This is a genomic window from Kitasatospora sp. NPDC094028 (assembly GCF_049543595.1).
GTDB lineage: Bacteria > Actinomycetota > Actinomycetes > Streptomycetales > Streptomycetaceae > Kitasatospora.
In genome coordinates, this window is record NZ_JBMVFA010000005.1 from 222,188 (window position 1) to 276,873 (window position 54,686).

At 73.1% G+C, this 54,686-nt stretch carries 58 protein-coding genes, 1 tRNA gene and 1 pseudogene (2 of these 60 running past the window's edge); 31 read left to right on the forward strand and 29 right to left on the reverse strand.

Translation table 11 applies throughout. The features are described 5' to 3' along the window. Positions 1–13 carry the 5' end (the start) of a hypothetical protein gene (locus tag ACPC54_RS11085; RefSeq protein ID WP_498963589.1) on the reverse strand. The gene continues 140 nt to the left of window position 1, outside the view, so only the first 13 of its 153 coding nucleotides appear in the window; the start codon lies at positions 11–13; its stop codon lies beyond the left edge, outside the window. A 94-nt stretch (positions 14–107) separates the two neighbouring features. Between ACPC54_RS11085 and ACPC54_RS11090 the strand changes: the two genes are divergently transcribed. Next, positions 108–749 (forward strand): TetR/AcrR family transcriptional regulator, encoded by a 642-nt coding sequence (locus ACPC54_RS11090; protein ID WP_498963591.1) that lies wholly within the window; start codon positions 108–110, stop codon positions 747–749. A 122-nt stretch (positions 750–871) separates the two neighbouring features. On the opposite strand, the gene ACPC54_RS11095 is transcribed toward ACPC54_RS11090, so the two are convergent. After that, entirely contained in the window at positions 872–1,585 is a 714-nt protein-coding gene (locus tag ACPC54_RS11095; protein WP_498963593.1) for a hypothetical protein, read from the reverse strand. Positions 1,586–1,774: 189 nt separating this feature from the next. On the opposite strand from ACPC54_RS11095, the gene ACPC54_RS11100 reads away from it, so the two are divergent. The 3 genes from ACPC54_RS11100 to ACPC54_RS11110 all read left to right on the forward strand — a co-directional run bounded on the left by ACPC54_RS11100 (position 1,775) and on the right by ACPC54_RS11110 (position 5,368). Continuing rightward, positions 1,775–1,936, forward strand: coding sequence for a hypothetical protein (locus ACPC54_RS11100; protein WP_498963595.1), 162 nt, complete (start codon positions 1,775–1,777; stop codon positions 1,934–1,936). 274 nt (positions 1,937–2,210) lie between these two features. Continuing rightward, on the forward strand, positions 2,211–2,933 hold the full coding sequence (locus tag ACPC54_RS11105; protein ID WP_498963597.1) for an ABC transporter ATP-binding protein: 723 nt from the start codon (positions 2,211–2,213) through the stop codon (positions 2,931–2,933). Further along, on the forward strand, positions 2,927–5,368 hold the full coding sequence (locus ACPC54_RS11110) for an ABC transporter permease (RefSeq protein ID WP_498963599.1): 2,442 nt from the start codon (positions 2,927–2,929) through the stop codon (positions 5,366–5,368). Before ACPC54_RS11105 ends, ACPC54_RS11110 begins: the two co-directional genes overlap by 7 nt. Positions 5,369–5,559: 191 nt before the next feature. Here the strand turns inward: ACPC54_RS11110 and ACPC54_RS11115 are convergent, their stop codons facing one another. After that, positions 5,560–7,905, reverse strand: a complete 2,346-nt coding sequence (locus ACPC54_RS11115) for an ABC transporter permease (protein ID WP_498963601.1) — start codon at positions 7,903–7,905, stop codon at positions 5,560–5,562. 59 nt (positions 7,906–7,964) lie between these two features. Next, complete coding sequence (locus tag ACPC54_RS11120; RefSeq protein ID WP_498963603.1) at positions 7,965–8,693, reverse strand: ABC transporter ATP-binding protein; 729 nt, start codon at positions 8,691–8,693, stop codon at positions 7,965–7,967. A 143-nt stretch (positions 8,694–8,836) separates the two neighbouring features. On the opposite strand from ACPC54_RS11120, the gene ACPC54_RS11125 reads away from it, so the two are divergent. Further along, positions 8,837–10,051, forward strand: a complete 1,215-nt coding sequence (locus ACPC54_RS11125; protein ID WP_498963605.1) for a sensor histidine kinase — start codon at positions 8,837–8,839, stop codon at positions 10,049–10,051. Next, on the forward strand, positions 10,048–10,731 hold the full coding sequence (locus ACPC54_RS11130; RefSeq protein ID WP_498963607.1) for a response regulator: 684 nt from the start codon (positions 10,048–10,050) through the stop codon (positions 10,729–10,731). Before ACPC54_RS11125 ends, ACPC54_RS11130 begins: the two co-directional genes overlap by 4 nt. 82 nt (positions 10,732–10,813) lie before the next feature. Here the strand turns inward: ACPC54_RS11130 and ACPC54_RS11135 are convergent, their stop codons facing one another. After that, positions 10,814–11,110: a DUF397 domain-containing protein gene (locus tag ACPC54_RS11135; RefSeq protein ID WP_498963609.1), complete on the reverse strand. Its 297-nt coding sequence runs from the start codon at positions 11,108–11,110 to the stop codon at positions 10,814–10,816. Then, positions 11,028–11,903 (reverse strand): helix-turn-helix domain-containing protein, encoded by an 876-nt coding sequence (locus ACPC54_RS11140; protein WP_498963611.1) that lies wholly within the window; start codon positions 11,901–11,903, stop codon positions 11,028–11,030. The genes ACPC54_RS11135 and ACPC54_RS11140 overlap by 83 nt, the downstream gene beginning before the upstream one ends. A gap of 161 nt (positions 11,904–12,064) precedes the next feature. Between ACPC54_RS11140 and ACPC54_RS11145 the strand changes: the two genes are divergently transcribed. The 7 genes from ACPC54_RS11145 to ACPC54_RS11175 all read left to right on the forward strand — a co-directional run bounded on the left by ACPC54_RS11145 (position 12,065) and on the right by ACPC54_RS11175 (position 14,884). Further along, entirely contained in the window at positions 12,065–12,439 is a 375-nt protein-coding gene (locus tag ACPC54_RS11145) for an ATP-binding protein (protein ID WP_498963613.1), read from the forward strand. Continuing rightward, positions 12,436–12,684, forward strand: a complete 249-nt coding sequence (locus tag ACPC54_RS11150; protein WP_498963615.1) for a hypothetical protein — start codon at positions 12,436–12,438, stop codon at positions 12,682–12,684. The genes ACPC54_RS11145 and ACPC54_RS11150 overlap by 4 nt, the downstream gene beginning before the upstream one ends. Then, positions 12,672–12,794: a hypothetical protein gene (locus ACPC54_RS11155; RefSeq protein WP_498963617.1), complete on the forward strand. Its 123-nt coding sequence runs from the start codon at positions 12,672–12,674 to the stop codon at positions 12,792–12,794. The genes ACPC54_RS11150 and ACPC54_RS11155 overlap by 13 nt, the downstream gene beginning before the upstream one ends. Further along, on the forward strand, positions 12,791–13,102 hold the full coding sequence (locus tag ACPC54_RS11160; protein ID WP_498963619.1) for a hypothetical protein: 312 nt from the start codon (positions 12,791–12,793) through the stop codon (positions 13,100–13,102). The genes ACPC54_RS11155 and ACPC54_RS11160 overlap by 4 nt, the downstream gene beginning before the upstream one ends. A gap of 157 nt (positions 13,103–13,259) precedes the next feature. Further along, positions 13,260–13,409, forward strand: coding sequence for a hypothetical protein (locus ACPC54_RS11165; RefSeq protein WP_498963621.1), 150 nt, complete (start codon positions 13,260–13,262; stop codon positions 13,407–13,409). Positions 13,410–13,502: 93 nt separating this feature from the next. Beyond that, complete coding sequence (locus tag ACPC54_RS11170; RefSeq protein ID WP_498963623.1) at positions 13,503–13,985, forward strand: hypothetical protein; 483 nt, start codon at positions 13,503–13,505, stop codon at positions 13,983–13,985. 14 nt (positions 13,986–13,999) lie between these two features. Next, positions 14,000–14,884: a JmjC domain-containing protein gene (locus ACPC54_RS11175; RefSeq protein ID WP_498963625.1), complete on the forward strand. Its 885-nt coding sequence runs from the start codon at positions 14,000–14,002 to the stop codon at positions 14,882–14,884. Between the two features lie 56 nt (positions 14,885–14,940). Here the strand turns inward: ACPC54_RS11175 and ACPC54_RS11180 are convergent, their stop codons facing one another. Next, positions 14,941–15,594 carry a hypothetical protein gene (locus ACPC54_RS11180; protein WP_498963627.1) on the reverse strand — a complete coding sequence of 218 codons (654 nt, stop codon included), beginning with the start codon at positions 15,592–15,594 and terminating at the stop codon, positions 14,941–14,943. Between the two features lie 189 nt (positions 15,595–15,783). On the opposite strand from ACPC54_RS11180, the gene ACPC54_RS11185 reads away from it, so the two are divergent. Next, positions 15,784–16,422 (forward strand): ATP-dependent Clp protease proteolytic subunit, encoded by a 639-nt coding sequence (locus tag ACPC54_RS11185; RefSeq protein WP_498963629.1) that lies wholly within the window; start codon positions 15,784–15,786, stop codon positions 16,420–16,422. Between the two features lie 2 nt (positions 16,423–16,424). Next, the gene (locus ACPC54_RS11190; RefSeq protein WP_498963631.1) at positions 16,425–17,027 is read left to right on the forward strand and encodes a ClpP family protease; all 603 of its coding nucleotides are present in this window, start codon (positions 16,425–16,427) and stop codon (positions 17,025–17,027) included. A gap of 12 nt (positions 17,028–17,039) precedes the next feature. Here ACPC54_RS11190 and ACPC54_RS11195 read toward each other — a convergent pair whose 3' ends face one another. Further along, positions 17,040–17,477 carry a helix-turn-helix domain-containing protein gene (locus tag ACPC54_RS11195; RefSeq protein WP_498963633.1) on the reverse strand — a complete coding sequence of 146 codons (438 nt, stop codon included), beginning with the start codon at positions 17,475–17,477 and terminating at the stop codon, positions 17,040–17,042. Between the two features lie 144 nt (positions 17,478–17,621). Here ACPC54_RS11195 and ACPC54_RS11200 point away from each other — a divergent pair, with 144 nt between their 5' ends. Next, positions 17,622–18,740 (forward strand): alpha/beta hydrolase, encoded by a 1,119-nt coding sequence (locus tag ACPC54_RS11200; RefSeq protein ID WP_498963635.1) that lies wholly within the window; start codon positions 17,622–17,624, stop codon positions 18,738–18,740. A gap of 76 nt (positions 18,741–18,816) precedes the next feature. On the opposite strand, the gene ACPC54_RS11205 is transcribed toward ACPC54_RS11200, so the two are convergent. Next, entirely contained in the window at positions 18,817–19,314 is a 498-nt protein-coding gene (locus ACPC54_RS11205) for a tautomerase family protein (protein WP_498963637.1), read from the reverse strand. 110 nt (positions 19,315–19,424) lie between these two features. Between ACPC54_RS11205 and ACPC54_RS11210 the strand changes: the two genes are divergently transcribed. Further along, complete coding sequence (locus ACPC54_RS11210) at positions 19,425–19,928, forward strand: winged helix-turn-helix transcriptional regulator (RefSeq protein ID WP_498963639.1); 504 nt, start codon at positions 19,425–19,427, stop codon at positions 19,926–19,928. A gap of 15 nt (positions 19,929–19,943) precedes the next feature. Here ACPC54_RS11210 and ACPC54_RS11215 read toward each other — a convergent pair whose 3' ends face one another. From ACPC54_RS11215 to ACPC54_RS11235, 5 genes and pseudogenes are all read right to left on the reverse strand, one after another. After that, on the reverse strand, positions 19,944–20,468 hold the full coding sequence (locus ACPC54_RS11215) for a GNAT family N-acetyltransferase (RefSeq protein ID WP_498963641.1): 525 nt from the start codon (positions 20,466–20,468) through the stop codon (positions 19,944–19,946). Between the two features lie 16 nt (positions 20,469–20,484). Further along, positions 20,485–23,163 (reverse strand): MXAN_6230/SCO0854 family RING domain-containing protein, encoded by a 2,679-nt coding sequence (locus tag ACPC54_RS11220; RefSeq protein ID WP_498963643.1) that lies wholly within the window; start codon positions 23,161–23,163, stop codon positions 20,485–20,487. A gap of 235 nt (positions 23,164–23,398) precedes the next feature. After that, a complete protein-coding gene (locus ACPC54_RS11225; RefSeq protein ID WP_498963646.1) occupies positions 23,399–23,920 on the reverse strand; it encodes a P-loop nucleotide/nucleoside kinase family protein in 522 nt (173 codons plus the stop codon). A gap of 55 nt (positions 23,921–23,975) precedes the next feature. Next, complete coding sequence (locus tag ACPC54_RS11230; RefSeq protein ID WP_498963648.1) at positions 23,976–24,452, reverse strand: hypothetical protein; 477 nt, start codon at positions 24,450–24,452, stop codon at positions 23,976–23,978. Between the two features lie 71 nt (positions 24,453–24,523). Beyond that, a pseudogene (locus tag ACPC54_RS11235) lies at positions 24,524–25,239 on the reverse strand (chitinase). A gap of 236 nt (positions 25,240–25,475) precedes the next feature. On the opposite strand from ACPC54_RS11235, the gene ACPC54_RS11240 reads away from it, so the two are divergent. Next, a complete protein-coding gene (locus ACPC54_RS11240; protein ID WP_498963650.1) occupies positions 25,476–27,476 on the forward strand; it encodes a hypothetical protein in 2,001 nt (666 codons plus the stop codon). Between the two features lie 31 nt (positions 27,477–27,507). Here the strand turns inward: ACPC54_RS11240 and ACPC54_RS11245 are convergent, their stop codons facing one another. Together ACPC54_RS11245 and ACPC54_RS11250 are read right to left on the reverse strand one after the other, a co-directional pair. Continuing rightward, entirely contained in the window at positions 27,508–27,714 is a 207-nt protein-coding gene (locus ACPC54_RS11245) for a DUF6011 domain-containing protein (RefSeq protein WP_498963652.1), read from the reverse strand. An 11-nt stretch (positions 27,715–27,725) separates the two neighbouring features. Then, positions 27,726–28,061 (reverse strand): winged helix-turn-helix transcriptional regulator, encoded by a 336-nt coding sequence (locus ACPC54_RS11250; protein WP_498963844.1) that lies wholly within the window; start codon positions 28,059–28,061, stop codon positions 27,726–27,728. A gap of 182 nt (positions 28,062–28,243) precedes the next feature. Here ACPC54_RS11250 and ACPC54_RS11255 point away from each other — a divergent pair, with 182 nt between their 5' ends. Next, entirely contained in the window at positions 28,244–29,092 is an 849-nt protein-coding gene (locus ACPC54_RS11255; protein WP_498963654.1) for an SDR family oxidoreductase, read from the forward strand. A gap of 170 nt (positions 29,093–29,262) precedes the next feature. Continuing rightward, the gene (rarD, locus tag ACPC54_RS11260) at positions 29,263–30,252 is read left to right on the forward strand and encodes an EamA family transporter RarD (RefSeq protein WP_498963656.1); all 990 of its coding nucleotides are present in this window, start codon (positions 29,263–29,265) and stop codon (positions 30,250–30,252) included. On the opposite strand, the gene ACPC54_RS11265 is transcribed toward rarD, so the two are convergent. From ACPC54_RS11265 to ACPC54_RS11275, 3 genes are read right to left on the reverse strand one after another with little or no spacing between them, the layout of a single operon-like run. Continuing rightward, entirely contained in the window at positions 30,242–31,222 is a 981-nt protein-coding gene (locus ACPC54_RS11265; protein WP_498963658.1) for an ABC transporter permease, read from the reverse strand. The genes rarD and ACPC54_RS11265 overlap by 11 nt on opposite strands. After that, positions 31,209–32,270, reverse strand: coding sequence for an ABC transporter ATP-binding protein (locus tag ACPC54_RS11270; RefSeq protein WP_498963660.1), 1,062 nt, complete (start codon positions 32,268–32,270; stop codon positions 31,209–31,211). The genes ACPC54_RS11265 and ACPC54_RS11270 overlap by 14 nt, the downstream gene beginning before the upstream one ends. Positions 32,271–32,273: 3 nt before the next feature. Continuing rightward, entirely contained in the window at positions 32,274–33,545 is a 1,272-nt protein-coding gene (locus tag ACPC54_RS11275; RefSeq protein WP_498963662.1) for a LolA family protein, read from the reverse strand. Between the two features lie 182 nt (positions 33,546–33,727). On the opposite strand from ACPC54_RS11275, the gene ACPC54_RS11280 reads away from it, so the two are divergent. Then, positions 33,728–36,316, forward strand: coding sequence for a bifunctional FO biosynthesis protein CofGH (locus ACPC54_RS11280; RefSeq protein WP_498963664.1), 2,589 nt, complete (start codon positions 33,728–33,730; stop codon positions 36,314–36,316). A gap of 184 nt (positions 36,317–36,500) precedes the next feature. After that, positions 36,501–37,616, forward strand: a complete 1,116-nt coding sequence (locus ACPC54_RS11285; protein ID WP_498963666.1) for an ADP-ribosylglycohydrolase family protein — start codon at positions 36,501–36,503, stop codon at positions 37,614–37,616. Positions 37,617–37,763: 147 nt separating this feature from the next. Here the strand turns inward: ACPC54_RS11285 and ACPC54_RS11290 are convergent, their stop codons facing one another. The 3 genes from ACPC54_RS11290 to ACPC54_RS11300 form a co-directional block, all read right to left on the reverse strand. Next, positions 37,764–37,973 (reverse strand): DUF397 domain-containing protein, encoded by a 210-nt coding sequence (locus ACPC54_RS11290; protein ID WP_498963668.1) that lies wholly within the window; start codon positions 37,971–37,973, stop codon positions 37,764–37,766. After that, positions 37,970–38,833 (reverse strand): helix-turn-helix domain-containing protein, encoded by an 864-nt coding sequence (locus ACPC54_RS11295; RefSeq protein WP_498963670.1) that lies wholly within the window; start codon positions 38,831–38,833, stop codon positions 37,970–37,972. Before ACPC54_RS11295 ends, ACPC54_RS11290 begins: the two co-directional genes overlap by 4 nt. A gap of 512 nt (positions 38,834–39,345) precedes the next feature. After that, a complete protein-coding gene (locus ACPC54_RS11300) occupies positions 39,346–40,086 on the reverse strand; it encodes a GOLPH3/VPS74 family protein (protein ID WP_498963672.1) in 741 nt (246 codons plus the stop codon). 298 nt (positions 40,087–40,384) lie between these two features. Here ACPC54_RS11300 and ACPC54_RS11305 point away from each other — a divergent pair, with 298 nt between their 5' ends. Next, complete coding sequence (locus ACPC54_RS11305; protein ID WP_498963674.1) at positions 40,385–42,673, forward strand: D-alanyl-D-alanine carboxypeptidase; 2,289 nt, start codon at positions 40,385–40,387, stop codon at positions 42,671–42,673. Between the two features lie 81 nt (positions 42,674–42,754). Here ACPC54_RS11305 and ACPC54_RS11310 read toward each other — a convergent pair whose 3' ends face one another. Next, entirely contained in the window at positions 42,755–43,687 is a 933-nt protein-coding gene (locus tag ACPC54_RS11310; RefSeq protein ID WP_498963676.1) for a hypothetical protein, read from the reverse strand. Between the two features lie 67 nt (positions 43,688–43,754). Continuing rightward, positions 43,755–44,462, reverse strand: coding sequence for a TetR/AcrR family transcriptional regulator (locus tag ACPC54_RS11315; protein WP_498963678.1), 708 nt, complete (start codon positions 44,460–44,462; stop codon positions 43,755–43,757). Positions 44,463–44,580: 118 nt separating this feature from the next. Between ACPC54_RS11315 and ACPC54_RS11320 the strand changes: the two genes are divergently transcribed. From ACPC54_RS11320 to ACPC54_RS11345, 6 genes are all read left to right on the forward strand, one after another. Then, positions 44,581–44,919 (forward strand): darcynin family protein, encoded by a 339-nt coding sequence (locus ACPC54_RS11320; protein WP_498963680.1) that lies wholly within the window; start codon positions 44,581–44,583, stop codon positions 44,917–44,919. A gap of 139 nt (positions 44,920–45,058) precedes the next feature. Further along, a complete protein-coding gene (locus ACPC54_RS11325; RefSeq protein WP_498963682.1) occupies positions 45,059–45,421 on the forward strand; it encodes a BlaI/MecI/CopY family transcriptional regulator in 363 nt (120 codons plus the stop codon). Between the two features lie 23 nt (positions 45,422–45,444). After that, positions 45,445–46,347, forward strand: coding sequence for a M48 family metalloprotease (locus ACPC54_RS11330; RefSeq protein WP_498963684.1), 903 nt, complete (start codon positions 45,445–45,447; stop codon positions 46,345–46,347). Between the two features lie 421 nt (positions 46,348–46,768). Beyond that, on the forward strand, positions 46,769–49,477 hold the full coding sequence (locus tag ACPC54_RS11335; RefSeq protein ID WP_498963686.1) for a ligand-binding sensor domain-containing protein: 2,709 nt from the start codon (positions 46,769–46,771) through the stop codon (positions 49,475–49,477). Positions 49,478–49,611: 134 nt separating this feature from the next. Next, entirely contained in the window at positions 49,612–50,001 is a 390-nt protein-coding gene (locus tag ACPC54_RS11340) for a hypothetical protein (protein ID WP_498963688.1), read from the forward strand. Between the two features lie 108 nt (positions 50,002–50,109). Then, positions 50,110–50,182, forward strand: a tRNA-Arg gene (locus tag ACPC54_RS11345). Positions 50,183–50,347: 165 nt separating this feature from the next. On the opposite strand, the gene ACPC54_RS11350 is transcribed toward ACPC54_RS11345, so the two are convergent. Continuing rightward, a complete protein-coding gene (locus ACPC54_RS11350) occupies positions 50,348–51,190 on the reverse strand; it encodes a phosphatase PAP2 family protein (RefSeq protein WP_498963690.1) in 843 nt (280 codons plus the stop codon). Positions 51,191–51,628: 438 nt separating this feature from the next. Between ACPC54_RS11350 and ACPC54_RS11355 the strand changes: the two genes are divergently transcribed. After that, positions 51,629–52,600, forward strand: a complete 972-nt coding sequence (locus ACPC54_RS11355; protein ID WP_498963692.1) for a sigma-70 family RNA polymerase sigma factor — start codon at positions 51,629–51,631, stop codon at positions 52,598–52,600. A gap of 164 nt (positions 52,601–52,764) precedes the next feature. After that, entirely contained in the window at positions 52,765–53,022 is a 258-nt protein-coding gene (locus ACPC54_RS11360; RefSeq protein ID WP_498963694.1) for a hypothetical protein, read from the forward strand. 33 nt (positions 53,023–53,055) lie between these two features. On the opposite strand, the gene mscL is transcribed toward ACPC54_RS11360, so the two are convergent. The 4 genes from mscL to ACPC54_RS11380 form a co-directional block, all read right to left on the reverse strand. Then, positions 53,056–53,472, reverse strand: a complete 417-nt coding sequence (gene mscL / locus ACPC54_RS11365; protein WP_498963696.1) for a large conductance mechanosensitive channel protein MscL — start codon at positions 53,470–53,472, stop codon at positions 53,056–53,058. Positions 53,473–53,502: 30 nt separating this feature from the next. Further along, complete coding sequence (locus ACPC54_RS11370; RefSeq protein ID WP_498963698.1) at positions 53,503–53,790, reverse strand: hypothetical protein; 288 nt, start codon at positions 53,788–53,790, stop codon at positions 53,503–53,505. Between the two features lie 332 nt (positions 53,791–54,122). Beyond that, positions 54,123–54,437, reverse strand: a complete 315-nt coding sequence (locus ACPC54_RS11375; RefSeq protein WP_498963699.1) for an FmdB family zinc ribbon protein — start codon at positions 54,435–54,437, stop codon at positions 54,123–54,125. A 125-nt stretch (positions 54,438–54,562) separates the two neighbouring features. Continuing rightward, positions 54,563–54,686, reverse strand: partial view of an MFS transporter gene (locus ACPC54_RS11380; RefSeq protein ID WP_498963701.1) — the final stretch only. 1,229 nt of this gene lie beyond the right edge of the window; the window shows 124 of its 1,353 coding nt (coding positions 1,230–1,353); the start codon falls outside the window, past its right edge — the gene reads right to left on this strand; it ends in the stop codon at positions 54,563–54,565.

The following is a 54,686-nucleotide window of genomic DNA, read 5'->3' on the forward strand; positions in this document are numbered from 1 at the left end:
CAGCATAGAGCACGCCTGTTCGGTGGCAAGCCCGGTCTGAAAGGGTCATGGCCTGCCATAACGGGCGATTTCGAACGGTCGGCGAGCGGGCCGACGAAGGAGGGGCAGTGACGGGGACGGGCGGAGCAGGGCGGCCGGAGAAGCGCCGGGTGATCACGCGGGCCGCGACGGCGGTGTTCGGGCGCGAAGGGTACCTGCGGGCCAGCATGGACGCGATCGCCGCGGAGGCCGGGGTGTCCAAGCGCACGGTCTACAACCACTTCGCCGACAAGGAGACCCTCTTCCTGACGGTCGCCCTGCGCAGCTCGGCCGGGCTGGCCGAGCAGGTCCGGCGGCTGATGGCCGAGCACCTGGAGGGGGCCGAGGACCCGCGCCGGGCCCTCGTCGGCTTCGCCGTCGCCCGCGCGCACGTCGTCCTCGCCGCGGGCGAGCACGGCGCGGTCGGCCGGGCGATCCGCGCCGAGGTGGCGAACATCCCGGCGGACGTGCTGGAGGCCTGGCTGGAGGCCGGCCCCGTCGCCACCGGGCGCGACCTCGCGGACCGGCTCGCGGCGCTCGCCGGGCGCGGGCTGCTCGCGGTGGACGACCCGGAGCGGGCCGCCGAGCGGTTCACCCTGCTGACGCTGCACGGCGTGGCCGAGCGCTCGTTCTGGGGCGCGCTGCCGGTGGCCGAGGAGGAGCTCGGGCGGGCGGCGGCGGACGGCGTGGACGCCTTCCTGCGCATCCACGGGGTCCCGGCCGCCGCCTGAGCGGCGGCCCGGCGGCGGGACACCGAAGGGCGGGGCGCCCGGCGCGGTGCCGGGCCCCCGCCCTTCGACGGTGGTGCGGTGGTGCCGGTCGCGGCGGCCGGTGACGGCCGGCCGTGGCGCGACTACTTCCAGTTCAGGCCCTTGCCCAGGGTGTACGGGTCGCCCCAGTACTCGGCGCCCGCGACCTTGGAGGCCTCCGGCGACATGGCCACCACGCAGGAGGTGACCGACTGGCCGTTGGTGAAGCCGCTCGGGAAGGAGTTGCTCGGGCACTTGTCGAACTTGCCGATGATCGACAGCTCCTGCGCCTCGGAACCGTCCGCGAGCAGGCCCTTCATCTGGGTCAGGCTGGCGAAGGACATGTCGGTGGTGCCGACGTTGGTGACCTTGTAGCTGATGTAGTAGGGCACCAGGCCCTTCGCCCGGTCGCCCAGGTTGAACTTGGTCAGGTCGGCCGGGTCGCCCTTGACGATGCCGGTCACCGCGACCGAGACCTTGCCCTCGGTGTGGCCGTACTTGTACGGGAACTGGATCGGCTCGCCGATCTTGGCCGTGGTGCCGGCCGCCGGGGCCGCGCCGCCCGCGCCGCCGCCCGCGGGCGCCGGGGCGGTCGCCCCGCCGATGCCGCCCGGCGCGGGGGCCGAGCTGGCCGGGGCGGCCGGGGTGCTGGCCGCCGCCGAGGTCGGGGCGCCGGCCGGGGTGGTGGCCGCCGGCGGCTGGGTGGCGACGGTGTCGCCGTTGGCCGCGTCGTCGTTGCACGCGGTCAGGGAGAGCGCGCTGACGGCGGCCAGGGCGGCCACGGCCAGGGTGCGGCGGTTACTGCTGATGGGCTTCAAGGTGACGTCCCCCGTTCACGGGGCCGCATGATCGCGGCCCTTCCGAGGGAACTTCATAGCGCAAACGGAACGTTGTGCGCCACGAGGGCGTGTCGGATCGACGTTGTCGTGACGAGTCTCTCGTCGCCCTGTCGCCACTCCGTGACAAGGGATGCCGAGTCGTGATCTGCGCGGTCACGGGGGAGCGCGATGAGGCACGTGGTCGGGTGGGTGGTGTTCGCGACGGGCTGGATCGGCCTCGGCGTCGCCACGAAGTGTGTGCGCGGCTGGGAGAACTGGAGCCGGCGGCAGCGGATCGCCGCCGCCGTCTTCGCCGCGCTCATCCTGGCGGGCCTGATCGTCAAGGAGTAGCCCGGACTTCCGCCGAACGGACGCGCGCCGTCCGGGTGTCGGGCCCGCTCGGGCGGGACGCCGGGCCCGCCGTCCCAGGTGAACGGCTGTCAGGGATTCCTCGGGGGCGGGATCAGGGACTGTCCGGAGGTGCGGGCGCCGCGTGCGGCCCTAGCATCGGCGCGACAGATGATCATGACCTCGGGGGGAAGGCGAGCACGTGTTCCGGAACAAGGCTCTACCGGCGCGGACATCGGGATCGGGAGGCGGCGGGGACGTCGTCCGCCTCGACGGCGTGCGCAAGACGTACCGGCGCGGCGCCCAGGTGGTGCCGGCGCTCGACGGGGTCGACGTCGGGTTCGCGGCGGGCACCTTCACCGCGATCATGGGCCCGTCCGGATCCGGCAAGTCGACGCTGCTGCAGTGCGCGGCGGGCCTCGACCGGGTCGACGCGGGCCGGGTGCTGCTCGACGGCGCGCCGCTGCACGAGCTCTCCGAGCGCCGCCTCACCGAACTGCGGCGCGAGCAGATGGGGTTCGTCTTCCAGTCCTTCAACCTCATACCGGCGCTGACCGCGCGGCAGAACATCGAGCTGCCGCTGCGGCTGGCGGACACGCCCGTCGACCCGGCGGCGATCGACCGGGGCCTGGCCGAGGTCGGGCTGGCCGAGCGCGGCGACCACCGGCCGGCGGAGCTGTCGGGCGGTCAGCAGCAGCGCGTCGCCATCGCGCGGGCGCTGGTGACCAGGCCCAAGGTGGTCTTCGCGGACGAGCCGACCGGCGCGCTCGACTCGGGGACGGCGCGCGAGGTGCTGGCGCTGCTGCGCGGCGTCGTCGAGCAGCACGGGCAGACGGTGGTCATGGTCACCCACGACCCGGTCGCCGCCTCGTACGCGCAGCGCGTCGTCTTCCTCGCGGACGGCCGGGTGACCGGTGAGCTGTCCGATCCGACCGCCGAGGGCGTGGCCCTGCGGATGGCCGCGCTGGAGCCCGGCCGGGGTGGGGCGACGCCGTGCTGAGACTGGCCTTCGCCACGCTGCGTCACCGCCTGATGGGCTTCGTGGGCGCGTTCCTCGCCCTCGCGCTCGGCACGACGATGATCGGCATGATGACGCTGACCCTGGCGGCCACCTTCGGGACGCCGCACCCGGGGCCGCAGCGGTTCAAGGCGGTCTCCTCGGTGGCGGTCGTCGCCCCGCAGGGGTTCGAGGGGAGCCCGATGAAGGCCCCGGCGGTGCTGCCGCCCGAGGTGGTCGGGAAGGTGACGGCGGCGGGGAAGGCCGTGGCCGACCGCAGCTTCCCGGTGAACACCGGCCCGGGTTCCGGTACCGGCGCGGCGACGGGGCACCCGTGGGCCTCGGCGGGGTTCGCGGGCTACCGCCTGGTCGACGGGCGGGCGCCGCAGGCCGCCGACGAGATCGTGGTCGGCGGCGGCCCGGCGGACTCGGTCGGGCGGCAGGTCTCGGTCGGTGCGGATCACTACCGGGTGGTGGGGGTGACGGACGGGCGCTGGTTCGAGAACGCCGTCTTCTTCAGCGACGCGGAGGCGCAGCGGCTGTCGCCGGGCGTCAACGCACTGGTCAGCGACCTGTCGGCCGGGCAGTTGTCGGCGCTCGTGGGGGATCGGGCCGTGGTGCTGCAGGGTGACCGCCTGACCCGGATCGACCCGGACGACACCGGCGGCGCCCAGGCGTTGGCCAACGCCCAGGCGATGGCGGGCAGTACGACCGGGCTCGCGGTGTGCGTCGCGGTGTTCGTCGTCGTCGCGACCTTCGCCTTCGCCACCGAGCAGCGCCGCCGCGAACTGGCACTGCTGCGGCTGGTGGGCGCGGCGCCCCGGCAGGTACGGCGGATGGTGCTCGGCGAGGCACTGATCGTCGGGGTCGCGGCGGCGGTCGTGGGCTGCGCGCTGGCGCCGCTGTGCGTCCTGCCGCTGCGGTCGTGGATGCTCGGCCACGACGTGGCGCCGTCGTGGTTCACGATCTCCTTCAACCCGCTGCCGCTGCTGGTCACCTTCGTGATCGGGGTCACGGCGGCGCTGGCCGGCTCGGCCGCGACGCTGGTCCGGGTCTCGCTGATCCGGCCGATCGAGGTGCTGCGGGAGGGCGTGGTCGAGCGGCGCGGCATGACGCCGGTGCGCTGGCTGCTCGGGATCGGGATGCTGGTGGGCGCGGTGGTGGCGGGGATCGTCATCGCCCGCACCGAGCCGTACCTGGCGGCGAGCGCGCGCAAGTACCAGGCGGTACCGGCGCTGTACGTGGGGGCGGTCGCACTGTTGTCGCCGCTGCTGCTGCGGCCGGTGACCCGGCTGCTGACCTGGCCGCTGCGGCGCTCGCGCAAGGCGGGGCCGCTGCTGGTGCGGGAGAACATCCTGACGTCGCGGCGGCGTACGGCGGCGACGGTGGCGCCGATCGTGGTGGCGGTCGGGCTGGTCGGGACGCTGCTGACCATGCAGAAGTCGGGGGACGCGGCGGTGATGGCGCGGCAGCAGCAGGAGATCCACGCGGCGGCCGTGGTCGTGCCCGGCGGGGGCGGGACGGGGATCGACGCGCGGACGGTCGAACGGCTGGCGGCGGTGCCGGGCGTGCGGGTCACGCCGGTGGCGTCGATGAACATCCGGATCGGGACGGAGCAGGGCGAGCAGATCGATTCGCTGAGCACGTACGCCGTACCGGCGGGGTCGCTCGGCTCGACCGTCACGCCGCCCGTGGTCTCGGGCTCGCTGGCGTCGCTCCCGGAGAACTACCTGGTGATCGACGAGCACGCGGCCGCGTCGGACGGCTTGGCGGTGGGGGACAAGGTGGTCACCCTGCTGCCGACCGGCGAGCGGGTGCAGACGGTGATCGCGGCGGTCGTCGCGCGCGGGCTGCACGGCGACGACACCTACGTGTCGTCGGCGCTGACGGGCGGGGTCGCGCCGAGCCTGGTCTACCTGGATGCGCAGGCCGGTCTGCCGACCGAGGCGGTGAACCGGGCCCTGGAGGGTTCCGGCGCACACCTCGTGACGTACGACGCGTACCTGGACGCCCAACGCGCCCACGCCGCACGGCAGACGGACAACGCGGCCGTGATCATCCTCGGCATCGCCCTGGCCTACGCGCTGATCGCGGTCGCCAACACCCTGATCATGGCGATGGCAGGGAGGAAGCGGGAGTTCGCCCTGCTCGGCCTGGCGGGCGCGGTCCGCAGCCAGATCGTGAAGGTCGCGGCGGCGGAGTCGGCCGTGGCCGTGGTGGTCGGCACGGTGCTCGCGGCCGTGGCGACCGTACTCGCCGCGGCCACCCAGCGCGCTTCCCTGGGCGAACTCGTCCCCAGCGCACAGACGGTCGTCCCGTGGACCCCGGTCCTGGCGACGGTCGCGCTGTGCGCCCTGGTCACCGTGGTCACGGCCTCGGGAGCGACCGGCCGGGCGACCCGGCACCGGGCGGTCGAAGCCGCGGGCATCCGCGAGTAGGCGAGGCCCAGCCGCTCCCGAACAGCACCAGCCTCGAAGGCCGGCCCACCACACACCCCCGGCACCGGCAACCGGAGCTGACCGTACGGCAGCAGACACGCGGGGCCGCCACACCGGCGGCCCCGCGGGCTGAGGCGATGTTCGAGCGAACTCGCGCTGGCGGGCGGGCGGTTGTTCCGCGGGCCCCGGTTCTACTCGGTCCGCAGCGCGGTGGCGGTCCGGGACCGTGCCGCCCAGCCGGCCGGCAGCAGTGCCCCGAGCAGGGCGATCGCGACTCCGGCGGCCAGCAGCGGGAGGAGCAGCCCGGCGGTGTAGATGTGGGTCACGCTCGGTGGCAGGTGCCGGCCGATCGCGTTGCTCATCGGGGTCAGTGTCGCCTTCTCCAGTGCGACCCCGAGCGGTACCCCGATGAGTCCGGCGATCAGGCCGGTGAGTGTCACCGAGGTCAGGACCATCGCGACGGTCTGTTTGGGTGTCATCCCGAGGGCCTTGAAGATCCCCATGTCGTGGACCCGCTCCCGGGTGTCCTGCGCCACCATGCTGAGCACCCCGAGCGCGGCGACCGCGGTCAACATCAGCGTGAACGTCGCGACCAGGGCGTCCATGATGATCACCACGAGGTTCTTGTCGGACGAGTGCGGCTGGACCGAGGCGTTCAGCGGGGTCAGCGCGGCGGCGGCTGCGGTGGACCAGTCCGCTTCGTTGACGTTCGAGGCCAGCTCGACGTTGAACTGGTCGATGTGCGGGGCCAGTCCTGCGGCGGTGAAGCCGGCCGCATCCGTCATGGCCGAGTAGTCGGTCCCATGGATGTCGAAGTTGATGCCGACGACCTTCAGCGACAGTTGCTTGTTCTGCTGCACCACGGTGATGTCGTCACCGACGTGGATCCCCACCGCCGAGGCCAGCTTGTCGCCGACCACGGCCTCGCCGGGCGCCGAGTACCAGCGGCCGGACACCAGCTCCATGTTCGTCCAGGAGAAGTCGCCGCTGACCGCGTACACGACCGGCGGTTCGCCGCCGATCGGCGCGCCGACCATGGTCGCGCCGCTGTCGCCCCAGCCGAACGCGGCCTTCGTGCCCGGGACCTCGGCGAGCGCGTCGGCCACCTTTGCGGCATCCAGGTACGCGTGGCGCGGGTCGTTGGGGCCGTAGAGACCCCACGGCGCGCCCACGTCGGCGGTGGGTATCACGAGCTTCGACGCGACGTTGAAGCCCGAACTCATCATCGTGTCCTGGTACTTGCTGAACGCGGTTCCCAACCCCGCCGCGAAGGTGACGGTGACCGTGCCGAGCAGCACCGCCGCACCGACCAGTACGGCCCGGGCCGGCTTGGCGAACGGCTGGGCCAGACCCAGCGACATGGCCCGGGGCAGTGGCAGCCGCGAGGCCAGACGCTGCGCCGCCTGACCGCGCCCGGCCTTCGGGGCGCGGCCGACCACCAGGGCCTGCACCGCCGGCATCCGGCCGGCCCGCAGTGCCGGGATCGAAGCCGTGACGGCGACGACCAGCAGGGTGCCCAGCGGCACCACGGCGCTGACCCACAACGGAATCGTGGCATGGGCCGCGCCGAGCTGCTCGGAGGCCCCGTTCAGGATCGGCCCGGCCAGGAGATCGCCGAATACCGTGCCGAGCAACACGCCGAGTGTCGCCGGGATCACGGCCTGCGCGGTGTAGGCGCGGGCCACCTGCGAAGGGGTGAAGCCCAACGACTTCAGGATCCCGATGCGCCGGATTCCCGAGGCCACCGCACCGCTGACCACGATCGCGATGATCAGCACCGACAGGACCAGCCCGAGGATCCCGAAGGCGACCAGGAACGGCACGAAGGCCTTGGCGTTGCCGGTCGCCTGCTGTTCCGCGGTCAGGTACGACTGTCCGTCCTCGACCGCGCCGGCCGGCACGGCGGCGGCCACCGCCTGCTTGTCGGCGGCGATGTCGGTGTCGGTCCCGGCCTCGGCGAACCGGTAGAGCATCTGCTCGTCGGCTGTGGCCCCGGCAGCGGTCAGCCGCGCGAAACCGTCGGCGGTGGCGAAGCCGGTCGCGCTGTTGGTCACCGAGGCGGCGAAGCCGACGACCTTGAACGACGGCTTGCCCGGCAGGGAGGAGAACACCACCGAGGAGCCGAAGCAGGCGTTGGCATAGTTGTTCTGGGGGAGGGCGATCTCGCCCGGGCCGGTCGGCCAGCGCCCCCGGGTCAGCACCAGCTGGTCCAGCCCGGAGGTGCTGCCCAGGTCGGGCCGGGTGGTGACGGTGATCGGATGGTTGTCGTGACCGGCCCGATCGGTCTCGGGGCAGTCGGTGCCGATGGTCGTGTCCAACGCGGCGGCGATCGGGTACGGCCCGGCCGCCTCGGTGACACCGGCGGCGTGCGCGGTGGCGGCGGTCTGCGCGGCCGTGACCTTCGAAGCGTCGAACTGGACCGCCAGGTGCGCCCCGTTCCGGGTGTGGAAAGCGTGCTCGAACGGGTCCTGCACGGCGGTCAGCAGGCCGAGGGAGAGGACTGATGACAGCACCGCGGTGAACGTCGTCAACGCCATGACGACGGACTGGACCCGACGCCGGCCCACGCCGGAGCGTACGACCTTTCCGAGCGCGCTCACCGGCTCGCTCCCGCCGAGCTGTCGGAGGTGGCGCCGCTGACCGTGTTGACGACGTCCCGCGCGATCGCACCGTCCACCAACTCGATGGTGCGTCGCGCGGTGGTGGTGGCCAGTTGGATGTCGTGGGTCACCAGCACGATGGTCTGGCCCTCGGCGTTCAGGTCCAGCAGCAGCTGGCGCACGTCCTCGACCGAGCTCGAGTCCAGCGCGCCGGTGGGCTCGTCGGCCAGCAGCAGCGCCGGCTTGTTCATCAGGGCCCTGGCCACCGCCACCCGCTGCCGCTGACCACCGGACAGCCGCTGCGGATAGGCCTTGACATGCCGCTCGATACCCAGCGAGCTGAGCAGCGAGACGGCCCGGCGCTTCGCCTCACCCTTGCCCATCCCGGCCAGCTGCGCCGGAACCATGACGTTGTCCAATACGGTCAGATCGTCGAGCAGATTGAAGAACTGGAAGATCATGCCGATCGAGGCCCGGCGGTACTTCGCCGATCCGGCCTCACCGAGCTGATCGACGCGCGTGCCGTCGACGGTGACACTGCCGCTGGAGGGCTTGTCCAGACCGGCGATCAGGTTCAGCAGCGTGGACTTCCCACTGCCGGAGTGGCCGAGGATCGCCACACAGTCACCGGACGCCACGGACAGGTTCACACCGGCCAGTGCGGGCGGGCCGTCATCGTATTTCCTCGTCGCCTCGCGGACGTCGATCATCGGTGCGTTCGTCATGTCCCCGAACCTACGAACAGAGCGTGATCCGTCGCGTCGGCCGGTGGATGTCACCGTTTCCCCAGGCAGTCGGCCCGGGGGTGCACCCCGCGTACATCCCCGGGGCGACGCGCGGAGCCGAAGCCGCTGAATACGATCACCGTATGGAAGAGCTCCTCCAGCGTCTCCCGACATCGAAGCGCGTGACCTGGCTGAGGTCACAGGCCGTGGTGTTGGCCACCACCTGCTTCTACGCGCTGATGCTCGGCTTCACGATGCCGGTCCCTGAGGCCAGGCACTTCGACGGCCTGTTCTGGTTTCCCGGCCTCGGGCCCTTCCAGACGATGGGTCTGTGCGTCGTGCTCGCCCTTCCGGTTCTGCTGGTGCACCGTCTGCCGGCGGCAGTCTTCGCGGCGATCCTGGGCGAAGCGGCCCTCAGCGACATCTTCGGCGCGCGGCCCTTGACCGTGTTCGTCCTGCTCATCGCCTTGGGCGGGTACCTCGCCGTCCGGCGGCCGAAGGCTGCCGCCGTCGGCTCCGTCGCGGCCGTCGCGACCGCGTTCGTCAACTTCACCCACGTCAACCCCGAGGGCTCCGTCGGCGACGCGGCCGGATGGGCCGGGCACTACGCGTCGTGGCTCGCGGTCGCGTGGGTCATCGGGGGGGTGTATCGCAAACGCGGTGAATACCTCGAAGCCCTGCACGAGCAGAGGGCGGCCCGCGCCGTCGTCACCGAGCGGCTGCGGATCGCCCGCGAACTGCACGACAGCGTCGCGCACAGCATCGGGATCATCACGGTGCTGTCGGGAGCGGCGGCGCGGGTCGTGGACACCAAGCCCGAGCAGACGCGGCAGGCGCTGACCGGCATCGAGACCACCAGCCGCCAGACGCTGCTCGAGCTGCAGCGCATGCTCGGGGCGCTGCGCCGCGCCGAGCCGGACGACGCCATGCCGCAGGCCGCTCCGCTGGCGCCGGCCGGCAGCCTGGCCGATATCCCGCGGCTCGCCGAACGCACGGCCGACGCCGGGGTGCGGGTCCACGTGGCCTGGCGGGGCGAGCGGCGTCCGCTGCCGCCGGAGATCGAACTGTCGGCGTTCCGGATCATCCAGGAGTCGCTGACGAACGTGCTGCGGCACTCCGGGGCGCGGACGTGCCGGGTCGCGGTCGGATACGAGCCGGAAGGAGTGACGATCGAGGTGGTGGACGACGGAGACGACGGCCCGGGCGGGCCCGGCCGTCCCAGGCACTCGACGACGCCAGTCGGGAGCGGCTTCGGCCTGCTCGGCATGCGCGAGCGGGTGACGTTGCTGTCCGGCCAGTTCAGCGCCGGCCGGCGTCCGGAGGGCGGATTCCGGGTGACGGCTAGGCTCCCGGCATGAGCGTGCGAGTACTGCTGGTCGACGACCAGCCGCTGATGCTGGTCGGGCTCGGGATCCTGATCGGCGACACCGACGACCTGGAGGTGGTCGGCGAGGCCGGCGACGGCGGCGAGGCGGTGCGCCTGGTGCGTGAACTGCGGCCGGACGTGGTGGTGATGGACATCCGGATGCCCGGCATGGACGGGATCGAGGCGACCCGGCAGGCGACCGCCGAGCCGGACCCGCCCAAGGTGCTGGTGCTGACGACCTTCGACGACGACGAGTACGTCTACGGCGCTCTGCGCGCCGGTGCCAGCGGATTCCTGCTCAAGAGCATGGCCCTGGACGCGATCCTGGACGCGATCCGCGTGGTGGCGGCCGGCGACGCGTTGATCGCGCCGAGCGTGACCCGCCGGCTGATCGCGGACTTCGCCGGAACGTCCGGCCCCGCGGCCCCCGAACCGGACGCCGAGCCCGCCGCGGACTCACGTCTCATCGCGGGGATCACCGACCGGGAGCGCGAGGTGCTGGCCCTGGTCGGACAGGGCCTGTCGAACGCCGAGATAGCCGAGCGATTGGTGATCAGCGCGGCGACCGCGAAGACGCATGTCGCGCGCCTGTTCGCCAAGCTCGAAGCCCGGGACCGCGTCCACCTGGCGATCACCGCCTTCGAGGCCGGACTCGTGCCGCGCAGACGGTAGGGCAGGGGAGGGGCGCGAGCGGAGAGACCACCCCGCCCGCTCGCCGAGGCGGCGAGCGGGCGGGAGAGGGATAGGTAGGGGTTCAGGCCAGGTAGTCGAAGTCGCCGGCCTTGGCGCCGAGGAGGAAGGCCCGGAGCGTGGCAGTGGTCGTGGTGACGATGACGGCCGGGTCGTCGGACTCGCGCAGGTGGAGCCGCATTTTGGTATCAGTTGCCAGCTCAATGCAGTTGGTTCCACCGTCTGCGCTGCTGAACGATGACTTTTGCCAGGCCAGATGGGACATCGGGCAGTGCCTTTCAGATCTGAAGCTTGTAGAGGACGTGTTGAAGGAGCCCCCAGGAATCACGAGAGTGTGCGTCACGTCGAGGCTTGACAGCATCGACTGCAGGGAGCGAAAGGTTCATGGCCTCTCGAAACTTCTGATGGTATGCCGTCACGTCTGCCGGATCGCCAAGGTGAATGGCACGCTTTGGCCCATCCAAGACGATGGTTGAGAGCGGGACGCACCCGGGATCGCAGATGAGGAAGTTGCCCGAGTAGTGATCGCCGGTGGCGTCGAATGGCATGATCTGGATGGAGACATTGGGAAGTTCTGCCATGTCGATGAGGTGGAGGAGCTGTTCCCGCATTACTGACTTGCCAGCGAATTGCATCCGCAGAGCTGCCTCGTGGATGATGAACCGGAACTGTCGGTGCTTATCGTCAGTCAGGATGCGCTGCCGTTGCAGGCGGAACTCGATGTCCCAGCGGCGGTCTCGATCAGGCTTCCTGTAGATGGCTTCAACGTAATCGGGAACTTGAAGCAGCCCCGGAATGTATAGAGCATCGAAGGTGGAGAAGGTCTTCGCCCTGTCCTCCACCTCCGCCAAGTCCAACGCAAGCATCGGGACCTTGTCCTCGTACTCGCTCCACCAGCCCTTGCCGCTGCTCCGACCCATTTCGGCCATGCCGTTGCGGTATGCCGAGTCCGTGCACCCGTAGGCGTCGAGCCAGACTTCAAGACGTTCGGGATTCAGGGTGATGCGGCCCGCTTCGGTGTGGCTGACGGCGGGGCCCTTCATGCCGACAAGCGCGCCAGCCTCCGGCGCCGACAACCCGGCTGACGTGCGCAGGCGTTGCAGCTCCTCGCCAAACCTGCGCTGCCGCTGGCTGATTGGTCCCTTGTATCCCACGATCGTCCTTCCCTGTGGGCGCAGTCTCGCGTACAACCGGTGCGGGATGCCACTAACGAGTGATGGGCTTGCAACCTTGCTAGAGCCGCCCCTACTCTCAGTGTTGCACCGATCACATGACGGTTCGTCAGTGCCCCCTCTTATCCTCCTAGGGGTTGCTCATGTGTGCCCTCAGTCCCCCCGACTGCTCCCCGGCCCGTGCGGAGCTCTGCGACCTCCTCAGCTCCGCCGGGTGGCCGCCGTCCACCATCTCGGACGCCGAACTCGCCCTTCAGGAGCTCTTCGTGAACGCCTGGCGCCACGCCGGCAGCGAGGCGCCGATGGTCGTCGTCTCCCTCGACGGCCACCGGCTCCGGGTCTCCGTCCGGGACGACAGCCCCGTCCTGCCCGAGGCCCGCACCTCCGCCGACCCCCTCGCCCTCTCCGGACGCGGCCTGCACCTCGTCCAGTCCCTCACCCACCGTTTCGGCGCCGACCTCCGCAAACACGGCAAGGTCGTCTGGTTCGAACTGCTGGCCCTGGAGGCCGCCGCGTGAAGCGCCACCCGATGAAGCCCACCGATCCCCGGATCAGGCACTACACCGACAAGCAGATCCGCGCCCTGCTCGCCGAAGTCCACGAGCGAGGCAAGAAGTTCGGCCTGGTCTGGCCCTCCGCCACCACCGACCACACGATCGACGGTCGCGTCCTCGTCCGCTTCAGCACGGCCCCGGCCTCGACTCTCCTCAACCTCCTCACCCTGCTCCTCGACGCCGAGCGCGAGGCCTCGTGCGGTTCCTGATCGCCTCCGCGTTCCTCGTCCTCCTCGCTCTCGCGATCGCCACGGTCGCGCTGGGCGCCATCACTGCGCTCAAGGTTGCAAAGACCGACGAAGCGGAGTCCCCGCCGTGACCGAGTTCGCCCCCACCCCCGAGGCCGTCGCCAACGCCCTCGCCGCGACCCGCTACGCCGTCGCCGCCGCGTTCAACTCCACCTCCAGCACTCCCGCGACCAAGCCCGTCCCCGACGACTTCGACTGGCCCGCGCTCGAAGACTTCATCCACCACCTGGGCATCGCCGCCGACGACTCCGAGGCCGCCCTCAACCTCTACCGCCTCCTCATGGCCGTCCAGCGCATCGCCTACCGCGAGGGCGCCGGCCGCAACTCCCCCTTCCCCGCCACCCGCCTCAACTCGCGCACCCAGCGCCTCGGCGGATGAGGAGGCGGGGCACCGACCCCGGCCGGTCGTCCGATCGGCCGGAATCACCGATCCCCTTGGAGGATCCATGACGACCGACCTGTACGCGCTGTCGATCGAGAGCGCGTAGTTCGAGCGCCAGTGCGGCGGCAACCTCACCAGCGACAACGAATCCTGCGTGAGCCTCGCCGCCATCCCCGGCGCGCACGACGGCTACGTGCTGGCCGACACCAAGCCCGAGGGGGCCGGCCGCGAACTGCGGATGACCGGAGCCGAGTTGGATGCGTTCGCCCTCACCTGGGTGAGCTCCCGGGGACTGTCGGTCTGAAGCCGTAGTCTGACCCACCGCTGAAGCACACGGGGGCGCCTGCTCCAAGGTCTAGTTGGAACAGGCGTCCCCGCGCTCCGTGGAGGATAACCCGTGACATTTTCCGGCCACTTGCACGGTTACGGCCCTTGGACGGGCAGGCCCGACCAGTACCACAGCGAGTACCTGCGCCGACCGACGCCGTTCGACTCGGCTTGGCACGCGATGGTCTCCGGCCTGAAGCACGCCGACCAGGAAGCCCACACGCCGTTCGAGCAGCGGACCGTCCCACCCATGCAAACCGGGCACTACCTCCTGCGCCGCCCGTCGTACCTCGCGGCGCAGACCTGGAAGGACCCCGAATCGGCCGTCGACTGGCTGGTCGAGACCTACCACCGGCATCCCCCCGCCGTCCGGTCGGACTGGGGAGCGGTCGACTGCGGGCTCGGTGCCAAGGCCGACTTCGCCCGCGACGCCCTCGGCCACGGAACCGACGTGGTGTGGGCGCACTACCTCCCCGGCGAACGGATGATCAGCGCCGCCGTGGTCGCGTGCCCCCATCGGTTCCACCCCGACATCCCCTGCCCCCTGTCCTGAACGGAGACGACTGCATGGCGCTTGCCACGTTGGTGGGCCCCGAAGCGGCCGAAGCACTCTTACGCGCCTGCCCCACCGAACCGGCGCTGTACCGGCGGGAGGGTTCCGCGTTGGACGAGCGGATCACGCTCCCGCTCATCGAGACGTACCTGGACCACGGGCTGACCGACCCCGCGCTCACGGCGGCGGTCAAGGACGGCCGCGCCGTCCACCCCGGACGGTTCTCGCGGGACGGCAGGATCCGTCCCGGCCGGCTCCGGGCCCTGTTCGACGACGGGCACACGATCAACTTCCGGCACCTGCAAGGCCGGCTGCCGTACCTGGCCGAGCTGTGCCGCGCGATCCACGCCGAGACCGGATACAGCCTGTTCGTCTCCGGGATCGTCACGCCACCGGGAAGGCAGGGCCTCACCCACCACTGGGACCAGTTCCAGGCGGTGGTCACGCAGATCCACGGCCGCAAGCGGTGGCCGATCTGGCGGCCGGAAGTCCCGGGGCCGGTGGACGAATACCTGGACTCGCCGGACATGTGGACGCCGGAGATGCAGGAGCGGTGGGACAGCACCGAGCCCTGCGCGGAGTTCGAGTTGGGGCCCGGTGACACCCTGGTCCTTCCCCGCGGGTGGGTGCACAGCCCCTACTGCTCGGCAGGCGACCCCGAACCGTCGTTCCACCTGACGTTCGCGCTGCGGGAACGCATGCCGCTCGACCTGGGGCTGGAGCTGGTGCGCACCGCATTGCACGACGAGGAGTTCCGCGTCGGCATCGCCCCGGACCGACTGACGGCCGACCGCCTGCCGTCCACCCTGGACGAGGTGCGAACGGCGCTGGTTCGGTTCCTCACCCTCGCCGATACGGCGGAGCTGTCCGGCGTGATCAGGGCGGCGCTGGTCCCGTAGCGGATGGTCGGGAGGCAGCCCCGTCCGGGTTCGCCCCGGCGGGGCCTGCCCCGACCCTAGAACGCGGTGTTCCCGCCGCAGAGCAGGACGCCGACCTCGTTGCCCTCGGCGTCGAGGCAGGGCAGCAGCTGGTAGCCGTCCGGGTCGACGAAGCAGCCGAGCAGGGCCGGCCGGGCGGAGGCCACGAGCCAGCCCTCGGCGTAGTCGCCGGGCTCGGCGTCGGCGTCGGCGGCGGTGAGCGCCTCCGCCTCGACGCCCGCGTCCGCGAGGGCCTGCTCCAGGTCGGCCGCGCGGTCCCAGTGGCCGTCCTTCACCGGCGGGCGGCGCTTCAGGGCCGCCAGGGCGCGGCCCGCCGCGGGGAGGACGCCGTCCACACCGGTGTCCATGCCGCCGCCGCGCACTACGAGGAAGCCGGAGTCGGTCATCAGGCCCTCGCCCTCCCAGCCCGTCTCCACCGGCAGGGCGTCGCCGAACCGCACCAGGGCGGCGGACACCTCGGGCACCACGTCGGCCCGCTCCTCGCCGTCGAGCAACAGGTAGACCGTGCACGGCCCTTCGCCCACCTCGACGCCGAACGCGTCCTCGCTGAACGGGTCCTCGAACCAGGCCGTCCCCTCGGGGAAGTCCAGCTCGATCCGCCGGTACCGGCCTGGCCCGGCGGGCTGCTCGCCGGCGTCGAGGGCGGGCAGGGCCGCGAAGAGCTCGTCCATGTTCTGGATCTCCGTTTCCTTATCGGTCGTCAGCGCTGCGGAGCGTAGCGCCCCGGTCGGACAGGGCCGGCCGGCGCCTCTGCCGTCGGCGAATCTGCGGCGGGCAGAGAAACCGCCGCCAGGCGTCCGCCGGGGCTGAGAGTGGAGGTCGGCGGCATCCCTGACTCGACGAGACGAGGAGACGACCCGATGACTCCAGCCACCCGACTCCGGCCCCGCGCGGGCGAAGGCGACACGGCGCCCACGCCCTTCGACGACCACCTCGCGGCGCAGTTGCTCGCGCAGCGCATCGTCCTGCTCGGCACTCAGGTCGACGACGTGTCCGCCAACCGCGTCTGCGCGCAGTTGCTCCTGCTCTCGGCGGAGGACCCGCGCACCGACATCTGCCTGTACATCAACAGCCCCGGCGGCTCGGTCAGCGCGGGCCTGGCCGTCTACGACACGATGCGGCTGATCCCCAACGACGTCTCCACCCTGGCGATGGGCTTCGCCGCGAGCATGGGCCAGTTCCTGCTCACCGTGGGGGCGCCCGGCAAGCGGTTGGCGCTGCCGAACGCGCGGATCATGATGCACCAGCCCTCGGCGGGCATCGGCGGCACGGCGGCGGACATCGTGATCCAGGCGGAGAACCTGCAGTTCACCAAGCAGGCGATCGAGCGGATCACCGCCGAGCACACCGGCCAGAGCGAGGAGACGATCGCCCGGGACGGCGACCGGGACCGCTGGTTCACGGCCGAGCAGGCCCGGGAGTACGGGATCGTGGACCGGGTGGTGGAGTCGGTCGCCGACATCCGCCCGGCCTCCTCGCGTCGACGGATGGGGCTGTAGCCATGGGCTCCTACACGGTTCCGTACGTCGTCCAGCGGACGGCGCAGGGCGAGCGGTCGTACGACGTCTTCAGCCGGCTGCTGAACGAGCGGATCATCTTCCTCGGCACGGAGATCGACGACGGCGTCGCCAACGTGGTCATCGCGCAACTGCTGCACCTGGAGTCGGAGAACCCCGAGCGGGAGATCTCGATCTACCTCAACTCGCCCGGCGGATCGTTCACTTCGCTGATGGCCATCTACGACACGATGACCTTCGTGCAGGCGCCGATCTCCACGTTCTGCGTCGGCCAGGCGGCCTCGACGGCGGCGGTGCTGCTGGCGGGCGGCGATCCCGGGCGGCGGTTCGTGCTCCAGCACGCGCGGGTGCTGCTCGGGCAGCCGGCCAGCGGCGGGCGGCAGGGGACGGTCTCCGACCTGAGCCTCGCCGCCAAGGAGATGGTGCGGATCCGCGCGCAGGTGGAGGAGGTGCTGTCCCGGCACACGGGGCACGACGTGGCGACGCTGCGCGCCGACATGGACCGGGACATGGTGCTCACCGCCGAGGAGGCCGTCGCGTACGGGCTCGCCGACGAGGTGCTGAGCCGGCGAGCCCTGTTCGGCTGACTGCGGCCGAGGTCAGGCGACGAGGCAGAGCCCGTCGTAGCGCGCGCTCGGCGCCGTCCGGCCCTGGCCCGCCCGGCGTACGGTCGCGTACCGGGCCAGCTCGTCCTGGGCGAGCGAGAGCAGGTCGCCGAGGCCGAGCCCCAGCGCCCGGGCGGCGGCCGCGAGGACCTCGGAGGAGGCCTCCTTGAGGCCGCGCTCCAGCTCGGACAGGTACGGCATCGAGATCCGGGCCGCCTCCGCGACGTCCTTCAGCGTGCGTTCCTGGGCGAGCCGTTCGCGCCGCAGCGCGTCGCCGACGAGGTCGCGCCACAGGGGTTCCCTCGGCGACGGGGGTGTCGGGGGAACCCCGGCCGGCCGCTGCGGGGCGCGGGTGGTGTGGCCGGACCCGGGCGGCGAGGTCTGCGGCCGCAGGGGGATGACGCGGGCTTCGTTCGGCGCTTGAGTGCTCACCCCTTCAGCCTAGGGATCCGGGGTGCGGGGGGAAGGGGGCGGCGTTCTGCCCTGGGTGAAGTCGTGCCTGGGTGAAGTCGGCCCCGGGCAAAGTCGTCCCTCGGTGAAGCAACCGCACACCCGTTCCCTGACGTTTCCACTGGTGTGAAGCTCACCGGCACCCCGTTCTTCGTCCTCTCGCTCCTCCTCGTCCCGCTCTCGGTCGGCCTCCTGATGTACCTGTGGAACCGGGTGCGCGGGCCGCGGGCCGCGCGCTTCGGGGTGCGGCTGCTCATGGTGGCGTTCGCCCAGTTCACGGCCGTGACGCTGGTGTTCGTGATGGTCAACAACGACAACCAGCTGTACAGCAACTGGGACGACCTGCTGGGTACCGGCAACCACGTGCGCGCCGTGCCCGTCCCGCCCCCGGCGGACGCGACGGCGGCGGCGAACGCGCCCGACCAGCCCAAGGTGGTCCAGCAGTTCACGTCCGTGGACGACGACGCCGTGCCGAAGGACGTGAAGCGGACCGACCTGAAGGGGCGGGTCTCCGGCGTGGACGGCGAGGTGCTGGTCTGGACGCCGCCGCAGTACGACGACCCGGCGTACAAGGACAAGAAGTTCCCGGTGGTCGAGCTGCTCGCGGGCTTCCCGGGCTCGTCGAGCGCCTGGTTCGGCAGCATGAACGTCTCCAAGCAGCTGGCGCCGCTGATGAAGTCCGGGCAGGTCGCGCCGTTCATCCTGGTCGCCCCGCGCGTCGTGCTGCTCGACAAGCACGTCGACACGGGCTGCGCGGACGTGCCCGGCAAGGTCAACGCCGAGACCTGGCTGGCGCGCGACGTGACGCAGATGGTGCTCGACAACTTCCGCGCCGACACCGGCCCGGAGCACTGGGCGGTGGCCGGGTACTCGGCGGGCGCGCACTGCGCCGTACGGCTCGCGGTGGCGCACCCGAACCGGTACCACGCGGCCGTCGGCATGTCCGGCTACAACGACCCGATGGGCGAGCCGGACTCGCTGACCGCCAAGGACCCGCACCTGCGCGAGGTGTCCAACCCGCTGCACATGCTGCAGCAGGCGCAGACGCCGCCGAACGTCGCGCTGTACGTGACGGGGAAGAAGGGCGACGGCTTGGAGGACGCGGCGGCGCTGCAGAAGGCGGCGAAGGCGCCGACCACCGTCACCCCGGTCGAGGTCAACGGGCCGCACCTGACGTCGACGTGGGAGCCGCTGGTGCCGTCCGTGTTCACCTGGCTCACCCAGACGGTCGGCAAGGCCGGCTGAGCGGGCGCCCGGAGGGCCGGCACGGGGAGTGCCGGCCCTCCGGGCGTAAGGCAGGGCAGTCCTCGGACGGGCGCCGCTACGGCAAGGTGGCGTGCTCGGCCCGGCTGGCGGCGAGGCGCTGCGTCGCCAGCGTGCGGGCCCGCGCCGGGTCGTTCCCGGTGATGCGGGCGAGGATCGCCGCGAGCGGCCTGATCCGCCCGGCGCTGCCCCAGTGGCCCTCGGGGATCTCGGTGGGGAACACCCAGACCCGGCCGGGGTCGCGCGGCCAGGCGCCCTCCTCGGCGTCCAGGATCGCCTCGGTGACGTCGGCGATGACGCCGGCCCGGGTCTTCTCGGGGAGCTGCCCCTCGGGGACGGAGGGGACGACCCGGTAGCGGGGGGCGTCGGCGGGTTCGCCGCCCACGTAGACGGCGGCGGGCCGGTGGAGGAACAGCCAGGACACGGACCGGACGGTCGGGTCGGCGGGGTCGAAGCCCTCGTGGCGGATCAGGATCTCGGTGATCCGGTCGAGCAGCGCGGCCTCGGCCTCGGGCCGGAGGGCACCGTCCGGGATGTGCACGTCGAGCATCGGCATGGCGGGGTCTCCCAACTGACTTTCGTTTCGCAACTCAGGTCGGGCAGAGCCTGCCCTTGCTGAGTTGCAATTGTCAACCCAGGGGTGCCGGGCCGGGTATCATCGGGTGCATGGCAGACCACACGGACAGGCGGGAGCTGCGCCGGATCGACCCCTCGAACTGCTCGGCGGCGCGCGCCCTGTCCGTGGTCGGCGAGCGCTGGTCGCTGCTGATCGTGCGCGAGGCCGTCGACGGCGTCAGCCGGTTCGGCGACTTCCGGAAGCGGCTGGGGATCGCCAGCAACCTGCTCTCCAACCGGCTCGACAGCCTCGTGACGGCGGGCGTCCTGCAGCGCGTCCCCTATCAGGAGGCCGGCGACCGCCAGCGCTTCGAGTACCGGCTCACCGACAAGGGCCGGGACCTGCGCCCGACCCTGATGGCCCTGCTGGCCTGGGGCGACAAGTACCTCACGGACGAACAGGGTCCGCCGGTCGTCGTCCGGCACCGGGGCGCGGACGAGGAGCACGGCTGCGACGAGCCGGTCTCGCTCGTCCTGGAGTGCGCGGCCGGGCACACCCATCTGCCGTCCGACGAGGTCTACCGGGCGCCGGGGCCGGGCGCCCGCTTCCTCTGACCAGCCGGTGTCCCGCTACGCGGCGGCCGGCCGCTCGTAGCGGCTCAGCCAGACCGGCGGCGCCTCGCCCCAGCGGCCCTGGGCGTCGCCCCGGTACGCGAAGCCCTGCCTCTCGTAGTACGCCCTCAGCGCCGGGTTGTGCGCGACGCAGTCCAGGCGCAGGACGCCGACCCCGTGCTGCCGGGCCTGCTCCCCGGCCCAGTCGAGGATGAGGCCGCCCAGGCCCTTCGCCAGTCGGCGCACGGCGAGCCGGTGCACGTAGACGGCCTCGCCGCCGACGTCCGACCACAGGGCGTCCGCCCGGTCCAGGGTGACCGTCCCGGAGACCTTGCCTCCGACGGTCACCAGCCAGGTGTGGCCGCGCTCGATCCCCTCGGCCACCCACGCGGGGTCGAAGCGGGGCGGCCACTGGTCGGTGATGCCGCGTGCGTGCAGCCAGCCGCCCGCCTCGTCGAGGACGCTCAGCACCTCGTCGATCCGCTCGCCGGTCGCGGGCAGGAACGCCACCGGGTCGCCCGCCCACTCGATCGCACTGCCCATCGGTCCCTGCCGTTCCCTACCGCTGCTTCGGCGTGAAAGCCGATACCAGATCCCCCGCCGTCCAGCGTTCCAGTTCCTCGCCCGCCGCGTCCACCGGCCCCGGGTAGAGCCGGTACAGCGTGCCGGCCACCTTCTCCGGCGCCGGGACGTCCCCGTTCACCAGGGCGACGAAGGCCCGGCGTCCTTGGAGCACATCGGTGAGGGAACCGGTGGCGGTGTCGTCCGGGTCGCGCAGCGCCCGCAGGCGGGCCGCGAACTCCTCGACGCTCTCCGCCTCGCCGCGCCGCCAGCGCCGTGCACCAGCGGCGCCCCGCACGACCACCTCGTCCGTGCGGGCCGCCGCCCGGGCGCAGGCGAGGTCCCACAGGGTGGCCCGGTTCTCGGGGGAGAAGTGGGCGAGCACGTCCCGGCTGAGCGCGCCGACCTCGGCCTGGTGCCGGTGGACGTTGTGGAAGCCGCCGTCCGCGCCGGTGTTGAGGTCCGTCCAGGTGTAGCGGCGGTCCGCCAGGTCGACGATCATCGGCACCGCCACCTGGGCGTCCCCCTGCAGGTCGAGCCGCTGGCGCACCGCCCTCGGGTGGTAGTGCCGGCCGCCGGCGGGCGTCGCGCCGAGGTCCAGGAATCCGGCGAACGCCTCGGTCAGCTCCTCGAAGGGGACGTCGTTGTAGCTGAAGACGATCACCACGGCGTACCGGGCGCCGCCCCGCTCCAGGCGGTCGAGGTCCAGGTCGACGAACTCCGTCGCCCCGTCCGGCGGCGGCGCCGTCGTGAAGTCCCCCGAGTGGACGGCCGCGCGCTCGCCGTGCACCAGGTTGGTGTAGTCGCACAGCCCGTGGAAGTTCCACCGTGCGTCGTACAGCGCGACCGACAGGTCGAGGTCCACCCGCAGGTGCTCCGGCTGCATCCAGTGCACGAACAGCCGCAGCCGGTCCCCGGGCGGCAGCGGCTGCCGGCTTCCGCGCGGCACCGACACCAGGGTCTTGGCCGCCGCCCGCTCGGCGAACGGCGCGACCAGGTCCACCAGGCCCTCGTCCAGCAGCGCCAGCTCGTACCGCTCGCCGCCCGCGGCGGCGCGGCGCAGCAGCTCGGACTCGATCAACGCGCAGACGGGGGCGCTGAGTCCGGCGGGCACGACGGTGCCGTGGTCCTCCTTGGCGTGCGCCAGCGAGACCGTGCCGCGCGGGAAGTACAGCCGCCGCTCGCCCGCCGTCCGGGCCCCGCGCAGCCGTCCGTACGCGCCGAGCAGCGGGCCCGGGGCGACCCGGGCCAGCGCGGCGGCGACCGTCTCCGGCAGGCCGTCCGGGAGCGGGGCGCCCGGCGCGGTGGTCGCGTGCACCCGCAGGACGTGGTGCAGCCGGCGCACCAGCTCGCCCGGGCGCGCGGCCAGTACGCGCACCGCGCCCGCCGCGTCCCCGGCGGCGAGCGCCGTCTCCACCCGCCCGGCGAAGCCCGTGAAGCCCAGCCGGGTGTGCTCGCCGGCCTCGACCACCCGCAGCGGCGCGGGCGGCTCGGCGAACTCCCGGCCCACCTCGTGGGTGCGCAGGTCCGTCTCGCGCAGCAGCACGAACGCGGCCGTCACCTTGGGGAACCGCTGCCGGTGCTCGTACGGGTGCAGTAGCTCGCCCGCGCGCAGCCAGGCCGAACGGTGGCGGCGCAGGTCCTCGAACAGGGCGGCCTGCGGCAGGCCCTCCAGGATCTCCAGCAGGCCCCGGCGCAGCGGCCGGGGGAGGTTCAGCAGCCGCAGCCGGCGGGCGGTGGCGGGCAGCAGGTCGGGCTCGGCGCCGGACCACGACCACAGCAGCCGCAGCACGTCGGTGGCCGTGTCGATCCGCTCGGCGAGGACGGGCAGGGCGCCCGCGCCGTCGCGCCGCAGCAGGGCGGCGAGCACGGCGGCCTTGGTCTCGCGCAGCGGGATCTGCTCGGGCAGCCGCTGCGACAGGTCGGCGGGGGCGTGCGCGAGCAGGGTGGCCAGGTCGTCCCGGTCCTGCGGGGAGAGCGGGGTGCGGCGGGCCAGCAGTCGGTGGAACTCGGCCATGGCGGCGGCCAGTCGGGTCGCCGAGACGAGGCGCAGCGGGCGCAGGGCCTGGTCGAAGCCGGACGCCTCGGCGGCCTTGCGGCCGGCCGAACTGTCCTCGCCGAGGTACGTGCCGGCGCTCAGGCCGGTGCCGCACAGCGGGCACCGGGTGCCCCGGCCCTCGGCCTCCAGGCCGTCCAGGCAGGGCGCGCACAGCAGGTGCGCGCAGGGGGCGAGCGCGCCGATCCCGGCCTCGGTGCTGCGCCGGCCGCAGTGCGCGCAGGTCTGGCGGGGCTGGTTGAGCAGGAGTGCCCGGATCCGGCGGCTGTAGAAGACGTGCGCGTGGTCCGGTACGGCGTCGGGGAAGCGGCGGAACAGGGGCTGGTGCTCGCGGTCCGCGCCGAGCAGGTGGTCGATCCGGGTGAGCAGCCCGTCGCCCAGTTCGGCCAGCCCGGTGGGCGACAACCGGGCCAGTGCGGAGCGGAGTTGGGTCGTCAGCAGGTAGCCGCGCCCCACCAGGTCGGCGTCCAGGGCGACCAGGCCCCGGGCACTCCACGGGTCGGCGGCGGGCAGCAGCTCCTCGGGGTCGACGGCGACGACGCCGCGCCGGCGGAGGAGGAACGAACCGAGATCGAGATCGACGCGGACGTCGAAGGGAGGAGCCGTGATGGCTCGGGGCATGCGGTGAGATCCCCCCACGGAGGCGTAAACGAGAAACAGGCGGAGAGGGGACGCGCTACGGGTTTTCAGAGGAAGGTGAGAAGGAAGCGCGTCGCGGAGCCGCCTGTTCGGCCACCATAACCGAGGCGTTCGCGACTGCCCACCGATTTATTTCGGGATCTGTGTCGTCGGATCCCCGGGGCCGGTACGGCACCGGAAGTCGGCCCGGCCGACTTCTCATGCGTGGGGGCGACCCTCAGGTGAAGGAGGGCCAGCGGGTGGCGGCCCAGGTGTGCCAGGTGGGCCAGCCGGGTGGGGGTGGGCCGGGATCGCTGCCGTCGAGTTCGGTGGGGTCGGGCTCCTCGAAGCCGGCGCGGCCGAGCCGGATCTCGGCTTCGGTCATCGGGAGGGTCTGGTCGGGGGTGGTGGCCCAGCGGTGGGCGATGCGGGCGGTCTGGGTCTCGTGGTCGACCGGGAGGTAGACCACGTGGCAGGCGGCCCCGGCGGAGGCGGAGAGCGAGCGGATCGCCGAGCGCTCGTCGCGGGACCAGCAGCCGAAGTCGACCACCACGTCCGCTCCCGCCCGCAGGGCCTCCAGGCCGAGCGTGAGCAGCCGGCCTTCGAGGATGTCGCGCTTGCCGTCCACCTCCGCGCCGAACAGCGGGATCACCCACTCGTCGGGGGTGAGGCGGATCGCCCGCCGCTCGGCGGCGATGCGGCGGGCTCTGGTGGTCTTTCCGGCGCCGGGGAGGCCGATCATCAGGAACAGCTCGGGCATGCTCGGATGGTGGCAGCCGGAGCGGGCCCGGGGCGAGCGGTTTTGCCGAGGCGGGCTACAGGCAGATCCAGCAGTACAGCCGCTCGCCCGCCGCTCGGGCGCGGCGGGCGAGAGCGGTGAACTCCTGGGCGAGGGGGAGCAGGTCGGACGGGTGGGCGCCGTACAGCTCCTCCGCGCGAGCCCACTCCTCGACGGCCGCCGCCAGCCGAGGTCCGGTGGCGGCGGCGAGGGTGTCGCGGGTGGCGGCGTCGAGTTCGGTGACCCAGGGGCCGGTCGACCACGGGTCGTCGTCGTCCGGGCGGCTGTCCGGTCCGGGGGGCGGGGTGGTCGGCCAGATCGGCTGGTCCGCCACCAGGTCGACCCGCCAGGGCTCCTGCCGGAGGGCCGCGACGAGCCGGCCCAGGACGACGCCCGGGTCGATGCCCTTGGCCTCCACGCCGTCGAAGACCGGTCGCCCGCCCTCGGTGAGTTCCAACTCCCGCACCACGGCGGCCGCGTCGGGCGCCCGGAAGTAGTCGGTCAGTACACCCATCGCCGCAACCCGCTTCGCTCGTTCCGCTGTCGTGCGCCATCAGAGCAGACGGCACCGACAACCAGGCCGTGTCAGCAGGAGATGTTGCCGCCGCCGACGTCGGTGCCCAGGGCGCCCACGAACCGCTTGTAGAGGTTGATCCGGTCGTTGCGCTCGTCCGGGTTCTTGCCGTCGCACTCCAGCGCGCCGTTGATGCTGCGGATGGTCTCGCCGAAGCCCTTGTTCTTGACCATGGCGTCGTGCGGGGTCATCCGGCCGGCGCCGTTCTGGGTGTCCCAGAACCAGAGGCCGGTCTTCCAGGCGGTGGCCGGGTTCTTCTCGACCTGGTACGGGTCGTGCAGCAGGTCGATGTGCAGGGCGTCGCCGGCGGCCTTGTAGTTGAAGTTCCAGCTGAGCTGCAGCGGGCCGCGCCCGTAGTAGGCGCTCCGGCCGGCCGGGCAGCCGTAGGGCTGTGAAGCGTCGCAGTAGTGCGGGTAGTTGGCGGTGTTCTGTTCGACGACGTAGCGCAGCCGCCGGTCTCGTGGCTGACGTTGGCGAGGAAGGCGGCGGCCTCGCGCTTGCGGGTGGCCGCGTCGCCGGTGGTGGTGAAGGCGGGGTAGGCGCCGAGGGCGTCGGTGAGGCCCTTGTACGTGTAGAAGGAGTTCCGGTTCGGGAACATCGTGTTGAACTGGGCCTCGCTGACCACGAAGGAGCCGGCGGCGGCAGCGGGGGCGGTCTGGCCGGTCAGGGCGAGGGTGCTCAGGACGCCGGTCGCGGCGATCGCGGCGAGGGTGCGGGAGAGCTTCATCGGTTCTCCGTCGACAGGGGGAACGGGAAGTGGAACGCGACGGTGATTCGGAGGCGAACCACCGTCGCCATCGTCTCGGGAAGGCGCCGGAACCTGGATCGGATGCGATTTAAACCACTCGTAAGAGTTGTATCCAGTAGGGAAGTTGAGACGGCCGCCGGGGTGATCATCCGCCTGTCGTATGTGCGAGATAGCCTCGTCCGCGCACGAGCGACACCACTGACGGGGGACGGGCCATGGGACGCGCCGAGGACGAGGACGACCGGAAGCTGGCGGCGGAGGGCGAGGTCGCGGTCGCCCGGCTGGCGATCGACTCCGGCGAACTCGACCACGCCGCCGAGCACCTCGCCGACGCCATCGTCGCCGACCCGCAGCTGCCCGAACTGCACGAGGCGCTGGCCGAGTTGTGCGCGGCGGCGGGCGGCCCGGCGGCGGCCCGCGAGCTGTTCCCGCTGGAGGGCCAGGTGTTCCTGGGCGTCGTCGTCTGCCGGGCCCACGTGGAGGCCGCGGCCGGGGGCTGGGACAGCGCGGTGAGCCTGCTCGCCTCGGCGATCCAGTACGAGCCGGCCCGCCCCTGGGCGCACACCGCCTGGCTCGCCCGCGAGGACCTGCCCGCCCTGGTCGACCCGGACACCGTCGCCCAGGCGGTGGCCCGCACCGCCGGCCCGCTACCGGACCCGCTGCCCGCCGAACTCGCCGACTCCGTACGCCCCTTCGAGGCGTTCGTGCGGGCCGTGGTGGCCCGGCACGACGACCACCCGCTGCTGCTGGCGATGGCCTCGGGCCTGACCCGCCGCCTCGGCGCCACCACCCGCGCCGTCGAACTCGCCGAGCGGGCGCACCGCCTGGCCCCCGGCTACCTGTCCTCCGTGATGCTCGGCAACGCGCTGCGCTCGGACGGCCGCCCCGAGCCGGCGCTCGCCGTCTGGGAGGCGGAGCTCGACCGCACCCCGCCCGAGCAGGACGACTCCAGCAGCTACCTGGCCGTCGACGTCGCCGAACTGTACGGCGCCCTCGGCCGCGCCGCCGAAGGCCTGCCCTGGCTGGACCGGGTGCTCGCCGCCGAACCCGACCACCCCAAGGCCGGCCCGGCCCGGTACGCGCTGCGCCACGCCGTCGACGGCGACCCGGCACACCTGCTCGGCCTCGCCGACCACCACCGCGCCCACCCCGACCACGAGTACGCCCAGGAGCTGCTGGAGCGGCTCAGCCACCGGGAGCCCTGGCTCGGCATGGTGCCCGGCGCCACCGAGGCGACCGTCAACGTGCTGCGCCAGGTGCTCGCCGACGAGGGCACCACCCGCGACAGCGAGATCGACTGCACCGTCTCCGCCCTGGAGCCGCCCAGCTCGCTGCTGGCGCTCCACCTCGCGCTGCCGCGCTCCACCGTCACGTACCAGCAGGTCGGCGAGCCCGACCTCCGGCTGCCGCTGACCGAGCCGACCACCCGGATCTGGGCCTGGGACGGCACCGAGCCGCGCCCGGCCGTCGCCGCACCGGCACCGGAGAGCGCCGAACTCGTCCGCGCCACCGCCGAGATCGTCTGGCCGACCGTCCCCGCCGCCTACGACCACGCCGTCCGGCTGGCCGGGCTGGCGCCGGCGGAACTGCTCGCCGTCCTCGTCCACCCGCCGATGCCGCGCGAGGACGACCTCGGCCGCGCCCTGCTCGCCCGCCAGCCCGAGATCTGGGTGCGCGCCGTCCAGTCCTTCGCCTGCCTCGGCCTCGCCCACCACCGCACCGACCAGCCGTGGCCGGACTCCGAGCGCCGCCGGCTGCTGCGCGACCTGCTGCTCGGGCCCGAGGACTGGGTGGTCGAGGCGGCCGGCTTCGCCCTGCTCGCGATCGGCTGGACGGACCCGGACGCCCGCCCCGACATCGCCGACCTGCTCCAGCAGCGGCTGGTCCACATCGCGGAGACGCAGTGGACCCGGGTGGTGACGATCCAGCGCTCGTTCGCCCAGCTGGTCCTGGCCGCGCCCTGGCTGGGGCCGGACGCCCTCACCCTGGCCCGCGAACTGGTGCTGCGCACCGAGCGCAGGAGCGCCGAGCGCAAGGACGGGGCGGCCACGCCGCCGCCGGCCGGGACGGCGCCCGTGCTCGCTCCCGCGAGCGAGTCCGAGCCCGAGTCCGAGCCCGCAAGCGAGTCCGAGCCCGCGAGCGAGTCCGAGCCCGGGGCGACCGAGCGGTCGAAGCCCCGCCCGGGCCTGCTGCGCCGCCTCTTCGGGAAGGGCTGAGGAAGGGGCCGAGGAAGGGGCTGAGCGGCCCTCAGCCCATCCCCGGCAGCGGCTCCTGGTCGACGTCGTACCGGGCGACCCGCTCGGCCGGGTCCCGGCACTCCGGCCCGAGCCGCAGGATGCGCGACTCCGGGTCGTGCAGCGGCCGGTGGCAGCGCCGGCAGGTCACCCGGTGGCGTACGGCCTGCTCGGTGTCGGTGCCGGGGATCGGTTCGGGACCGGCCGTGGGATCGCTCATGGGGACAGACCCTAGACGGCCCGGGCGTCGTACTCCTCGCGTGCGTCGGCGACCGCGCACATCCGGGACTCCACCCAGTGCGCGAGTGCCGAGACGTGCGCGGCCGCCTCCCGTCCGAGTGGGGTCAGGCTGTAGTCGACGCGGGGCGGGATCACCGGGTGGGCCTCGCGCAGCACGAAGCCGTCCCGTTCCAGGGTCTGGAGGGTCTGCGCGAGCATCTTCTCGCTGACCCCCGAGACCCGCCGCCGCAGTTCGCTGAACCGGTAGCCGCGCTCGTGCAGCGCGCCGAGCACGAGGACGCCCCAGCGGCTGGTGACGTGCTCCAGCACGCCCCGGGAGGGGCACATCCGGTCGAAGACGTTCGCCGGCGGCAGTGCGCCGATCTCGGTGCCGGCCCCGGTGTTCACCTCGTTGCTTACCTTCACATCAGTACCCTACTTCGAAGTGCGTACTTTCGAAAGGTTAGTGCCGTCCTTAGGGTGAGTTCCGAGGTCGGGGACACCTGAAGGACACCAGAAGGAGCACTGCCATGTACGTCGTCACCGGAGCCACCGGCCAGCTCGGCCGTCTCGTCGTCGAGGGGCTGCTTTCACGGGTCCCCGCGGGTGAGGTGGCGGTCGCCGTCCGCTCGGCCGAGAAGGCGGCGGACCTGGCCGCGCGCGGGGTGGCCGTCCGCGTGGTCGACTACGACCGGCCGGAGTCGCTGGCCGGCGCCTTCGCCGCCGGGGACCGGGTGCTGCTGATCTCGGGCAACGAGGTCGGCAGTCGGATCCCGCAGCACCGGGCCGTGATCGAGGCGGCGACGGCGGCCGGGGTGGCGCTGCTCGCCTACACCAGCATCCTGGGCGCGGCGACGTTCCGGCTGGCCGACGAGCACAAGGCGACGGAGGAGCTGGTCCTGGCCTCCGGGCTGCCGTACGTGCTGCTGCGCAACGGCTGGTACGCGGAGAACTACCTGGGCGACGCGGTCGGGACGGTCGAGCGCGGCGTGGTGCTCGGCAGCGCGGGCGACGGCCGGGTGGCCGCCGCCCCGCGCCGGGACTACGCGGACGCCGCCGTCGCGGCCCTGGTCGGCGCGGGCCACGAGAACACGGTGTACGAGCTGAGCGGCGACACCGCGTGGAGCCTGGGCGAGCTGGCGGCGGAGCTGGCCGCGGCCTCCGGCCGTCCGGTCGGGCACCGGGACGTCGCCCCGGCCGAGCAGCTGGCCGCGCTGGTCGGCGCGGGCCTGCCGGAGGGCTTCGCCGAGGTGCTGGTGGACGTGGACGCGGGCATCGCGCGCGGCGAGCTGGCCGGCACCCCGGGCGACCTGGCCCGGCTGATCGGCCGCCCGACCGTGCCGCTGGCGGAGTCCGTCCGCGAGGCCCTCGGCGCCTGAACGGGCGGGTGACGGATGCCTCACGCAACCGTCTGACCTCGGGAAACGCCCGGACCTGTCCAGCATTCAAGCAATGTCATGACCAAACTCCGGAAACGGAGATGACAGCCTGCCCTCCCGCCCGCTACCGTCGCCCTTCGACACACGCGCGCGCGGGAGGGCACTCGGCCATGCCACAGACGACCCAGCAGGACAGCGGCCGAGGCCTCTGGAACGGCATCGCGGCCTACGGCATGTGGGGGCTCTTCCCGCTGTTCTGGCCGCTGCTGGAGCCCGGCGCCGCCGACGACATCCTGGCCAACCGGATGGTCTGGTCGCTGGTCGCGGTCGTCCTGATGCTGGTCGCCCAGCGGCACTGGGGCTGGATACGCCCGCTGCTGCGCCAGCCCCGCCGGCTCGCCATGCTGGCCGGCGCGGCCGCCGTGATCTCGGTCAACTGGGGCGTCTACATCTGGGCCGTCAACGCCGGGCACGTGGTGGAGACCAGCCTCGGCTACTTCATCAACCCGCTGGTCACCATCGCCTTCGGCGTCCTGGTGCTCAAGGAGCGGCTGCGCGGCGCCCAGTGGACGGCGGTCGGCATCGGCGCCGCCGCCGTCGCGGTGCTGGCCGTCGCGTACGGGCAGCTGCCCTGGATCGCGCTGACCCTGGCCTTCTCCTTCGCCACCTACGGGCTGCTGAAGAAGCAGGTCGGGCTGAGCGGGCTGGAGAGCCTGGCGGCGGAGAGCGCCTTCATGTTCCCCTTCGCCCTCGGCTACCTGGTCTACCTGGAGGTCACCGGGCACGGCACCTTCGGGCACACCGTCCCCGGCTCGTACGGCTGGGGGCACTCGGCGCTGCTGATGCTCAGCGGCGTGATCACGGCCGTCCCGCTGCTGTGCTTCGGCGCGGCGGCGGTGAAGGTGCCGCTGACCACCCTCGGGCTGCTGCAGTACCTGGCGCCGGTGTTCCAGTTCCTGTGCGGCGTCCTGGTGTTCCACGAGTCGATGCCGCCCGCGCGCTGGGCCGGCTTCGCCCTGGTGTGGGCCGCGCTGGCGGTGCTCACCTGGGACGCGCTGCGCCAGGTGCGGGCCGACCGGGCCGGCCGGGCCGCCGCCGCGGCGGCCCGACCCGTGCTGCCGGTCGAGGCCGAAGCGGCGGAGGCCGCCGTCACGCGCTGATGTCCCGGCTGGTGAACCGGGCCCAGGCGGCCGAACCGAACACGGCGACGTAGGCGGCCTGCAGCCCGAGGTCCTTCAGGATGCCGTCCCAGTACATCGGCGCCCGCAGCAGGTCGCCGAAGCTCATCCAGTAGTGCGGGAACAGGAACGGCCGGATCGCGTCCAGCTGCGGGAAGCTGTCCAGGATCTGCACGGTGACCACCAGGCTCACGGTGGCGGCCATCGCCGCGATGCCGCTGCCGGTGAGCGTCGAGACGAACAGCCCGATCGCCACCAGCCCGCTCAGCGAGAGCGCCACCACGCCGGCCACCAGCGCCGCCCGCGGCAGCGCGTCGACCAGGCCGATGGTGTCCCCGGAGATCAGCGTGACGTCGCCGAGCGGGAACAGCACCGCCCCGGCGGCCAGCGCGGACAGCGTGACGACCACGGTGGCGGCCAGGCAGAACACCAGGCCGGCGGTGAACTTGGCGGCCAGCAGCCTGGTCCGCCCGGCCGGGGCGACCAGCAGGTAGCGCAGCGTCCCGGCGGCGGACTCGCCCGCCACCGCGTCCCCGGCGACCACCCCGACCGTCATCGGCAGGAAGATCGGCAGCGCCACGGCCAGTGCGGTGAAGATCAGGAAGACGCCGTTCTGGGTGGTCTGCGCGATGAAGCTCGGGCCGCGGCCGTCGTGCGCGCTGTCCGTGTTGAGCTTGACCACCACACCGATCAGGACCGGCAGCACCGCCAGGATGCCGAGCAGCACCTGGGTGCGCAGCCGGCGGAACACCAGGTGCAGCTCGTTGCGGAACAGCGCGAGGGACCCGGCGGCGGTCGGTGCCCGCCGGCCGCCCGTACCGTGCGGCCGCACCCCGGCCCGCGCCGTTTCGTCCCGCGACGCCTCGTTCCGCGCCGCCTCGTCCCGCGCCGTCCCGTCCAGCGCCACCTCAGCCCGCGTCACCTCGTCCCGCGTCACCTCAGCCCGCGACATCGAAGCCCTCCCCGGTCAGCGCCACGAAGGCGTCCTCCAACGTGCCCCGCTCCAGCCCGAACCCGTGCACCCGGACGCCGGCCTCCACCAGCGCCGCGCACAGCCCGGGCAGCACCTCCTCGCCGAGGCCGCCCAACTCGCCGCTCACCCGGTCGTCCTCGACCGCCGGCCCGGCGGCCAGGTGGGCGGTCAGCACCTCGGCGGCCTTCGCCGTGTCGGGGGTGCGGACGACCAGTCGGCCCTGCGCCCGGGCGGCCAGCTCGGCGACGGTGCCCTGCACCACCAGCCGGCCCCGGGACATCACCGCGGCGTGGCTGCAGACCTGCTCGATCTCGTCCAGCAGGTGCGAGGAGAGGAACACCGTGGTGCCCTCGGCCGCGACCTCCCGCACCAGCGTCCGGATCTCCCGCATGCCCTGTGGGTCCAGCCCGTTGGTGGGCTCGTCCAGCACCAGCAGCTCGCGCGGCTGCAGCAGTGCGGAGGCCAGGCCGAGACGCTGCTTCATGCCGAGCGAGTAGGCGCGGGCCTTCTTGCCGGCCGCCGCGCTCAGGCCGACCCGCTCCAGCGCGGTGTCGACCCGCTGCCGGCGGGTGCGCGGGTCGGCGGTGGGGTCGGCGGCGTCGAAGCGGACCAGGTTGTCCCGGCCGGTCAGGAAGCCGTAGAGGGCCGGGCCCTCGATCAGCGCGCCGACCCGGGGCAGCACGGTGCCGACGGACTGCGGCATCGACTCGCCGAGCACGCTGGCCGTGCCGGAGGTGGGGGCGATCAGGCCCATCAGCATCCGGATGGTGGTGGTCTTGCCGGAGCCGTTGGGGCCGAGGAAGCCGAAGACGCTGCCGCGCGGCACCGCCAGGTCCAGCCCGTCGACGGCGAGTTGGCCGCCGTGGAAGCGCTTGGTCAGGCCGTGGGTCCGGATCACGTCGTCGGTGCGGGCGGCCCGGGAAAGGGGAGCGGAGGGAGGAGCGGAAGGAGCGGGGGCCGGGCGCGACGCGGCGGCCCGGCCCCCGGCCGACTCCGTAACGTCCCCCGTTACGGGAGTCTCGGTCATCCGTCAGTTCACCCCGGCGGCGTGCTGGAGGACCGGCAGGGTCACCGCGCCGGCGAAGACCCGGCCGTCGTCGGTGAGCAGCACGTTGACCACCTTGGTGCTGACCAGGGTGCCGCCGTCGACCGGCTTGCCGAGCGACTTGGCCAGGGCCTGCGGGTTGAAGGGCTTGGCCTGGTGCTTGCCGTTGCCCTTGCCGTTGTCCTTGCCCTCGCCCTGCGGCGCCGGCACGTTGCCGGGCAGCTGCGTGGTGACGACCGCCGTCCAGCCCTCGCCGATGACGTTCATGCCGTCGTGCTTGGTCGCGTCGTGCTTGGCCCCGGCACCCTTGGCCCCGTCGTGCTCGGCGGTGCCGCCGGGCGCGGCGGCCTGCGGGTGCGCCCCGGCCGCGTGCTCGGTGACCTTGGCGCCCTTGGGCACGGCGAAGTCGAAGGTCTTGGCGTCCGGCTTGGCGAAGGACACCTCGGTGAAGTGCACGTCCAGCACGGTGGATCCGCCGGTGGACTTCACCACGACGGCGAGCGGCACCCCGTTGTCGGCGGCGACGGAGATCCGCACCTCGCTCAGCGTCGAGCCGGACTGGGCGGGCTTGACGCTCAGCTGGTAGGCGTCGTGCCCGGCGACCCGGGCCGTGCCGGCGACGCTGACCGTGGTGGTGCCGGCGCTCGCGGACAGGAACTGCTTGGCGGCCTCCTGCGGGGTGGTGGGCGCGCCGGTGAGCGGGGCGGCCGGGGCCTTCGGGTGCTCGCCGGGCCGTCCGGTGGTGTGCACGGCGCTGTTGGTGGCGCTGTCCCAGGCCCAGGCCTGGTCGCCGTTGTGGACGACGGTGTAGCCCGCCGAGTTCTCCAGCAGTTCGACCCGCTGGCGGTCCGGACCGTCCACCGCGACCCGGACGGTGCGGTCGCCGCCGAGCAGGTCGAGCAGCTTGGCCTGCGGGTCCGCCGAGGCGGACGAGCCCCCGCCGTGCCCGCCCGCGGCGCCGATCCCGCCGGCCGCGCCGAGCAGCGCGGTGGGCAGCCCGAGGTCGGTGGCGACGGAGACCGTGCCGGACAGCGCCTGGGTGTCGGAGCCGAGCGCCTTGGCCACCACCTGCTCGGCCGTCAGCGAGGGCAGGTCGGGCGGGGAGTCGGCGGCCAGGGCCGGCACCAGCCCGATCCCGGTGGCGATCGCCGCGGCCACCGCCACCGGCACCCCGGCCCGGACCAGCATGCGGCGCCGCGAGCGGTACGGCGTGCCGCCGTCCTCGGGGCCTGCCGCCGACGCTGTGTCGTTCGTCATGGCGTACTCAACTCCTCTGTGGGCATGAGCGATTGACTGTGCCACTCCATTAGATGCCGGGGCCGATGGGGCGTCATCGCCCTGCGGGGCCAGATCGGGGTGAGCCTGGTGGCTCACCCGACCCTGAGACGGCTCAGGGTTGGCTGGTCCTCCGGTACGACCCCTGGCGTAGGTTTGGCGCCATGGACGGAACCTCCGTGGACGCAAGCAACCCCCCGACCGCGAACGCGATGCGGCGCGCCCTGCGCCGTGCCCGGGACGGCGTCGCGCTCGACCTGAGCGAGGCCGCCGTGCTGCTCCAGGCCAGAGACGAGGACCTGCGCGACCTCTGCGCGAGCGCCGCCCGGGTGCGCGACGCCGGTCTCGAAGCGGCCGGCCGGCCCGGGGTCATCACCTACTCCAAGAGCGTCTTCATCCCGCTCACCCGGCTCTGCCGCGACAAGTGCCACTACTGCACCTTCGCCACCGTGCCGGGCAAGCTGCGCCGCGACGGCCACGGGCTGTTCATGTCCCCCGACGAGGTGCTGGAGGTGGCCCGGCGCGGGGCCGAACTCGGCTGCAAGGAAGCCCTGATCACGCTCGGCGACAAGCCCGAGGACCGCTGGCCCGAGGCCCGCGAGTGGCTGGACGCGCACGGCTACGACGACACCGTCGCCTACGTGCGCGCCATGTCGATCCGCATCCTGGAGGAGACCGGACTGCTGCCGCACCTCAACCCCGGGGTGCTGAGCTGGACGGACTTCCAGCGGCTCAAGCCCGTCTCCGCCTCGATGGGCATGATGCTGGAGACCACCGCGACCCGGCTCTGGAGCGAGCCCGGCGGCCCGCACTTCGGCTCTCCGGACAAGGAACCGGCCGTCCGGCTGCGGGTGTTGGAGGACGCGGGCCGCAGCTCCGTCCCGTTCACCAGCGGCCTGCTGATCGGCATCGGCGAGACGTACCAGGAGCGCGCCGAGTCGCTGTTCGCGCTGCGCAGGGTCTCCCGCGCCTACCACGGCGTCCAGGAGCTGATCCTGCAGAACTTCCGCGCCAAGCCGGACACGGCGATGCGCGGCATGCCGGACGCCGAACTCGACGAGCTGGTCGCCACGGTGGCCGTCGCCCGGCACCTGCTCGGCCCCACCGCCTGCCTGCAGGCGCCGCCGAACCTGGTGGACGGCGAGTACGAGCGGCTGATCGCGGCCGGTATCGACGACTGGGGCGGCGTCTCCCCGCTCACCCCCGACCACGTCAACCCCGAGCGCCCCTGGCCGCAGATCGACCGGCTGGCCGAGCGCTCCGCCGCGGCCGGCTTCGAGCTGCGCGAACGCCTCGCCGTCTACCCCGAGTACGTGCTGCGCGGCGAGCCCTGGCTGGACCCGCGGGTGCTGCCGCACGTCCGCGCCCTGGCCGACCCGGCCACCGGCCTGGCGAACCCGGACGCCCCCGTCCGCGGCCTGCCCTGGCAGGAGCCCGAGGACCTGCCGGAGTCGTACGGGCGAACCGACCTGCACGCGACCATCGACACCGAGGGCCGCACCGGCGACCGCCGGGCCGACTTCGAGGACGTGTACGGCGACTGGGAGGTGCTGCGCGAGCAGGTGCTCGCCAAGGGCGCCCCCGAGCGGCTGGCCGGGGACCTGCGCGAGGCCCTGGCGACGGCCGCCGACGACCCGACCGCGCTCACCGACGACCAGGCGCTGGCCCTGTTCCACGCCGACGGCCCGGCCCTGGACGCCCTGTGCCGGATCGCCGACGACGTGCGCCGCGACACCGTCGGCGAGGTCGTCACCTACTGCGTCACCCGGAACATCAACTTCACCAACGTCTGCTACACCGGCTGCCGGTTCTGCGCGTTCGCCCAGCGCCGCACCGACGCCGACGCCTACACCCTCTCCCTGGAGCAGGTCGCCGACCGGGCCGCGCAGGCCTGGGAGGTGGGCGCCACCGAGGTCTGCATGCAGGGCGGCATCCACCCCGACCTGCCCGGCACCGCCTACTTCGACATCGCCCGCGCGGTGAAGGAGCGGGTGCCCGGCATCCACGTGCACGCCTTCTCCCCGATGGAGGTGGTCAACGGCGCGACCAGGACGGGCCTGTCGATCCGCGACTGGCTGCAGCGGGCCAAGGAGTCCGGCCTGGACACCATCCCCGGCACCGCCGCCGAGATCCTGGACGACGAGGTCCGCTGGGTGCTCACCAAGGGCAAGCTGCCCGCCGCCACCTGGGTCGAGGTCGTCAGCACCGCGCACGAGCTGGGCATCCGCTCCTCCTCCACGATGATGTACGGGCACGTGGACACCCCGGCGCACTGGCTCGGGCACCTGCGGCTGCTCGCCGAAATCCAGCAACGCACCGGTGGCTTCACGGAGTTCGTCACCCTGCCCTTCGTGCACACCAACGCGCCGGTCTACCTGGCCGGCATCGCCCGGCCCGGCCCGACCGCCCGGGACAACCGCGCGGTGGTCGCGATGGCCCGGCTGCTGCTGCACCCGCACATCCCCAACATCCAGACCAGCTGGGTCAAGCTGGGCGCCGAGGGCGCCGCCGAGATGCTGCGCTCGGGCGCCAACGACCTCGGCGGCACGCTGATGGAGGAGACCATCTCGCGGATGGCCGGCTCCGCGTACGGCAGCTACAAGTCGGTGCGCGACCTGCAGGCGATCGCCGGGGCGGCGGGCCGCCCGCACCGGCAGCGCACCACCACCTACGGCGAGGTGCCGGCCGAGCGGCAGGCCGCCGCGCTCGCCTCGGACGGGCACCTGCCGGAGCTGCTGCCCGTCCTGGACTGACCCCCGCCCCCGGCCGCCGCCCCGTGCGGCGGCCGGGACCGGGTGCCGGGGACACCTTCGAATCGCTCGGGCCTTCGAATACAGTGCCAGGGCGCGTGCCGCGGTCGTGCGGCGCGCCGCCCAGCATCGCCGTCGTACGCCGTCGTACGCCGCCCCCGACCCCGACGAAAGGCGCCCCGTCGTGATGCCACTGTGGTCACGCGCCCAGCAGCAGGACTTCCGCAGCCGGGTGCGGGGCTGTCTGCTCGGCGGTGCCATCGGCGACGCGCTCGGCGCCTGCGTCGAGTTCGAGCCGCTGGAGGACATCCTCGACCGGCACGGGCCGCAGGGCGTCACCGGCTACGTCCCCGCCTACGGGCGCACCGGCGCGGTGACGGACGACACCCAGCTCACCCTGTTCACGGTCGACGGCCTCATCCGCGCCCACATCCGGCGCGACACCGGCAGCTGGCACCCGCCCACCGATCTCCACCTGGCCTACCTGCGGTGGGCCGCCACCCAGCGCGACTGGGGCCCGGACGAGCGCCGCCCCGACCTCGGCTGGCTCGGCCGCGAGGAATGGCTGTACGCCCGGCGCGCCCCCGGGCAGGGCTGCCTGTCCGGCCTCACCGGCGCGGAGGGCGAGCGGCTCGGCACCCTGGAGCACCCCAAGAACCCGCACTCCAAGGCCTGCGGCACGGTGGTGCGGGCGGCGCCGTTCGGGCTGCTCACCACCTGGGAGCCGGGCCTGGTGTTCCAGCTCGCGGTGGAGTGCGCGGTGCTCACCCACGGCCACCCCACCGGCTACCTCGCGGCGGGCGCGTTCGCGGTGATCGTCCAGGCGGTGGCCCGCGGCGGCACCCTGGAGGAGGGCGTCCACCTCGCGCTGGCGCTGCTCTCCGAGCGGCAGGCGCACGAGGAGACCACGGCCGCGCTGCGGGCCGCGCTGGACGCGGTGCGGGCCGGCGAGCCCTCCGCCGACCGGGTCGAGGCGCTGGGCGAGGGCTGGGTCGCCGAGGAGGCGCTGGCGATCGCGGTCTACTGCGCGCTGGTCGCCCACGACGTGCGCTCCGGCCTGCTGCTCGCGGTCAACCACTCCGGGGACAGCGACTCCACCGGCGCGATCTGCGGCAGCCTGCTCGGGGTGCTGCACGGCGACACCGCGCTGCCGCCGGGCCTGGTCGCCGGGCTGGAGGGGCGCGCCGCGATCCTCGAACTCGCCGACGACCTGGTGCTGGAGCTGGTGCACGGCGGCGAACTGCACGACCGGCGGAGCCCGGAGGGGGCGGTCTGGGCCGGCCGCTACCCGGTGGTGGGCTGAGCCGCCGGGACCTGCCCGGCCCCGGGACCTGCCCGGCTCCCGGACCTGCCCGGCCCCGGGACGGCGGTTGCCCGCAGTAGGGCCCGCCGCCGGGGGAGACGGCGGGCCCCACTGCGGGCAACTCCCGTACGGGAAAAGCCGGTCGGGTCAGGCGGCGGCGAACAGGCCGGTCGCCGCCGCCGCGGCGAACGCGCGCCAGGCGTCGGCGGAGAACCGCAGCTGCGGGCCCTCAGGGTCCTTCGAGTCGCGTACCGCGACCGCCCCCGCGGTCGGACCGGCGATCTCCACACAGGCGCCTTGGCCGCCGCTGTGACTGCTCTTGCGCCAGCGGGTGCCGTGCTCGGGGGAAGTGCTCATCGGTGGTATTCCTCTTCAATCTGGGCTATCAGCGTCCGGCTCTCCGCGACTCCGAGCGCCGCCGCCCTCAGGTAGTCGTAGAGACCGGTATAACGACGCACGTCCGCCTCTTTCTCAAGGTAGAGATCGCTCGTCACACCTTCGAAGTAGACGACCGTGGAATCGGCTGACTCGGGGAACTCCAGCAGGGAGAATGTCCCGGTCATACCGGGGTGGGCGCCGTGCGAGAACGGGATCACCTGGATGGTGATGTTCTTGCGCTGGCTCAGCTCCAGCATGTGCTTCAGCTGCTGGGCCATCACCTCGCGGCTGCCGACCTCGCGGCGCAGCACGGCCTCGTCGATCACCGTCCACAGGCTGCCGAGCTGGTTCTCGCCGTTGACGCGCTCCTGGCGCTTCATCCGGACCTGCACCCGGCGCTGGACGGCGAACGCGTCGGTGTCCGGCTGGGTGCCCTCGACGACGGCGTGCGCGTACTGCTCGGTCTGCAGCAGGCCGGGGACGAAGGAGGACTCGTACGCCCGGATCGACGAGGCCTCGGCCTCCAGCCCGATGTAGACGCTGTAGGGGGTCGGCATGTCGTTGAAGTCGTGCCACCAGCCGCGCTGGCGCGACTCCTTGGCCATGTCCATCAGGCTGGTGCGCATCTGCTCGTCGGTCACGTTGTACACGTCGCAGAGGTCGCGGACGTCCCGCTGGCTGATGCTGCGGCGGCCGTTCTCCAGCCGGCTGATCTTCGACTGGGAGACCATCAGCCGCCCGGCGACCTCCTCAGCCGTCATCCCGAGGCCCTCGCGCAGCCTGCGCAGCTCCGAACCGAGGCGCCGGCGGCGCACGGTGGGATTGATGTTCGCGGACACGTCGACCTCCGGCCGTACCTCTGGTGAACGTGGGAACGGCAGTCCTCGGAACACTTCGGACATTGGGACCAACCCCCCTGACTCGGAGCAGCATGTCACCTTGGGCCAGGTCGGCGCCGGGGAATCTCGGCAGCGCGGTAGGACGAATCGTCGGAAAAGCGCTTCCGTGAGACAGCGGGTGCTCCCAGGTGGTAATGCGGCTCGGTGGCATCGGACCAGTGTTGCTACCTGCATGCTCTACCCCGGCGGCGGCGCGCTTGCCCCTGGCACGTGCGCGGGTCTGCGGGCCGACGGATCCCGGGACCGGCCGGGACGGCCGCGGGGACGGCGGAGGGGCGGTCGCCGGGCGACTTCCGTCGCGGGCGACCGCCCCTCGGTGCGGTTCTCGGTGGTGCGTGGTGCCGGGGTGGAACCGGTTGCGCGAGGGGGCGTTGAGCCCCCTGCGCCGGCGCGGACGGGCTGCCGCGCGCCGCTGCGCGCGCCCCGTCCGGTTTCCGGTGCGCGGTGTCCGGCTAGCGGACGCCGACCCGGGAGACGGTGACCCGCCCGCCGGTGCTCCGGCCCGCCGCGCGGGCGCCGGAGCGGCCGGAGCCGGTCCCGGAACCCTGGGGTGAACGGTTCTGCTGGGTCGGCAGGCCGTTCTGCACGTCCATCACGGCGTGCGCGACCATGCCGCCCAACGGGTCGTAGCGGATCAGGTCGCGCAGCCGCGACCGTGAGGACCTGCCCTCGTTGCCCGGGTACAGGTGCTTGCCCAGGCCCACCGCGTGGGCCAGGGCGGCCAGCGCGGCCGTCCGCGGGTCCGGCGGCACGCCGGTGCGGATCGCGGTGTCCAGCCGCTGCTTGATCGCGGCGTTGGTGCAGTCGTCGGACGCCTGGTACCGGGTCGTCGGCAGCACGCCGCACACCTGGCCCGGCACGGCCGTGACCATGCCGCAGCGCTCCAGGTGCGCCAGGTAGGTCTGCCGCAGGCCCAGTCGCGGCCCGCCGATCCAGTGCGCCGCACGGACCGGGCTGCCGCGTCGGCGCAGCAGTTCCAGTGCGTGGTCGAGAGTCGGGTCACCGGTCGGCCGTGCGAGCACGACGGCGATCCGGTCACCCTCCGGTACGATCCGTCCGGCCAGGGACAGCTCGACGAGCTGCGCCCCGGCGAGTCCGAGGTCGAGGGTCTGCGGCTGCGCCGTGGTACCCGTGGTCGGGTCCAAGGCGAGCAGCAAGAGTTCCTCGGGAACAGTTCTGCGGCTCTTGCCCATCCAAGCCTCCCCGCGTGGATGAGAGACAGAGTGACGCCTCTCACACGGGCTTGTCGAGTACGCCTCCGAATCGTGACCTTGCGGTGAAGGCGCGGAACCGGCGGCCGCGGACACGGCGTCTGACCGGTGAACAGGCCGCGGCGCGGCCGCGCGCGGACGATAAGCGCCGGTCGGGCGGGGTGTGCGCGGCCGGATCGGCCCTCGGTGGCGGAGACTGTACAGGTACACGGGGCGGGGCGTCGGCTTCCCGAAATCGGGTTCGCCGGTGCCCCGCCGGGCGTTGAGGAGGCTGGGATACGTGGGCGAGTCCCCCGACAGGGTGCTGAGGGACGGCGAGCGGGAGCAGGATCGTGAGGAGGAACGGGACGCCTCGTCGAAGGCGCCTGGCGTGAAGGCCTCCGATGCGAGGACCTACGACGCGAAGGCTGCCGACCCCGCCAAGCCCTCCGGCGGAGGCGCCGGGAGCGGCTCGACCGTACAGCTGCGTGTCCAGGATGCGGACGAGCGGACCGCGATGCTGCGGTTGCCCGTCGACAACCGCACCACCTCGCTCAGGCTGCCGGTCGACAACAGGACGACCGCGCTGCGGCTGCCGCCGGAGCTGCTGAAGCCCGCCGGCGAGGACGGTTCCGCGGACGAGGCGGACGAGGCGGTCGAGCCGGCGACCGAAGCCGAGGGCGGCGAGCCGGAGAAGGCCGAGGAGAAGCCGTCCGGCACCGACCCGCGTCTCGCCATCCGGACGGCCGCGGAGGCATCCGGCCGGTCGAAGGCCTCTGACACCCCGAAGGACGAGGACGATGACGCCGGGGAGCCCTCGGTCGAGTCCGACACCGGGTCCGACACCGAGTCCGACGCCGGGTCCGACGCCGAGTCCGACGCCGGGTCCGACGCCGGGTCCGACGCCGGGTCCGACACCGAGTCCGACACTGGGTCCGACACCGACGACGCGCCCGCCGGGCCCGTCGCCCCCGTCGTGCTGACCAAGACCGGGCAGCCTGGTCAGCACACGGGCGGTGCCGGGAAGCTGGAGAAGCCGGAGCCGCTGCGCCCCGCCGCCGTCCCCGCCGTGGTGCCGTCCGCCGCGGTGCCGTCCGTGGCCGGGTCGGTCCCCGAGCCGCCGGAGCCCGAGCCGCTGCCGGAGCCGGAACCGGCGCCGAAGCCGCTGCCGAAGCCGGCCCCCGAGCCCGCGCCGACGCCGGGCCCGGCCCCCACCCCGCTGCCCGAGCCCGACCCGCGCCCGGTGCCACCCGTCCCGCCGCTGCCCGCCCCGCCGCCGCTGCCGGCGCCCGAGCCGCTGCCCTCGCCGGAGAACACCGCCGAGGCGATGGAGGTGCTGGCCACCCTCAACTCCCGTCCGGTGTCGCCGCTGCGCCGCGCGCTCAAGCGGATCACCATCTGGACGGTGTTCCTGGCCGTGGTGCTCGGCGCCGCCGTGGTGGCCCAGCTGCTGCGCCCGCTGCCGGACGCCAAGGTGCGGATGACGGCCGCCGGGACCTACAGCTTCGCCGGGAACCAGCTGGACCTGGCCTGGCCGGCCAAGGGCCAGTCCGCCGCCGAGGTCGTCGGCGTCGGCAGCCTCGGCAGCTCGGGCCAGGAGACGCCGGCTTCGATCGCCAGCGTCACCAAGGTGATGAACGCCTACCTGTTCCTGCAGAAGTTCCCGCTGAAGAAGGGGGAGAGCGGCCCGAAGATCGTCGTCGACAAGCAGGCCGCGCAGGAGTCCGGCAACAGCGACGAGTCCCGTGTCACCCTGACCGAGAACCAGGTGCTCACCGAGTACCAGGCGCTGGAACTGCTGATGCTGCCCTCGGCCAACAACGTGGCCCGGCTGCTCGCCCGCCAGCACTCCGGATCCGAGGAGGCGTTCGTCAAGCTGATGAACGAGACCGCGGCCAAGCTCGGCATGACCAACACCACCTACGCCGACCCGGCGGGCTTCAACGCGGAGACCAAGTCCACCGCCAAGGACCAGCTGAAGCTGGCCGAGCAGGTCATGCAGGACGAGATCTTCCGGCAGATCGTCTCCACCCCGGAGACCAACTTCAACAACGCGAAGATCCTCAACACCAACAACCTGATCAACCCGAAGACCGGTGTGATCGGCGTCAAGACCGGCTCCAGCACCCCGGCCGGCGGCTGCCTGATGTGGGCCGCCTACAAGGAGATCGGCGGCGTGAAGCGGCTGATCCTGGGCGTCACCCTGGGCCAGCAGGCCACCTCCTCCGCCCCGGGCGACGGCATCCTGCCCACGGTGCTGAAGGTCAGCGGCAAGCAGATCCAGGCCGCGCAGAACGGCCTGACCGGCCAGACCGTGGTGAAGAAGGGCGACGTCGTCGGCACGGTGGAGGACGGCCTCGGCGGCAAGGTCCCGGTCGTCGCGACCAAGGACCTGGTCGTGGCGGGCTTCCCCGGCATCTCCGGCACCGTCACCCTGGACGCAGGCAAGCTCGGCCACCAGGAGAAGGCCGGCAAGGTCGTCGGCTCGCTGCGGGTCGGCTCGGGTGACGACAAGGTGGAGGTCCCGGTGGCCCTCCAGGCGGACCTCGACCCGCCGTCCATCCAGTCCCGGCTGCTCCGCACCCTCTGAGCCGCACCGGCCACGCGTGCCGCCGTCCGGACCTCCGGGCGGCGGCACGTCGCGTTTCCCGGCCCTACCGCTCCCGGGCCCTCAACGCCCGTGCGGCTGCGGCCCGTTGTCGGCCGCCGGCTTGTCGAGCGAGACGGCCTCGACCGGGGCCGCCTCGACCGGGACGGCGTCGACCGGGACGGCGTCGACCGGCGCCCCGGCCGGCCCGCCCGCCGCCTCCGGGTCGTCCTGCTCGATCCGGCCCAGCAGCCGGGCGACGGCGTCGGTGCGCTCGCGCAGCACCGCGACGCGGGCCGCCCGCTCGGCCTCGACGGGCTGCTCGGCGGGCAGCACCGGGATGCCGCGCTGCCGGGCGGTCGCGATCAGGCTCTCCGCGGCCTGGCCGGCCACGACCAGGGTGGCGGCCGCGAAGGACCCGGCGTCCAGGGTGTGGTGGCGGCCGAGCAGGCCGCCGCGGTGGACGATCCGGGCCGGGACGGTCAGTTCGTCGAGGCGCTGGTCGACCGAGCCGCGTTCGAGGGCGGCCAGCACGACGGTGGCCAGCGCCTCCCCGGCCTTGGTGACGGCCCACTTGCGGCCGGGCACCGGCGGGAGGAACTCGCGGATCCGGTCCACGTCGCGTTCCAGCGAGCTGGTCGTCAGCACCTCGAAGGCGTTGCGGGTGCGGATCTCGACCACCTTGTCCCAGTCGATCTCCTGGCCGTCGAAGCCGACCCGGCCCGGCCCCAGGTGCACCGCGCCGTAGTCGTCGAGGAGCCCGAGCAGCTTGTGCGCCACCGCCGGGGTCCGGGGGTGGCGGCCGAGCAGCGTGCCCACCGAGAGCTTCCACGGCTCGACGGCGGGGACGGCCGGCGGGGCGACGGAGGTGAGGGCCGAGAGCGCCCACCGCCCGCCCGCCGCCGAGCGCCCGGCCCGCAGCACCGCCCGCCGTCCGGCGTCGCCCAGCTCGGCCGCCGCTCCCACCAGCCGCCCCAGCCCGCCCGTCAGACCACCTGTCAGCCCGCCCGTGCTCAACCGCCCGCCCCTCTCGTCGTGTCCGCGGCCCGCAGGCCCGCAGGCCCGCCATGCTACGGGCGGTGCGTCAGCGCCCGGGGGCCAGCAGGTCGACGAGCTGGCCCAGGTTCTCCTCGAACAGCGGCTCCGGGTCGGCCATGGCGAAGTCGAGGTGGCCGAACACCTCCAGGGCGATGAGGCCGTAGAGGCGGCTCCAGACCTGGACGAAGCGGTGCAGCACGGGCAGCGGGAGGTCCTCGGTGAGGTGTTCGCGCAGGTCGTCGAACTGGGACCACCAGGCGGGGACGGGCCGCACGGCGGGCTCCGCCGGGATCGCGCCGTCCCGCCACAGCTGCTCCAGCAGGCCGAGGAAGACCTGCCCGAACTGCCAGCCCGCCTCGTGCGCCGGGTCCTCGGGGGCGGTGCCGGCGTCGGGGACGGGCTTGCCGAAGAGCAGCGTGAACTCGCTGCGGTGGCCGAGCGCCCAGCGGCGCAGGGCGCGGGCGGCGGCGGCGAAGCGCTCGGCGGTGGGAGCGTCGGGGCGGGCGTCGCGGGCGGCTTCGAGCCCGGCGGCGAGGTCGCGGTAGAGGTCGGCGACGACGGCCTGGACCAGGGCGCGGTGGTCGGGGAAGTAGCGGCAGAGGCCGGGCGCGGTCATGCCGACCGCGCGGGCGGTGGCGCGCAGGGTCAGTGCGGTCGGCCCGTCCTCGGCGAGCAGGTGCCGGGCGGCCCGCAGGATCTCCGCCACGGTCTGCTCGCGCCGGAGCTCGCGGCGGCTGGGCGGCTGGTCGGGCATGCGGACTCCCCTTGACTTTGTTGATACCGTTAGCTTTAGCTTACACCGTTAGCGTTTCGAGCGGCGCGGGACCCTCCCGAGCCTCCTCGGCCTGCCCGCACACGAAGGGACCCCGCGGATGTACATGGTCATGCTCGGCTACTCGATCTCGCCGCAGTGGCTCGCCCTGCCCCGCACCGAGCGGCAGCGGCTCAAGGTCGCCCACCTCGCGCCGCTGATCGAGAAGTACGCGGACCGGGTGCGCGCCCGCTTCTTCGACGCCGAGGCGTTCTACACCCGGTTCAGCGACTTCGCGCTGTTCGAGACCGATGACCTGACGGCCTACTACCACCTGGTCGAGGAACTGCGCGACACCCCGCTGGTCGGCCAGGGCTACCTGACCTTCAAGGACGTCGTGCTCGGCGTCGAGGACGGCCACGAGCACTTCGAGCGCGCCCTCGCCGCCGAGGCGGCCTGAGGCGGCCTGAGGCCGTCTGGGGTCACCTGAGGTCACCTGAGGTCACCTGAGGCCGCCGAGGGCCGGGGCCGGGGGATCGCCGCCCGCCCGGGTGGGTAGGGTCTCCCCAGCGCGGGGCGACGGAGGACCGGGGGCGGACTTGGGCGAGCAGCGGCGGGACCACGGTGCCCTGGAGGCCGAGGTGATGGCCGTCCTGTGGGCCGAGGGCCGTCCGATGACGGCCGGGCAGGTCCACGAGGCGCTGGGCGCCGCGGACCTGCACCCCAAGACGGTGCTCACGGTGCTGGGCCGGCTGCACGCCAAGGGCCTGCTCGGCCGGGAGCGGACCGGCCGGGCGCACGCCTACGCGCCGAACCGGGGCCCGGCCGACGAGGTCGCCTCGCAGATGAACCAGGCACTCGTCCGCGGCGCCGACCGCCTGGCGGTCCTTCAGCACTTCGTCGCCGGGCTCGACCCGGCGGACGAGCAGGCCCTGCGCGCCTTGCTCGACACCCGGGACTGACCGAGCCGAGCGGGGAACTGGCCGTGTACTTCACCGTCTACCTGGTGATCCTCGCCCCGGCCGCGCTGGCCGTGCTCGGGCCGGCGGTGGCGCGGCACCTCGCGCCGGCCGCCGCCGTGCGGGTGCTCACCGTCCTGCTGGCCGCGGCCGCCGCGGCCACCTGCTGGGGGCTGTTCGCGCTCGCCGTCGCCGGCCTGGCCAACCTCCCGCAGGTGCGCGGGCGGTGGGGCGGCGAGGGGCGGGCGCTGGCGGTGGCGGACCCGGTGCCGTGGGGGCTCGGCGTGCTCGCCGCGGCCGTCCTCGCGGTGGTCGCGGTGCGCCTGCTGGCCGGGTGGCGGCGGCATGCGGCCCAGCGGCGGGCGCTCGGCGCGGTGCGGTCGGCCCCGGCGGCCGGCGACCTGCTGGTGCTGCCCGACGACCGGGCCGACGCCTACGCGCTGCCAGGCCGGCCCGGCCGGATCGTGGTGACGGCCGGCATGCTGCGCGCCCTGACCGTCGAGGAGCGCGCGGTGCTGCTCGCCCACGAGCGCGCCCACCTGGCCTGCCGGCACGACCGCCACGCGACGCTCGCGCAGGCCGCCGTCCTGGTCAACCCGCTGCTCGGGCGGCTGCGGGACGAGGTCGTGTACGGCGTCGAGCGCTGGGCCGACGAGGTCGCCGCCGAGGCCGTCGCCTCCCGCGGGCTCGCCGTCCGCTCGCTGGCCCGGGCGGCGCTGGCCGGCGCCTGCCGGCCGGAGCAGCCGTCCGTGCTGGCCTACCTGCGGCACCGGATCGCCGACCGCGCGGCCGCGCTGCAGCGGGAACGGCCGGTGAACCGCTGGCACCGGGTCTGGCCGGCCGCCGGCGCGCTGCTTGTGGTCGGGGCGGCCGCGGCCGACCTCGGGGTGGCGTTCGCGCGCTGCCTCGACGCCGTCCTTTTCTCCTAGAACGTTCATGCTCGGGTGGTTTCGTCCCCGGCGCCGCGACCGGCGATTTGGTCGCACATCTTGTGCGATGTCATGTCCCGGGCCACACTTCCGACTTGCGGGAACGCGCGCGCATGTCCGCGCGAACCCGGGCCCGTTCACCGACCCGGGCGGTCGCGGTACCCCCGGACCGCGGCCGCCCGGATCCGCACACGGCGACCGGCCGTGCCCCGCAGCGCGACCGTTCGCACCCTGCCGTCCTGGTGCTGCCGGGCCGGGAGGGGCATTCCGTTTTGTGTGAACTGTCTTAACTGATTTGGTTTTAACCATTCGTAACGTTTGATCCCCTTCCGTCGCCCGCCCCCGACCGGCGAAGCTTCGGACGGATTTCCGCCGGGAACCGCGCGACCGCGCGACCCGCCCATGGGGAGGACCCACCATCGTGCCCAACAGGCAACGCCGACGGCTCCTGCTGCCCGCCGTCACCCTGACCGTGCTCGGACTGACCACCACCCAGGCCCTCGCCGCGCCGGCCGGGGCGCCCAAGAGCGGCTCGCGCCAGGCCCAGCACCTCGCCGAGGTCGGCCGGCAGCACGCCCGCCAGGTCCAGGGCTCCGGCCCCGCCGCGGCCCCGCTCGCGACCTTCGCCGCCAAGGCCGAGACCGCGAGCGACAGCGGCGGCTCCGACGAGGCGGAGAACTCCGCCGAGGGCGTCGCGCAGTACACCGAGGCCCGCACCGCCCCCGGCGTCGTCGCCCCCGGCGCGTACGGCGCCGCCTGGTCGGCCCTGCGGGCCATGCCGCACACCGAGGGCGACTGGAAGCACGTCACCAACAAGCCCTACAACGGCGACGACCCGCGCTACCGCGACGTCAACTCCAACTCCAGCGGCGGCGCCGGCTTCGTCACCGGCCGGATCACCGGCATCGCGGCCGACAACGACGGCTACGTCTACGCGGGCGGCGCCAACGGCGGCGTGTTCCGCTCCCGCACCGGCGGCGGCGACTGGGAGCCGATCGCGGACAAGCTGCCCACGCTGTCCACCGGCACCGTGGGTCTCGACGAGGGCGGCCGCCTCTGGTACGCCACCGGCGAGTCCAACACCGGCGCCACCTCGTACGTCGGCACCGGCGTGTACGTGCTCGCCGACCCGAAGCACGGCACCTTCAAGCCCGGTGACCGCATCGGCGGCAACGAGCTGGAGTCCACGATCATCCACGCGCTGCGCTTCGGCGGCGGCAAGGTGTGGGCGGCCACCAGCCGCGGCGTCTGGAGCCACTCCGCCACCGACCTGACCGGCCCGTGGGTGATGGAGTTCGCGCCCAACCCGGACTACCTGCCGGGCGGTTCGAAGGCCAAGGACCCGAGCGCGCCGTACAAGAACATCGCCAACGACATCGCGATCGACCCCAAGGACCCGTCCAAGGTCGTCCTGGCGGTCGGCTGGCGCGGCGGCGACACCTACAACGGCTTCTACAGCAAGGCCGCGGACGGAAGCTGGCAGCGGGTGGCCTCGCTCGGCGACCTGCCGACCGACGCCGCGAACGTCGGCAACGTCACCTTCGCCCGCTCGGCGGACGGCTCGCGCTACTACGCGATCGACCAGTCGCCGGACGTCATGGCGCACAACCCGGACACCGGCCTCAAGGGCGTCTACGTCTCCAAGTCGGGCTCCCCGTTCGGCCCGTGGACCCAGATCGCGGACAAGGACAAGCTCAAGAACTCCGGCTCCGCGCTCCAGGACCCGGGCTACCAGCCCGGCATCCAGGCCTGGTACAACCAGTCGCTGCAGGTCGACCCGGCCAACCCGGACCACGTCTACATGGGTCTGGAGGAGGTCTTCGAGACCACCGACGGCGGCGCCGACTGGTCCACCGTCGGCCCGTACTGGAACAACGGGTTCCCCTGCTGGAGCATCGACCCGACCAAGCAGACCGGCGACTGCTCGCCGACCACCCACTCCGACCAGCACGCCGTCGCCTTCGGCAGCTACCAGGGCAAGTCGAACGTCTACGTCGGCAACGACGGCGGCATCTACACCCGCCCGACCAACGGCCAGCTCGACCAGTGGGGCCACGGCAAGGACTGGAAGTCCCTCGCGGACGGCACCATCGACACCCTGCAGTACTACTCGGTCGGCGTCGGCAAGGACCCGGCCGACAGGACCGGCAAGGGCGTCATCGTCAGCGGCGGCCTGCAGGACAACGGCGAGTCCATCCTGCGCGCCCACGACAAGGTGATGGGCTCCAACTTCGGCGGCGACGGCGCCGACACCCTGGTCGACCCGGCCAACGGCTGCAACATCGCCGAGGAGTACGTCTACCTCGACATGTGGGTCACCCAGAACTGCGCCGTCAACGACGGCAGCTGGACCAAGGACCCGAGCAAGGCCACCTCCTTCGAGGTCGCCCCGCCCGACAAGGACACCAACTCCGCCCGCTTCATCGCGCCGATCACCGCCGACCCCAAGGACGGCAACACCTGGATCGCCGGCGGGCGGCACGTCTGGGTGCAGCACAAGGGCTACGCGATCCGCAGCGGCAGCGAGTGGACCTCCGCGTACGACCTCGGCGCCGGCCACGTCGCCACCGCCGTCGCCACCGTCAACGGCACCGTGTACGCGGGCTGGTGCGGCCCCTGCAACAACCAGGGCTTCAGCCGCGGCATCGCGGTCGGCAACACCGACGGCACCGGCTGGCACCAGCTCAACCTGCCCGTCGACGGCACCCTGCCCAACCGCTACATCTCCTCCTTCGCCGTCGACGAGAAGGACGCCCAGCACGTCTTCGTCGCCTTCAACGGCTTCTCGCGGACCTGGACCGAGGGCCCCGGCGCGGGCATCGGCCACCTCTTCGAGACCCACGACGGCGGCGCCACCTGGACCGACGTCTCGGCCAACCTGCCCGACGTCCCCGCCACCTCGGTCAAGCTCCTGCCGAACGGCGGCCTCGCCCTCGGCACCGACCTCGCCGCCTTCTACCGCGCCCCGGGCGAGACCAGGTTCTCGGTGCTCGGCAAGGGCCTGCCCACCACCTCGGTGCAGCAGCTGAAGACCGGCCCGGACGGCAAGCTCTACGCCGCCACCTTCGGCCGCGGCATCTGGGCGATCGACCCCCGCGACATCTACGAGGACGGCGACAGCCAGCACTGACCGTCCCCGACCGCCACGACACCGGTGCCCGGCCCGCTCACCCCGAGCGGGCCGGGCACCGGCGCGTCCGGGGAACCGCTTCGCCACCGGCACCGTCCAACCCCGGACACGACCCCACCGGAGACGCCCTCCCCATGAAACGACCCGCCGCCCTGCTCCTGCTCCTCCTCGCCGCCACCGCCTGCACCTCCACCGCGGCGCCCTCCGCCCCCACCCCGAGTTCCGTGACCACCCCGGCCTCCCCGGTCGCCCCGGCCTCCCCGCCCCCGCCGACCGCGGTCCCGGCCCCGCCGACCCCGCCGGCCCCGCCGACGCTCCCCGCGAACCCGGCCCCTCCCGCCGCCACCCCGCCCGCCGCCACCCCGCCCCCGGCCGTCACCCGCCCCGTGCCCCCGGCCCCCACCAACCCCTCCGCCAAGCTCCCGACCGCACCCCCGGCCCCCGCCGCCACCCCGCCCCCGGCCGACCCCGACAACCCCGTCGACCTCCAGCACCGGCCCCGCCCCGTCCCCTCCCAGCCCTGAGCCCGCAAGATCACCGGGCAACCGTCCCCGCACCGCCCGACCCGCTACACTGAGCCCTCGGTGGCCACCCTCCGGGGCCGGCCGCCCGGAGCCCGCGAGCGGGCCCCGGCCTCAGTAGCTCAGGGGATAGAGCACGGCTCTCCTAAAGCCGGTGTCGCAGGTTCGATTCCTGTCTGGGGCACAGCGGAGAACACGACGAAGGCCCGGGCCGAGGGATGATCCCTCGGCCCGGGCCTTCGTCGCGTTCCGTGCCGCCGGCACCTCCCGGTGCCCCCGGAGGTCAGCCCAGGACGTGCCGGGCGGCGTACGCGACCGGGTCGGAGCCGCTCGGCCCGGGGCCCGCGGGTCACCGGGTCGGCCAGGAGCCCTTCTGACCGGCCGTCTCATCGATCCGCTCGGCGGCCCCGGCGGCCTCGTCGGACGATTCGGTGTCGGCCACCGGCCGGACGGGCGGCGCGAGGACGCGCTGGACCCGGGGCCTGGTACGCCACTTGACCCTCCGTACGTCGCGGGCCAGCGCGCCGGGGCGCCACAGCTCGGTGACGGCGGTGACGGCGCCGAGCACCATCCCGGCGGCCAGCCAGCCGGCCAGCACGTCGCTGGGCCAGTGCACGCCGAGGGCGACCCTGGTCCAGCCGATGGTCAGCACCGTCGCGGCGGCCACCGCGACGGCCGCGGTCCGACCGCGCCGGCCGACCCGGTACCAGAGCAGCGCGACCAGGACGGCGCAGGTGATCGCCGAGGCCATCGCGTGCCCGGAGGGGAAGGCGGGGCCGCCGGCGTGCGAGACCGGGTCGGGGAACTCCGGCCGCCGCCGGTCGACGGCCAGCTTCAGCGCCCACTGGGCGCCCCAGCCGATCAGTGCCTGGGCGGCCACCCAGCCGGCCAGCACCCGGGCGCCGATCAGCCAGAGCCAGCCGGCGGCGATGCCGAGCAGGACACGCATGGTGACGGTGCCGCCGATGTCGGAGAGCGTCTGCACCGAGGCGGTCCAGATCCGGTGGTCCCGGGCGTGCAGGTGCAGTTCGCCGACCCACTGCTGGTCGAACCGGACGAGCGGGTGCCAGTGGCCGGTCACCAGGGCCGTCAGGAGTCCGAAGGCCCCCGCACATCCGAGCGCGACCGCCGCGTCCCGGAGGAGGCGACGGTGACGCGCGGTGACGGACGCCCAGCCGTTGGTCAGGTGCATGCCTGACACCTTCCCAGTGTCCTGTGCCGATCGGGAGCTGGAGTGATAGCGATTCGGCATCGTTTCTGGGGAGGACCTGCGTGCGCCCGGGTGTGCGCGTGGGTGCGTGAGCGGGTGGGAGTCGGGGGTGCGCGGGAACGTCCACGAACTTCCGGGGGTTCACCGAGGGGGTGGCGGCCGCATGACGGCCGGGTGAACCCGATGTGCGGGAATCGGTCGCCGCAGTGGCACGGGACGTGCCCGACTCGTCACCGAGCGTCCAGAACCGAGGTGAAAACCGGCAGGATACTGCATCATCGGGAAGAATCTGAGTGACTTGGGAATGTTGTCCGGAATCTGTTCGTTGGATCGTTACGTGTGAGGCCCGGTGGGGCCCGCACTTCTTGCCCTCGGGGGCAGGCAGGCAGAGCTCGGCAACACCAGTCAAAGGGAGCAAGCATGGCCACCCGTGCCGTCGTTCGCGACAGGGCCGACCGGACTCGCGCGGCCCGCCCGACCAACTTCGAAGCCGACCGCGACCTGGTCGGCATGTACCTCGACGAGATCGCCAGGACGCCCCTGCTCGATGCCGCCGAGGAGGTCGAGCTCTCGCTGCGGATCGAGGCCGGCGTGTACGCCCAGCACCTGCTGGACGAGGACGAGCTGCCGAAGGGCGTCACCCGCGAGGAGTTGGAGGCGATAGCCGCCGACGCCGAGCGGGCCAAGGACGTCTTCATCCGCTCGAACCTCCGCCTCGTGGTCGCCGTCGCCCGCCGCTACCCGCGCAGCGGCCTCCCGCTGCTCGACCTCATCCAGGAGGGCAACGCGGGCCTGGTGCGCGCGGTCGAGAAGTTCGACTACGCGAAGGGCTTCAAGTTCTCCACCTACGCGACGTGGTGGATCCGCCAGGCGATCACCCGCTCGATCGCCGACCAGTCCCGCACGATCCGGCTGCCCGTGCACCTGGTCGAGGAGCTGGGCCGGATCCGCCGGGTGCAGCGGGAGAAGTCCAAGGAGCTGGGCCGCGAGGCCGAGCCGGCCGAGATCGCGGCCGAGCTGGACACCACCGAGGCCCGGATCAAGGACGTGCTGGACTGGGCGCGCGACCCGGTCAGCCTCAACATGTCCGTCGACGACGAGGGCGAGACCCAGTTCGGCGACCTGGTCGAGGACACCGGGGCGACGTCCCCCGAGGACGCCGTGATGGTCATGCTCCGCCGGGAGGAACTGGACGACCTGATCGGGCGGCTGGACGACCGCACGGCCTCGATCATCCGCTCCCGCTACGGGATGGAGGACGGCCGCGAGCGCACCCTGACCGAGGTGGGCAAGCAGCACGGCCTCACCCGCGAGCGGATCCGGCAGATCGAGAAGCACGCGCTGGCCGAGCTGAAGAAGATCGCCGACCACGCGGGCTTCGAAGCCGCCTGACCGGGGCGGGTGCGGATCCCGCCGGCCACGGGCCCGGGTGCGGAGCGCTCCGCACCCGGGCCCGCGCCGTGCGGCGGTGCTCGTAGGCTGGTGGGATCAGGCCCGGCGGGATCGGCGGGGCGGGATCGGCAGGGCGTGGCGCGGTGAACGACGGGGTGAACGGGATGAGCGAGCAGGGACGGGCGTCCGAGCCGGAGGCCGAGGCGGCCGAGGTGGCCCCGGAGACGCAGGGAGCGCAGGACGAGCGCGAGGCTCGGGCCAGGGCCCGGGCCAAGGCGCGCCTGATCTTCGGCGACCCGCTGGACCAGCAGTCCCGGGACGACACCGACACCGGCTGGGGCGACCGCCCCGGGGCGGGGGAGAGCGGTGGGCGGGGGCTGGACTGGTACCTGAGCCAGCGCCCGCCGCACCACGGCGGGTAGTGCCGCGCCCCAGCCGGTCGGAGCCCCGGGGGCTCAGCGCTGGGCGACCAGCGCGTCACGGATCTCGGTGAGCAGTTCGACCTCCTTGGCCTCCGCCTTGGCCGTCGCCTCGGCGGGGGTCTGCCGCCTGGCGGCGAGCTTGTTCATGGGCACGATCAGGACGAAGTAGACGACGGCCGCGGTGATCAGGAACTGCAGCACGGCGCTGAGCACCGACCCCCACAGGATGAGGATCCCGCGCGTGACCTCACCGGTGGCGCTCACCTCGCAGGGCCCCTTGAGGCAGGAGCTGTAGGACGCCAGGTCCTTGCTCCCGAACACGCCGATGATCGGATTGATCACGCCCTTGACGAAGGCGTTGACGATGTTGGTGAAAGCCGCGCCGATGACCACGGCGACGGCGAGTTCGACGACGTTTCCACGCAGCAGGAATTCCTTGAAGCCTTTCATGCCGCCTCGAACGACGGAGTCGTTCCCTGGTCACGGGTGATCTTCCGAAGCCGTGGATTGACAACCCGCTCGGCCCACCGGGCCCCCGCCGGGCGGCGGCAGCCCGGCCCACGCGGGCCCGGAGGCGAGCGCCGCGGCGACCGCGAGCACGAGCAGCGCGAGCCCGAGGAGGAGCGCCGGCCCGGCCCGCCGCCGGACGGCGGCCCGCCAGCGGTGCCGGCCGCCGCACCCGCGCCGGATCGGCGGGAAGCTCGGCACCTCCCGCCGGGGCGGGACGGTGGGGGCGGGCAGGGGGACGGTGAAGCTCAGGGCGGTCATCGGGCACCTCCGCACTCGGTCGGTCGATCAGCCGGTCGGTCGATCGCCGGTGCCCACACGATGCGCGCTCCACCCGTCACGGGAAATCCTTTTCCCCCCGCCTGTGGAAAACCCGCCCCCATCCGAAACCCGGTTCCCCCCTACGGATCAATTCGGCCCGCCCGAGGTTTGGAACCGGACGCGAAAAGGCCCGCCGCCCCGCGTGAAGCGGGAGCGACGGGCCTTTTTCGAAGCGTTCTCGAAGCCCTGGTGAGCCTCCGAAGAGCCTGGAGAGCCTGGAGAGCCTTCGGACGCCTTCACCGGGCCGCCGGCCGAGCCGGCCTGCGCCGAGGTCAGCTCGCGGTCGAAGCCGGGGCCGACGAGGTCGTCGAGGAGGACGACGAAGAAGAAGAGGACGTGGACGACGACGAAGTGGAGGTCGTCGAGGACGTCGAGGACGAGGATCCGGCGCCCACCGAGCTGCTGGAGGACGAGCGGCTGTCGGTCCGGTAGAAGCCCGAGCCCTTGAACACGACGCCGACCGCGGAGAAGACCTTGCGGAGCCGTCCCTGGCAGTCGGGGCACGTGGTCAGCGCCTCGTCGGTGAACTTCTGCACCGCCTCCAGGCCGTTGCCGCACTCGGTGCACTGGTACTGGTACGTGGGCACTTGCTTCCTCCTGGCACTCTCGCCTGATGAGTGCTAACGATGGTCAATGATGCGGTATTCCGCGGGATCAGTCCAGCGACCCCGGGTGTGAGATGGGCCCGCCCGGGTTCAGCCCCGCCGCCCGCTCAGCCCTCGACCGCCCCCACCAGGGCCCCGGCGCCGCCGCGCTCCGCGGAGCCCGCGACCACCCGGCTCGCCGTCCCCGGCGCCACCAGCAGGTGCCGCAGCGACACCAGCGCGACCAGGCCC

Coding starts and splice junctions, on each gene's coding strand:
- ACPC54_RS11100 (WP_498963595.1), top strand. CDS start 1,775: ATGAGGCACGTGGTCGGGTGGGTGGTGTTCGCGACGGGCTGGATCGGC.
- ACPC54_RS11115 (WP_498963601.1), bottom strand. CDS start 7,905: ATGGCGTTGACGACGTTCACCGCGGTGCTGTCATCAGTCCTCTCCCTC.
- ACPC54_RS11120 (WP_498963603.1), bottom strand. CDS start 8,693: ATGACGAACGCACCGATGATCGACGTCCGCGAGGCGACGAGGAAATAC.
- ACPC54_RS11125 (WP_498963605.1), top strand. CDS start 8,837: ATGGAAGAGCTCCTCCAGCGTCTCCCGACATCGAAGCGCGTGACCTGG.
- ACPC54_RS11130 (WP_498963607.1), top strand. CDS start 10,048: ATGAGCGTGCGAGTACTGCTGGTCGACGACCAGCCGCTGATGCTGGTC.
- ACPC54_RS11135 (WP_498963609.1), bottom strand. CDS start 11,110: ATGCTGTCAAGCCTCGACGTGACGCACACTCTCGTGATTCCTGGGGGC.
- ACPC54_RS11145 (WP_498963613.1), top strand. CDS start 12,065: ATGTGTGCCCTCAGTCCCCCCGACTGCTCCCCGGCCCGTGCGGAGCTC.
- ACPC54_RS11175 (WP_498963625.1), top strand. CDS start 14,000: ATGGCGCTTGCCACGTTGGTGGGCCCCGAAGCGGCCGAAGCACTCTTA.
- ACPC54_RS11180 (WP_498963627.1), bottom strand. CDS start 15,594: ATGGACGAGCTCTTCGCGGCCCTGCCCGCCCTCGACGCCGGCGAGCAG.
- ACPC54_RS11185 (WP_498963629.1), top strand. CDS start 15,784: ATGACTCCAGCCACCCGACTCCGGCCCCGCGCGGGCGAAGGCGACACG.
- ACPC54_RS11190 (WP_498963631.1), top strand. CDS start 16,425: ATGGGCTCCTACACGGTTCCGTACGTCGTCCAGCGGACGGCGCAGGGC.
- ACPC54_RS11205 (WP_498963637.1), bottom strand. CDS start 19,314: ATGCCGATGCTCGACGTGCACATCCCGGACGGTGCCCTCCGGCCCGAG.
- ACPC54_RS11210 (WP_498963639.1), top strand. CDS start 19,425: ATGGCAGACCACACGGACAGGCGGGAGCTGCGCCGGATCGACCCCTCG.
- ACPC54_RS11215 (WP_498963641.1), bottom strand. CDS start 20,468: ATGGGCAGTGCGATCGAGTGGGCGGGCGACCCGGTGGCGTTCCTGCCC.
- ACPC54_RS11220 (WP_498963643.1), bottom strand. CDS start 23,163: ATGCCCCGAGCCATCACGGCTCCTCCCTTCGACGTCCGCGTCGATCTC.
- ACPC54_RS11225 (WP_498963646.1), bottom strand. CDS start 23,920: ATGCCCGAGCTGTTCCTGATGATCGGCCTCCCCGGCGCCGGAAAGACC.
- ACPC54_RS11230 (WP_498963648.1), bottom strand. CDS start 24,452: ATGGGTGTACTGACCGACTACTTCCGGGCGCCCGACGCGGCCGCCGTG.
- ACPC54_RS11240 (WP_498963650.1), top strand. CDS start 25,476: ATGGGACGCGCCGAGGACGAGGACGACCGGAAGCTGGCGGCGGAGGGC.
- ACPC54_RS11245 (WP_498963652.1), bottom strand. CDS start 27,714: ATGAGCGATCCCACGGCCGGTCCCGAACCGATCCCCGGCACCGACACC.
- ACPC54_RS11250 (WP_498963844.1), bottom strand. CDS start 28,061: ATGTGCCCCTCCCGGGGCGTGCTGGAGCACGTCACCAGCCGCTGGGGC.
- ACPC54_RS11255 (WP_498963654.1), top strand. CDS start 28,244: ATGTACGTCGTCACCGGAGCCACCGGCCAGCTCGGCCGTCTCGTCGTC.
- rarD (WP_498963656.1), top strand. CDS start 29,263: ATGCCACAGACGACCCAGCAGGACAGCGGCCGAGGCCTCTGGAACGGC.
- ACPC54_RS11265 (WP_498963658.1), bottom strand. CDS start 31,222: ATGTCGCGGGCTGAGGTGACGCGGGACGAGGTGACGCGGGCTGAGGTG.
- ACPC54_RS11270 (WP_498963660.1), bottom strand. CDS start 32,270: ATGACCGAGACTCCCGTAACGGGGGACGTTACGGAGTCGGCCGGGGGC.
- ACPC54_RS11275 (WP_498963662.1), bottom strand. CDS start 33,545: ATGACGAACGACACAGCGTCGGCGGCAGGCCCCGAGGACGGCGGCACG.
- ACPC54_RS11280 (WP_498963664.1), top strand. CDS start 33,728: ATGGACGGAACCTCCGTGGACGCAAGCAACCCCCCGACCGCGAACGCG.
- ACPC54_RS11285 (WP_498963666.1), top strand. CDS start 36,501: ATGCCACTGTGGTCACGCGCCCAGCAGCAGGACTTCCGCAGCCGGGTG.
- ACPC54_RS11290 (WP_498963668.1), bottom strand. CDS start 37,973: ATGAGCACTTCCCCCGAGCACGGCACCCGCTGGCGCAAGAGCAGTCAC.
- ACPC54_RS11300 (WP_498963672.1), bottom strand. CDS start 40,086: ATGGGCAAGAGCCGCAGAACTGTTCCCGAGGAACTCTTGCTGCTCGCC.
- ACPC54_RS11315 (WP_498963678.1), bottom strand. CDS start 44,462: ATGCCCGACCAGCCGCCCAGCCGCCGCGAGCTCCGGCGCGAGCAGACC.
- ACPC54_RS11320 (WP_498963680.1), top strand. CDS start 44,581: ATGTACATGGTCATGCTCGGCTACTCGATCTCGCCGCAGTGGCTCGCC.
- ACPC54_RS11340 (WP_498963688.1), top strand. CDS start 49,612: ATGAAACGACCCGCCGCCCTGCTCCTGCTCCTCCTCGCCGCCACCGCC.
- ACPC54_RS11350 (WP_498963690.1), bottom strand. CDS start 51,190: ATGCACCTGACCAACGGCTGGGCGTCCGTCACCGCGCGTCACCGTCGC.
- ACPC54_RS11355 (WP_498963692.1), top strand. CDS start 51,629: ATGGCCACCCGTGCCGTCGTTCGCGACAGGGCCGACCGGACTCGCGCG.
- ACPC54_RS11360 (WP_498963694.1), top strand. CDS start 52,765: ATGAGCGAGCAGGGACGGGCGTCCGAGCCGGAGGCCGAGGCGGCCGAG.
- mscL (WP_498963696.1), bottom strand. CDS start 53,472: ATGAAAGGCTTCAAGGAATTCCTGCTGCGTGGAAACGTCGTCGAACTC.
- ACPC54_RS11370 (WP_498963698.1), bottom strand. CDS start 53,790: ATGACCGCCCTGAGCTTCACCGTCCCCCTGCCCGCCCCCACCGTCCCG.